Origin of the sequence: Ningiella algicola, from assembly GCF_028401415.2 — a bacterium.
GTDB lineage: Bacteria > Pseudomonadota > Gammaproteobacteria > Enterobacterales > Alteromonadaceae > Glaciecola.
Window position 1 is genome coordinate 1,383,835 of the sequence record NZ_CP171821.2, and the last position, 57,671, is coordinate 1,441,505.

42 protein-coding genes and 1 tRNA gene (2 of these 43 only partly in view) are annotated in these 57,671 nt (G+C 43.3%); 22 read left to right on the plus strand and 21 right to left on the minus strand.

The genetic code is table 11. The annotated features are described in order from the left end of the window. Positions 1-381 carry the 3' portion of a flagellar export chaperone FlgN gene (flgN, locus tag PN836_RS06200; protein WP_395344381.1) on the plus strand. 51 nt of this gene lie to the left of the window's left edge, so the window shows 381 of its 432 coding nt (coding positions 52-432); its start codon lies off the left edge, out of view; the stop codon is at positions 379-381. Between the two features lie 95 nt (positions 382-476). Here flgN and PN836_RS06205 read toward each other — a convergent pair whose 3' ends face one another. Beyond that, complete coding sequence (locus PN836_RS06205; protein ID WP_395345498.1) at positions 477-983, minus strand: LPP20 family lipoprotein; 507 nt, start codon at positions 981-983, stop codon at positions 477-479. 245 nt (positions 984-1,228) lie between these two features. Here PN836_RS06205 and PN836_RS06210 point away from each other — a divergent pair, with 245 nt between their 5' ends. Beyond that, positions 1,229-2,377, plus strand: a complete 1,149-nt coding sequence (locus PN836_RS06210; protein ID WP_395344382.1) for a flagellar assembly protein T N-terminal domain-containing protein — start codon at positions 1,229-1,231, stop codon at positions 2,375-2,377. A 63-nt stretch (positions 2,378-2,440) separates the two neighbouring features. On the opposite strand, the gene PN836_RS06215 is transcribed toward PN836_RS06210, so the two are convergent. The 5 genes from PN836_RS06215 to PN836_RS06235 form a co-directional block, all read right to left on the minus strand. Continuing rightward, a complete protein-coding gene (locus tag PN836_RS06215) occupies positions 2,441-3,097 on the minus strand; it encodes a hypothetical protein (RefSeq protein WP_395344383.1) in 657 nt (218 codons plus the stop codon). Positions 3,098-3,161: 64 nt separating this feature from the next. After that, positions 3,162-4,688: a tryptophan halogenase family protein gene (locus tag PN836_RS06220; RefSeq protein WP_395344384.1), complete on the minus strand. Its 1,527-nt coding sequence runs from the start codon at positions 4,686-4,688 to the stop codon at positions 3,162-3,164. Positions 4,689-4,795: 107 nt separating this feature from the next. Then, a complete protein-coding gene (locus PN836_RS06225; protein WP_395344385.1) occupies positions 4,796-8,044 on the minus strand; it encodes a TonB-dependent receptor in 3,249 nt (1,082 codons plus the stop codon). 774 nt (positions 8,045-8,818) lie between these two features. Beyond that, complete coding sequence (locus tag PN836_RS06230) at positions 8,819-10,360, minus strand: tryptophan 7-halogenase (protein WP_395344386.1); 1,542 nt, start codon at positions 10,358-10,360, stop codon at positions 8,819-8,821. A gap of 1 nt (position 10,361) precedes the next feature. Continuing rightward, positions 10,362-11,858 (minus strand): tryptophan halogenase family protein, encoded by a 1,497-nt coding sequence (locus PN836_RS06235; protein ID WP_395345501.1) that lies wholly within the window; start codon positions 11,856-11,858, stop codon positions 10,362-10,364. A 239-nt stretch (positions 11,859-12,097) separates the two neighbouring features. On the opposite strand from PN836_RS06235, the gene PN836_RS06240 reads away from it, so the two are divergent. After that, positions 12,098-12,173: transfer RNA gene (locus PN836_RS06240), tRNA-Arg, on the plus strand. 200 nt (positions 12,174-12,373) lie between these two features. Here PN836_RS06240 and PN836_RS06245 read toward each other — a convergent pair. The 7 genes from PN836_RS06245 to PN836_RS06275 form a co-directional block, all read right to left on the minus strand. Next, positions 12,374-12,568, minus strand: coding sequence for a hypothetical protein (locus tag PN836_RS06245; RefSeq protein ID WP_395344387.1), 195 nt, complete (start codon positions 12,566-12,568; stop codon positions 12,374-12,376). 182 nt (positions 12,569-12,750) lie between these two features. Further along, complete coding sequence (locus PN836_RS06250) at positions 12,751-13,149, minus strand: hypothetical protein (protein ID WP_395344388.1); 399 nt, start codon at positions 13,147-13,149, stop codon at positions 12,751-12,753. Between the two features lie 225 nt (positions 13,150-13,374). Then, complete coding sequence (gene katG / locus PN836_RS06255) at positions 13,375-15,582, minus strand: catalase/peroxidase HPI (RefSeq protein ID WP_395344389.1); 2,208 nt, start codon at positions 15,580-15,582, stop codon at positions 13,375-13,377. Positions 15,583-15,766: 184 nt separating this feature from the next. Further along, positions 15,767-16,459, minus strand: a complete 693-nt coding sequence (locus tag PN836_RS06260; protein WP_395344390.1) for a hydrolase — start codon at positions 16,457-16,459, stop codon at positions 15,767-15,769. 778 nt (positions 16,460-17,237) lie between these two features. Next, complete coding sequence (locus tag PN836_RS06265; protein ID WP_395344391.1) at positions 17,238-18,614, minus strand: serine hydrolase domain-containing protein; 1,377 nt, start codon at positions 18,612-18,614, stop codon at positions 17,238-17,240. Between the two features lie 36 nt (positions 18,615-18,650). After that, positions 18,651-19,160 (minus strand): AAA family ATPase, encoded by a 510-nt coding sequence (locus tag PN836_RS06270; RefSeq protein ID WP_395344392.1) that lies wholly within the window; start codon positions 19,158-19,160, stop codon positions 18,651-18,653. 47 nt (positions 19,161-19,207) lie between these two features. Then, a complete protein-coding gene (locus tag PN836_RS06275; protein ID WP_395344393.1) occupies positions 19,208-21,481 on the minus strand; it encodes a PKD domain-containing protein in 2,274 nt (757 codons plus the stop codon). Positions 21,482-21,855: 374 nt separating this feature from the next. On the opposite strand from PN836_RS06275, the gene PN836_RS06280 reads away from it, so the two are divergent. From PN836_RS06280 to PN836_RS06305, 6 genes are all read left to right on the plus strand, one after another. Next, complete coding sequence (locus PN836_RS06280; RefSeq protein WP_395344394.1) at positions 21,856-22,776, plus strand: polysaccharide deacetylase family protein; 921 nt, start codon at positions 21,856-21,858, stop codon at positions 22,774-22,776. Positions 22,777-22,965: 189 nt separating this feature from the next. Next, entirely contained in the window at positions 22,966-23,346 is a 381-nt protein-coding gene (locus tag PN836_RS06285; protein WP_395344395.1) for an alpha/beta fold hydrolase, read from the plus strand. Between the two features lie 80 nt (positions 23,347-23,426). After that, on the plus strand, positions 23,427-23,699 hold the full coding sequence (gene tnpA / locus PN836_RS06290; RefSeq protein ID WP_395338416.1) for an IS66 family insertion sequence element accessory protein TnpA: 273 nt from the start codon (positions 23,427-23,429) through the stop codon (positions 23,697-23,699). Further along, positions 23,699-24,034 (plus strand): IS66 family insertion sequence element accessory protein TnpB, encoded by a 336-nt coding sequence (gene tnpB / locus PN836_RS06295; RefSeq protein WP_395338414.1) that lies wholly within the window; start codon positions 23,699-23,701, stop codon positions 24,032-24,034. The genes tnpA and tnpB overlap by 1 nt, the downstream gene beginning before the upstream one ends. 23 nt (positions 24,035-24,057) lie before the next feature. Next, the gene (gene tnpC / locus PN836_RS06300; RefSeq protein ID WP_395344396.1) at positions 24,058-25,641 is read left to right on the plus strand and encodes an IS66 family transposase; all 1,584 of its coding nucleotides are present in this window, start codon (positions 24,058-24,060) and stop codon (positions 25,639-25,641) included. A gap of 7 nt (positions 25,642-25,648) precedes the next feature. Next, positions 25,649-25,984, plus strand: coding sequence for a hypothetical protein (locus PN836_RS06305; RefSeq protein ID WP_395344397.1), 336 nt, complete (start codon positions 25,649-25,651; stop codon positions 25,982-25,984). Positions 25,985-26,122: 138 nt separating this feature from the next. Here PN836_RS06305 and PN836_RS06310 read toward each other — a convergent pair whose 3' ends face one another. The 5 genes from PN836_RS06310 to PN836_RS06330 form a co-directional block, all read right to left on the minus strand. Next, positions 26,123-28,447, minus strand: coding sequence for a penicillin acylase family protein (locus PN836_RS06310; RefSeq protein WP_395344398.1), 2,325 nt, complete (start codon positions 28,445-28,447; stop codon positions 26,123-26,125). Between the two features lie 186 nt (positions 28,448-28,633). Beyond that, entirely contained in the window at positions 28,634-29,998 is a 1,365-nt protein-coding gene (locus PN836_RS06315; RefSeq protein WP_395344399.1) for a hypothetical protein, read from the minus strand. A gap of 129 nt (positions 29,999-30,127) precedes the next feature. Next, complete coding sequence (locus PN836_RS06320) at positions 30,128-31,498, minus strand: hypothetical protein (protein ID WP_395344400.1); 1,371 nt, start codon at positions 31,496-31,498, stop codon at positions 30,128-30,130. Between the two features lie 74 nt (positions 31,499-31,572). After that, on the minus strand, positions 31,573-35,418 hold the full coding sequence (locus PN836_RS06325) for a S8 family serine peptidase (RefSeq protein WP_395344401.1): 3,846 nt from the start codon (positions 35,416-35,418) through the stop codon (positions 31,573-31,575). 152 nt (positions 35,419-35,570) lie between these two features. Continuing rightward, on the minus strand, positions 35,571-37,631 hold the full coding sequence (locus PN836_RS06330; protein WP_395344402.1) for a TonB-dependent receptor plug domain-containing protein: 2,061 nt from the start codon (positions 37,629-37,631) through the stop codon (positions 35,571-35,573). Between the two features lie 180 nt (positions 37,632-37,811). On the opposite strand from PN836_RS06330, the gene PN836_RS06335 reads away from it, so the two are divergent. The 9 genes from PN836_RS06335 (at position 37,812) to PN836_RS06375 (ending at position 47,120) form a co-directional block, all read left to right on the plus strand. Beyond that, the gene (locus PN836_RS06335) at positions 37,812-38,657 is read left to right on the plus strand and encodes a MipA/OmpV family protein (protein ID WP_395344403.1); all 846 of its coding nucleotides are present in this window, start codon (positions 37,812-37,814) and stop codon (positions 38,655-38,657) included. Then, entirely contained in the window at positions 38,632-39,054 is a 423-nt protein-coding gene (locus PN836_RS06340; protein WP_395344404.1) for a DUF3019 domain-containing protein, read from the plus strand. Before PN836_RS06335 ends, PN836_RS06340 begins: the two co-directional genes overlap by 26 nt. Positions 39,055-39,077: 23 nt before the next feature. Next, entirely contained in the window at positions 39,078-39,782 is a 705-nt protein-coding gene (locus tag PN836_RS06345; protein ID WP_395344405.1) for a response regulator, read from the plus strand. Positions 39,783-39,799: 17 nt separating this feature from the next. Further along, the gene (locus tag PN836_RS06350; RefSeq protein ID WP_395344406.1) at positions 39,800-41,113 is read left to right on the plus strand and encodes an ATP-binding protein; all 1,314 of its coding nucleotides are present in this window, start codon (positions 39,800-39,802) and stop codon (positions 41,111-41,113) included. A gap of 131 nt (positions 41,114-41,244) precedes the next feature. After that, positions 41,245-41,877 (plus strand): glutathione S-transferase family protein, encoded by a 633-nt coding sequence (locus tag PN836_RS06355; RefSeq protein ID WP_395344407.1) that lies wholly within the window; start codon positions 41,245-41,247, stop codon positions 41,875-41,877. A gap of 114 nt (positions 41,878-41,991) precedes the next feature. Then, a complete protein-coding gene (locus PN836_RS06360) occupies positions 41,992-42,999 on the plus strand; it encodes a C45 family autoproteolytic acyltransferase/hydolase (RefSeq protein WP_395344408.1) in 1,008 nt (335 codons plus the stop codon). A 196-nt stretch (positions 43,000-43,195) separates the two neighbouring features. Beyond that, positions 43,196-44,218, plus strand: a complete 1,023-nt coding sequence (locus PN836_RS06365; RefSeq protein ID WP_395344409.1) for a M23 family metallopeptidase — start codon at positions 43,196-43,198, stop codon at positions 44,216-44,218. An 8-nt stretch (positions 44,219-44,226) separates the two neighbouring features. Next, positions 44,227-46,053 (plus strand): flavin monoamine oxidase family protein, encoded by a 1,827-nt coding sequence (locus tag PN836_RS06370; protein WP_395344410.1) that lies wholly within the window; start codon positions 44,227-44,229, stop codon positions 46,051-46,053. A 218-nt stretch (positions 46,054-46,271) separates the two neighbouring features. Next, positions 46,272-47,120: an EamA family transporter gene (locus tag PN836_RS06375; RefSeq protein ID WP_395344411.1), complete on the plus strand. Its 849-nt coding sequence runs from the start codon at positions 46,272-46,274 to the stop codon at positions 47,118-47,120. Positions 47,121-47,215: 95 nt separating this feature from the next. Here the strand turns inward: PN836_RS06375 and lldD are convergent, their stop codons facing one another. Genes lldD through PN836_RS06390 form a run of 3 tightly spaced genes read right to left on the minus strand, consistent with a single transcriptional unit; the run spans position 47,216 to position 51,299 of the window. Then, a complete protein-coding gene (gene lldD, locus PN836_RS06380) occupies positions 47,216-48,349 on the minus strand; it encodes an FMN-dependent L-lactate dehydrogenase LldD (RefSeq protein WP_395344412.1) in 1,134 nt (377 codons plus the stop codon). A gap of 18 nt (positions 48,350-48,367) precedes the next feature. Beyond that, positions 48,368-49,810 carry a BNR repeat-containing protein gene (locus PN836_RS06385; RefSeq protein WP_395344413.1) on the minus strand — a complete coding sequence of 481 codons (1,443 nt, stop codon included), beginning with the start codon at positions 49,808-49,810 and terminating at the stop codon, positions 48,368-48,370. Positions 49,811-49,826: 16 nt separating this feature from the next. Next, a complete protein-coding gene (locus PN836_RS06390) occupies positions 49,827-51,299 on the minus strand; it encodes a sulfatase (protein WP_395344414.1) in 1,473 nt (490 codons plus the stop codon). A 388-nt stretch (positions 51,300-51,687) separates the two neighbouring features. Between PN836_RS06390 and PN836_RS06395 the strand changes: the two genes are divergently transcribed. From PN836_RS06395 to PN836_RS06410, 4 genes are all read left to right on the plus strand, one after another. Continuing rightward, entirely contained in the window at positions 51,688-52,644 is a 957-nt protein-coding gene (locus PN836_RS06395) for a DUF4861 family protein (RefSeq protein ID WP_395344415.1), read from the plus strand. A gap of 54 nt (positions 52,645-52,698) precedes the next feature. Next, positions 52,699-53,013 (plus strand): L-rhamnose mutarotase, encoded by a 315-nt coding sequence (rhaM, locus tag PN836_RS06400; protein ID WP_395344416.1) that lies wholly within the window; start codon positions 52,699-52,701, stop codon positions 53,011-53,013. 12 nt (positions 53,014-53,025) lie between these two features. Further along, positions 53,026-55,206 (plus strand): hypothetical protein, encoded by a 2,181-nt coding sequence (locus tag PN836_RS06405; RefSeq protein ID WP_395344417.1) that lies wholly within the window; start codon positions 53,026-53,028, stop codon positions 55,204-55,206. Between the two features lie 535 nt (positions 55,207-55,741). Beyond that, a protein-coding gene (locus PN836_RS06410) for a BNR-4 repeat-containing protein (RefSeq protein ID WP_395345504.1) crosses the window boundary here: on the plus strand, positions 55,742-57,671 show its 5' portion. 1,007 nt of this gene lie beyond the right edge of the window; the window shows 1,930 of its 2,937 coding nt (coding positions 1-1,930); its start codon is at positions 55,742-55,744; its stop codon lies off the right edge, out of view.

Below are 57,671 nucleotides of genomic sequence, written 5' to 3' on the forward strand. Positions count from 1 at the left end.
GAATTAAAAGCAGTTCTGGAGCAAGAGTTACACTTAATCAGCTCACGCGAGCCTGAGAAACTAATGCAGCTGTTGCAAGATAAATCTGAGTTGCTAGCGAGTATAGAGTCGCAAGATCAAGCCGTGGAAATAATGTATGCAAGAGTGGCTGAAAAGTCAGACGTTCCTCACGCTTGTTCCGCGTTGCTAGAAGATTGCAAGAAAGTGCTAAACGAGTGTAAATACCTGACTGAAATCAACGCAAAGTCGGTTGAACATGGGCAGCTTCGTTTAGTTCACCTACGAAATATGATGATGGAACTTAGAGCAAAAGAGTCTATTACCTACGACCGTGCTGGCAAGGCAAATGCGGATTTACTAGGCAAGCGTATTTCGGCATAAGGTCATTTAAGAATTATCTCACTTTGGATTTGCACCCACTAAAAACGCACTAGAAAGTGCGTTTTTTTGTGCCTGATAAGCATTAATTTACTGCGCTAATAGTATGTCACGTCTTTTATGCGCTTAGGCTTTGCTGTACTTAAATAAAGGTCGTACACAAGCGCCATATCAAGCTCTAATTCGGTAGCATAAGTGTCCTCTCCTACAGGATAGCTTTTCAACACTCGAGCACCTCGTATTACGCCTTCTACTGAGGCTTGTAACTGAGTATCAGTGAGGATAAGATTTGCAACGGACTGATCGCCATCAATACGCTGCCCATAAACCTGCTCTGCCAACTCCCGGTACGCATCTAATTTTGACGCTTTCATTGCCTGTAATCGTTTGCTTGTATCATTTAAGCCTAGCTGGGCAGCAATAGGCGCATAACCTACCGCATTTAAGACTGGATATTGCTGCGGAGCAACGGTTTCCCACTCAACATGCTTCGATACTAATGAAGAGCAGGCACTAATAGAGAAGGTGCACGCTAGTAATAGCGCTCTGGCTAGCTTAGCTTTGCCACTTGCGTTTTCAGCACGCTTGTTAGTTTCATTAAGCATGGAATTTCGCATAGGTGATGAATTAGGCAGTGATTTAATCAACGCTGTTTCCTCATTTTGACCGACGCAACAAAGCGCCGCACACATTTATGTACCTGATTTGATCAGGATGAAGCAAAGCATATGCCAGTACACAAGGTGTGTGCATTAATTAATGCAAAATTAGCTTGGAAGTGCAGACCCTATTGGCATAGAGCTTGAATAGCGTATGTATATCGCTGTATTTATTTTGCCAGGAGCGTGCAATGTTCAAGCCCTTTTTTATCACTTTTGTTCTGCTGTTAAGCGCAAGCATGCCAAGTTTTGCCGCTTGGTTTAGCGCAAGTGGACAAGCCATTATTGTTAATGGAGACAAAGAACAAGCGAGAGCTGAAGCGACACAAGAAGCGATTCGCCAAGCACTTTTGTTTGCAGGCGCTTCGGTGACTAGCGTGCAACAAATCGCAAATGGCTTATTGCTCGATGAAAAGCTTGAAATACGCGCAAGTGGCGAGGTCTCATCTGTAGAACTAGTAGATGAGGTCTACCACGACGGTTTTGTGACAGTCTCAATTAGAGCGGACATCTTTGCGCAAGACGCGCAATGCAGTGCTGCTGACTATGTCAAAAAGATCTCTACCACTTATTTTCCATTACGATATGAAGCTCAGGCTGCTTATGGTCAAATCCATCATCTTGGCAAAGAAGTCGCGTTAAAGCTTCAATCAATCATGAACCGATTTAGCACCTCGCTCGAAGTTTCCCACATTGAGCCATATGTGTTTGACTGGCACAAGTCAGACGCTCCCCAAGAAGCAGTATTTTTGGCAAATAAGAGCAGCACTCAATATGTACTGACAGCAAGTATCGACGATGTATCTGTCAAAAAAGCTGCAGGCTCTGCTTTCGAATTCTATAAAGGCCCTCAGTATACAAGAGCATTTGATATCACGCTGACTATGATAAATGGTGCGACGGGTAAAACAGTGGCTAAAAAAACTTATCGCAGTATCAGCACTTGGGATTTTTATAGCACCCAGTCAATTGACGTGGGTTCAAGTGAATTCTGGCAAAGTCAGTACGGACAGAATGCCCTTACAACATTGCGCCAAGCCGTTGCTGAGTTAGAAGAATCGGCTCTATGTGAACCCACAATGGGAAGAATACTGGCAGTGTCAAATACACAGGCTCAAATCAACCTCGGACAAAGCCATAAGGTACAAGCAGGTGATGAGCTAAGCTTGTTTAATGTTAAGCAGATAGCGGATACCTTTGGTCAACAGTATCATCAGTTCGTTATCAATCCGCGTACACTGATTGTTCGCCAGGTGTTTAATAATACTGCAACAGTAGAAGCTGCGGATAACGGCCTTTTAGGAGATGTTCAAACAAATGACTATGTGGCTAGACGATAAGCACTGCAGCTCTTTGAGAAAGTCGCAGTTTGTTCGCACGTCTCAGCCCATAGTTATTACACGTTAATTCATAAAGGGTAAGCTCTTTATGTCAATATCTTTCCCTAAGTTAAAGATAAACACGGGCCCAAAATCGATAATGTGCGCACCAGTGGAGACGGGAAAGCTAATTTGCGTGCCATAAGCGCCATAGTCTTGGTCAGCCACACCGGCCATAGCAAAGGTTTGCCAGCCTCTGGTGAGTATAATATTATCAGACATAAGCTTGTTGTAAGGTGGTGCGCCTTTTTGCAAGCCCGCGTCTGGTAAAGAAACTTGGTCGTTTTTTGGATCATCAGGCGCAATTCGCCCCCAAAACATCATGTAAACCGTATCGCCTTTTTTGATTTCGCCGCCAACGCCTGCTGTGACCGCATCATCCCATGGATTTTTACTGGCTTTCAGCACGTTTAAGCGTAAAAGCTTGCCGCCAGTGACATCTTCATCCTCGAACCTCTCACTCACAATATTGGAACCGTAATACTCAAGCTTATCTGCGTAAGGGACATGGATGAGTTGAGCGTTTTCTGGCAGATACGTAAGAAGTTTACCGTAAGCGACATCTACTTCCTTATTGCGATCTTGCGCATAGGCAGTAAATGAGAGCACCATAGAAATCAGTAACAGTAAGGAACTGCATTTTCGTTTTGCGAATAAGGAGCGTTGATAATTTATGTTCATTTTAGAGCTCTCTATTAAATCAATTACGACAAGTTTGCTCGTGCTTTACCTGTTGCTATCAACACTATCCTGTTTGTTTGAGCTGAGGGTTAACACAGTACTTATCTATGTAGTCAAAGTGTTTGGGGATACGCATCACGGAGTTGCTTAGCACTTGTTGGATGTGCCCCATTTCGTCCTTTAGTTTTTCGTCCGATAAAATGTCGACCAGCGGGTGCGGTGCTTTCGGGAAAACATTTTGTCCTGCAAATACTGCAATCCACGAGGCCTCACCAAATAGCTCACTGTCTTGACGCCAAAAGCGTCCATTCTCCTGATACAACTCAAATTTCTCTTTGAGAGTGTCAGGCACATCCATATCTTTGCAGTAGCGCCAAAACTCGCTGTCATCGCGCTGAGTTGCCTTGTAGTGCAGAATAATGAAATCTCGCAAGCGAGCAAACTCTAATTCAGACACTCTGTTATATGCATCAATATCAGACTGAACAAAGTCTTTCGTTGGGAACATGATCATCAGTTTGGAAATTGCATTTTGAATGGTATGTAAACCCGTAGACTCTAGCGGCTCAACGAAACCAGCCGATAAGCCAACGGCAATGACGTTTTTAACCCACGGCGTTTTTCGATAGCCGGTGATCCACTTGAGGTCTCGCGGCTCGGCGAGCGGTTCACTCTCAATTGTAGAAAGTAAGTTATTAACAGCTGAATCGCGGCTCATAAATTGACTGGAGTATACGCAGCCATTGCCTACTCTATTTTGCAATGGAATGCGCCACTGCCAGCCCGCGGTATGAGCTGTGGAAGTTGTATTGGGATTGACGCCATTTTTGATTGCACATGGCGCAACCACCGCGCTATCGCAAGGCAACCAATGACGCCAATCAACATATTCTGCGCCAAGTGTTTTATCTATCAACAGTCCTTTAAAGCCTGAGCAGTCAATAAACAAGTCACCCTCTACTTCTTGACCATTTGCCAGTTTAAGTTTCTCGATAAAGCCATCGCTTTCGCGTTGTTTGATTGTATCGACTTTACCTTCAATGCGAACCACACCTTTTTCACAAGAAAATTCTCGTAAATACTGCGCATACAAAGTTGCGTCAAAGTGATAAGCATATGCAATGGAACTTAGCGGAGAATTTTCAATGCGAGCCGGACGCATAAAGCGTCCATCACGCGCCGCAAGCGCCTCAATGGAATAGTCTTCGTAATCTTGGTCAAAACCAAGCTGACGCATTTTCAGCCAATATTGATAAAACGGAAGCGGTCCAACCGCTGTGCCCGGTTGGCCAAAGGGGTGAATATAATCATCACCAATTTTGCCCCAGTTTTTAAACTGGATCCCAAGCTTAAAGGTGGCGTTGGTTTTTTTAATAAATTCGTTTTCATCGATGCCTAGCACCGCATTAAATTGAATAATTTGGGGAATGGTTGCTTCACCAACGGAAACCGTTCCAATTTCTTCTGACTCAATTAGGGTGATGTCACAAAATTGGGTGGTGAGCTGTTTTGATAGTAAAGCTGCTGTCATCCAACCGGCGCTGCCGCCGCCCAGAATGACTACTTTTCTAATTCGTTTGTCATCTTGCATGTGATATTACTTCTTAAAACTACCCTGTCAGACAGTGTCTAACGACCTGCTGCAATTTGCAACAGGTCGTTATCAACATACAACCTTGTTTGTGTACCTATGTTTACTTAGAAGGTTCCTCGTACAATTAACGAGAAACGTCTGTCATTCTCAAACCATGAGCGATTCAAACGCTCATCACCTTGCAACATTGTAGTTCGGATGGTTTCGTTGGTTAAGTTCACCCCTTGAACACCTACCGAAATATTGTCGGTCACGTCATAGAAGATAGAGCCATCTAATTGACCTGTTGCTTCGTTAAAGATTGGCTTTCTGGTGATAACATCGCGTGCTGTTAACAAAAAGTCAGAACGCCAGTTATATGCTAAACGAGCATGAAGTGCATTCTTCTCGTAAAGCAATACCAAGTTAACCGTATCTTCTGATAGTTGCTCGAGCGGCAAACCATCACGAGCATCATCAAGGATACTTCCATCGCCATCTAGATTTGGATTAGGAATACCATCAGAACTTAAGTAGGTATAGTTAGCTTGCACACCAAGACCGTCAAATGGTGCCGGCAGCATTCCAAAGAATTGCTGATAAGCAAGCTCATAACCTTTCATTGAGCCTTCTTGACCGTTAGTTGGGCCACTGATTACCACTGGCTCTTCAGCACCCGTTGTTGGGTTTTGAATAACATCACCACGGTCACCAGATAAGAAGAAGTTCTTCAAGTCTTTGTAGAACAAAGACACAATGAAGTTCGCGCCTTCATCGAAATACCACTCAAATGATGCATCGTAGTTGATGGATTCCATGGGCTGAATGGCTGGATTACCACCATTAGCTCGGTAGAACTGAATTTGAGCGTCTGTGACATTCTGAACAGGCGAGCCATCCTCATCCAGTATGGGACTGCCATTTTCATCAAGCGCGACTTCGCGAGTAATGAATATCTCGTCTGCTCCAATTCTTAAGAAGCCACGTTTTTGACCCAAGTTTGGATATGCAATAGCTTCAGCAGCAGCAAGTCGCACGAACATATCATCCGCTAACTCAATTCGCATATTGAAACTAGGTAAGAGATTGGTGTAATTATCAGTGAAGGTAAGCGGCACTGCGCTACCTGTACCAAATGCTCTGTCTGCCTCTGGTAAGAACAAGAATGCGTAGTCATTCGGATCGTAGTCTGGGCCACCTTCCAAAATAGCACGCTCTTCTGTGTAGTCAGGATAGATGACGAAACCGTCGGTTTCAGTATCCACGTCAACATAGCGCACACCAAAGTTACCATCAACTAATACATCACCTACTTCAAACGCATAGTTTGCTTGTAAATAAAACGCGGTGTTTGTTTCAGAGATGGTGTTAATTTCTTCTCTCAAATAGTTACTGCCGTCAACCGTAGGGTTACCATCGTTGTCGACACGCTCATTTAGCAGCGTATAGCCGTCAGATCCTACTGCAGCAGCCATTTCCTTAAGAAGATTCGAGAATGCTGGATCACCATAGTTCTTCGCAATGTCTATGGTAGGCACCATAAACTGAGAACCTTGAACAATCGCACCGCCCTGCATATCACTAAAATCAGCAACTGTGACAAAATCTGCCAATGCTTGTGCTGTTGGAAGGTCGCGATTCAAAAACGCTGGACCACCGTCATGCCATGCAGCATGTAAATGTTTCCAGTGATAGGCAGACTCACGAGTTGTCTGATCGCGCTTAGAGTAACGAACGCCGGTTTTGATTGACTCAATAAAGCCACTCTCAAATACGCGTTTGGCATCAAACATAAATGCCGTTTCTTCGCCGTCATTATCTTGAGAGTGAGGCATACCTGCGCGCCACCAAGCGTTATTAGGGCTATCAACACCTAACTGACTTTCAAAACCTGGGTCAGTTGAGTACTGTGGATCATAGAAGCCGATATCGGCCACATCGTCGCCGTTCGCCTTGTAATACATAACCGCGTTTTGACCATAAAACAAAGTGTGGTCAATAACGCTTGCTTCCGCTTCAATGCGCTGAGCATCAAACTCTAAGAACCAAGTGTCATCGATTTCGTGTTTAACGTTAAGAGAAAAGTCTTCAACTAAGTTGGTGTCTCTTCTAAAACGTGTGGTTGACTCCACTAATGAACCATACCTAGGCCAGAAGTCTGGATTGTTTGAGTCACCCCAATTTTGGGTGTTTTGCAAACGGAAAAATGGGTCATCGCCAGGAACATTTGAACGATATGCTGGACCTGCTGCAGTAAGCAAGCCTTCGGTCATATATCCATTTTCATCATAAACGATGTCTGTGCCTTCAACTGGGATAAGCACGCCATTTTCGTTTCGTTGAATTTCAATTGAATTTTCAGTCCACTCTAGCGAAGAGTCAGAACGGATGTATTCAGCTGTCACCAAGGTATTTTCATCAGGTGAACGCCATTGGATTGAAGCCGAGCCCCCTTCACGGTCGCGATCGTCTTGCTTGCGTCTTGCACCAACACCGCGCAGCACACGTTGCGGTATTGGATTACCATCGGCACCAATAACATCGTTACCGTTAGCATCTTGAATATTACCTAACACCCACAGCGGGTTGCCGGCATTTTGTCCTTCGGCGGCATCAGGGTCGGAACGGTCATCCCAGTTAACGCCGGTTTGTATACCATCAGACTGGAATTTAACTTCCGCCTTGGTGTAGTTAACTAGGAAGCCCCACTCGCCGTTGTCTGTCTGCATTCTGTCGCTGAACAAGAATGAAAACTGCGGTGCGCCCTCTTCACGAAGGTCGCCATATACATATTCAGCGTTGAATGCGAAAACGCGATCAGGACTGTCAAACGCTTTACGAGTACGCAAGTCGATAGTACCTGAAATACCACCTTCGATAAGCTCAGCCATTTGGTTTTTATATACCAGCACGCTACCCACTAGCTCTGGTGGTACGTCTGCAAAGCTGAGTCCACGACCACTGTTAGCACTAAAGCTACTTCGGCCGTTAAACTCACTTCGGGTTTGACTCAAGCCACGAATAACAATACCAGTACCTTCTGTACTGAAGTGGTCAGGGTCGTTTCGAGCAGCAAAGCGCTCGATGGCAACGCCTGGAACACGTTGAAGCGCTTCTAATATACTGGTATCTGGAAGTGCAGATATGTCTGATGCGTCAATAGCGTCTAAAAAGGTGCCTGCTTCGCGCTTCATGTCGGATGCGCGCATGAGGTTGCCGCGTTGGCCGCGTACCTCAATGACTTCAGCCATTTCCTCTTCGGTTTGAGGTTCTTGTACTGGCTCTTCTTGAGCATATGCGCCCGTTGAAATGCCGGTTACCGCGAGTGCTATTAGACTTTTTTGAAATCGTCTTTTTTGCGAGTGTGTTTGCATAGTTGTGTGCCTAACCGTTGTGTGCCTAAACATTAATGGCTCCCGTTTTTCGAATTATGTCGTATCTCGCTGCGTCAACCGCTCTTACTAATAGAAGCCTACATATTTAAAAGCAGTCAACGACGTAAAGCTCTTGATACCATTTCGTTATTTTCAGTGTTCGAATCTATCGTTCACTTAAAGCCGAAAAATACAGCGTCATCGTCAAACTAAACGAAACGTTAATATTTGTAAACAAGATGTAAGTAGCATAATTTCGAACGTAACAAGCTGATGTAACAAATTAGGCTAGCTATGCAACTTTTTAGGCTTTTAATCGGCACATACAGTGAAAATTCATAATTCAAAGACTTTAAATAACAAAATTTCATATATCGAATAGTAATTTTTATAAAAACTAATTTTGAATTTTCTGTTTTCCTTTGTTTAAGTGCTGACAATTTGCAAAATAAGCCCTCCAAGCCATATAAAAACTGAATTTATAAAAATTCTGAATGTTTTTTCATCAAATCTGCATCACCAATGAAATCGAAAAATATATCGGTTTAATATCTATGTTTTCAGATGATCAGGCTCAATTACTGGCAATAGTGAAAAAATCCCTTTTGAAAAAAACATAAGCATGACTTTTTTCAAGCGATGCAAGCTTATGGGCGTGAGAGATGTTTATGAATTTGATGGTATTTTCGACTTATTGCTGGTGATAACCCGCTCGACAGTAACAAACCATTTACAACTAGACGACTTTATGGCGATGAGACTACTGGCACTACTTTAAACCTCAGGCGTTTTTGTAATTGAATTAATATAGCGCGCAATCGGCGGTAGCGATTGAATCGTGTCACCAACCATTGCTTTCAAATGCATAATGCTCGCATAGGTAGCGCTCACGTCATGCATATCAATCAGAGGCTGGTACGACTGTGGTAAGAAGCCAGAGCATAGCATGAGATTCGTCCACAAATGCTCAGGGATAGGATCGTTTTCGTAATGCAGCACATGCCCTCTTTGAGCAAACAAGCGCATTTGATGCGCAAGAGAACTCGACCTGCTTTCAACGGATTCGACGGGTTCCTTATTTTGATTGAATACTGACTGCAGGCAGCTTTGATAGTCTGCCACTGCACTTTTTTGGGCCAATGTCACTCGATTATATTCAACTCGATTGACGTCAAAGGCATCCGTGGCGGGCGCTAAATCTATAAAACGATTTACATCGCGCAAGCTTTGCTCCATGTCTGAAAATACAACTGAGGCACTGTTGCCAATCCCCTGCCCCAAAGCAATGCAGTTAGCTAACCAGTAATCAGATTGGCAAACTTTATCGAGCTTGGTTTCTTGAATTTGAAGCTGTGACTCAGTCATACCTAAGCGTTTCAGCAGTCCGGCTCTTGCCGCCTCGCTTGAGGTGTGAGCGCTGTCAAAATGAACTTGGTAACAAATGCCACGGGGCAGAACCTGTGAGGAGAAAATTCCATAATCGCTTACTGACAGTGTTTTGTAGGCATTAGGTGGAAAGGCTTGGCTCGACATAGCTAGCAAGCGCATATCCAAGTCTGCTTTGCTGGGCTTGCTTGCTACACCCAAGGACTGAACGGCCTCGCACAATTGTGAATGAGCGCTGAGTTCGTCACTGGCATCAATATATATATCGGCTTTGAGTAAAGTTGTGACCGTTTTCGCCTCGCCACTGGCGATATTCCGCGAGGCCTCGGCTAGCAAACCTACACCTTCGACCTCATTGTTTTTAATGTGAACATCAAGGCTGGGCACATTCAGAATTTGCACGCCAAGATGCTGTGCATATTTCACCATAAGGCTGGTGTAGCTTACGACATTAAATGAAATCGCATAGTCGAAACTAGATAATATGGACTGCGGATCGTCTACCGGATGCACAAACTTGTCAGAACGGGCCATACTCGCCGCCAAAGAATACGATTCAAAGTCATCTATACCCGCTTTCATCGCATAATGATGAAAGGCATGACCATCAAAATTTGCACCGATAGGCGAGTAAGGCATCATGGTGTCAACATCTCGCCCTAGGTAGTTTTTACCCAAAAGTCTTACCGCTGTCTGAAAACTTCCTCCACTTGGCAGCAACCAATGCTTTTCATCAAGCCCACTAAGTTGATGCAGCCTCAATGCATCAGGCGTATAGGACTCTGCCACCGACATCTCCATACGCTGATTATCAATAGGCGGTGCGACTAATATCACTTCAATTTGAAGTCGTTTTCGCAAAAACACGGCACTTAGCCAGGCCGCTGGTGTATTGCCCAGCACTACAATTCGTTTAATTGGATTGGCCATGTTAATTTCCGTACAAACTGGAAGAGGCGTATGAGCGATTTAATCTTGCGCCGTCATCACTTAAATATTGTTGCAGCGTTAGGTCATTAGCGTTCATAGATGCAACGCCCTCTTGTACGCGAGACAGATGCTCATGCATTAAGCTAGACACATGCTCTTGCGGCATATTGGCAATGGTCGGGTGAAAATGCTCTGGCGTTAAACCTTGCCCGGTTAACACTGCCAGCCAACTGGGGTCTAAAAATTCACCGCTGGCATATTTGATGATATGACCGCGAGACTGATACATGTCGAGCTTATGCTGCAGTGTGTCTGGGATGTCCATGTTGCGAAGGTATTCCCAAAAAGGCGAGTCACTGCGCTGAGTCACATGGTAGTGCGCAATCAAAAAATCGCGAATATGATAAAACTCGGCATCCATTACACGGTTAAACTCATCGGCTAAGTTCGTGTCACAGTTTTTGTCAGGAAAAAGCTGCATCAAATGGGTAATGGCATCTTGGATTAAATAGATACTGGTGGATTCCAAAGGCTCCAAAAATCCGCCGGATAAACCTATTGCAATGCAGTTCTTATTCCAAAACTTGTTACGTTTACCCGTAGTAAAACGAAGCTGAATTGGGTCACGCAGCGCTTTGCCGTCTATATTTGCAAGCAAAATATCGCGCGCTACATCGTCTGGCATAAACTTGCTGCTATAGACATGCCCATTGCCTGTGCGATGCTGCAAAGGGATCCGCCATTGCCAGCCTGCGCTGTGCGCAGTCGAGCGCGTGTATGGCAAAAGCGGCTCAACGCGCTCGCACGGCACTGCCTGAGCGCTGTCGCAAGGTAAGTAATGGGACCAGTCTTGATAGCCAGTTTTCAAGCTTTGCTCAATTAATAAGCCCCTAAATCCAGAGCAGTCAATGAACAAATCACCGCTAATACGCTCACCACTATGTAATACCAGCTCATTGATGAAGCCTGTCTCTGAGCATTGCACTACCTCTTGTACCTTCCCTTCCTTGCGCTTAATACCGCGCTTTTCAGAAAGACTGCGAAGAAACTTAGCGTATAGAGCGGCATCGACATGATAGGCATAAGAATACTTCGACAGAACAGAGTCTGGATTGGGGTCGGGAAATTGAAACTTTTGCTGTTTAGCAGCATTAACCGCCAGAGAATAATCACTGAGAGGTTTTGCGTCTCCCTTTTGAAAAGCCTTAAGCCACAAATGATGAAACTCAACGCCGTGCGACTTTTCACCATACTCGCCAAAGGCATGCATATACTTGCTGCCTAGTTGCCCCCAGTTCACAAACTCGATGCCAAGCTTAAAAGTAGACTCGGTAGCGCGCATAAATTCGCGCTCATCAATACCTAACTTTTGATTGAAAAACCGTAAATGAGGAAGCGTTGCCTCTCCTACCCCAACTGTTCCGATATCGTCCGACTCAATGAGGGTAACTGAGCACTTTTGTACATCAACAATTTTAGTAAGGGCCGCGGCAGTCATCCAACCGGCTGTTCCACCGCCAAGAATGACAATATTTTGAATTTGCTGAGCTTGCACTTGAAGACCTATCTTTGCTTTGCCTGCTAAGAGGAGCTGATTACAACTAATTAACAAGCGCACGGTATCGTAGATGGAAGGATATGTGAACCTTATGAGTAAATATTTAGAGAGAATGCGTTAAATTGGAACGTGGGTGGTTGTTTGTGTTTTGATTATGTCGCAAAATATAAGGCGTATATCGGCCCTTAGTTCAACCGGATAGAACGGCTGCCTCCTAAGCTGCAAATGTGAGTTCGAGTCTCGCAGGGCCGGCCAATTTTTGAGCGATTGTAACTACTCCTACCTTTAGCTAGTTTATCTAGCTAGGAAACGTCTAGTAAATCAGTTGCGATTCAAATATCAGACGAATAAGAATATAGTCAAAGCTCTTTAGAGTGTTTCGAAAGAGTTATAGACACATCATTTATTTATACTGACGTCAAGCTTGCAACTTGCGGGGTATGCGCATGCTGAAGTCACTCACCCTTATTATCTATGCATTCTTTGTGGAAGAAAAAATTTGACGGTACATTTGCCCTGGCATCTACTAACGCCCATGCCTCATCGTATGCCGCATAGTCAGTTCTTTTGGATATAATTGCCCCGTCAAATTCCGAAATCATTAACATGTTAATCTGCGAAATTAGCGCTTTATCTGGCATATTAAACATATCACCACAATTGCTTACTGTGGAGCGGATTTCGACCGAAACATGCAAATTGGTATTTCTAACTTCTTGTAGTGAAACTTCGGCTGTTAGCAAAGATTTGAGGTCATCGTTGAGGATCGTGCGATTGACGAACGATTACTTATTCTATGAAGCGAACAGACCTTGCGCCTATTATCTAATACTCAAATCATTTGACCAATTTCAAGTGATAGCCCTATGAGCGCCAATACCAAACCAACGCCACCTACTGAATTTCCTTTACCTATCATTACACCAAGTCGAATTAACGACTTGCTAATCGCTATCAACAAAAGCACTAATGTTATGAAAACTGAAAAGATGATGTTGGCAGTGAAACCCATTGATTGCTCCCACATTGAGAGCACTAAAACCGCTAAAACCCACAAGATAATATATCCGCCAATCCACCTTATTGGTTTAGCAATGACTTTGGGCTTCGTGTTATCGAATATGGCGCGGAGTTCTTGAGAGAGCGGTTTAAAGTAAAGTTCAAGCGTGATTAATAGTAAGCCAATAAACTCAATAACAATCGTTGTCCACTGCAAAATCGTGCTAGTCATAAATCATATTTTGTATCAAAGCGTGTTCGGTCTTAGCTTACCATTACATAGGGCACTTTGTTTGTTGTATCTCAGTTGAAGTTACATCAACAGACTTCTCAATCTCAATGGCCTTGTAATTTATTTATGTCGCCATCGACCAAATCATAAGACTAAAAAATCATATAATACAAAATCATCTTTATTTGTAATGATTGCCATCGGCTAAGCATCTTTAAAGTTTAACTAAACATCAAACCTATCCGCATTCATTACCTTATTCCATGCAACTACAAAATCTTCTAAAAACTTGTTTTTAGAATCGTTTTGCGCATAAACCTCTGCAATGGCTCTTAATTGTGAATTCGCACCAAATACTAAATCAGCTCTTGATGCCTGATAGCGTTTTTCATGTCCATGCTTTGTACCTATAAAATAATGCGCATCATTATTATTTGCGGGAGTCCATTCAATATTCATGTCGAGCAAGTGAATAAAATAGTCATTGTTCAAAGCGCTCTCGGATGCGTTAAATGCACCAAGTGAGGATGAATTGTAGTTTATGCCCATCGCTCTCATACCCCCCACAAGCACTGTCATCTCTGGCGCAGTAAGGCCTAGTAATTGCGCTTTATCGATTAGTAGCTCTTCGGTACTGACCGCATATTGTCTCTTTTGGTAATTTCTAAAACCATCCGCAATGGGTTCTAGCACAGAAAACGAATCCGCATCGGTTAAGTCGTCGCTCGTATCTACTCGTCCTGGCACAAATGGCACCTGAATAATGGCTCCCGATTTCTTCGCAGCTTGTTCAATGCCAACCGCGCCTGCCAATACAATAAGATCAGCCATTGAAACTTGTTTTTCGTCACCGCTAGCGTCATTGAATGAGGATTGAATGTCTTCTAGCACGGCCAGCACCATCGCTAATTGTTCGGGCTGGTTAACTTCCCAATCCTTTTGAGGCGATAATCGAATACGAGCGCCATTCGCCCCTCCCCTATTATCTGAGCCTCTAAAAGTGCTTGCTGACGCCCAAGCGGTGTAGACCATTTCATAGATAGAGAGGCCTGAATCAGCTAAATGTTCTTTTAATTGAGCAATGTCAGTATCGTTAATTAGCTCGTAGCTTCTCTCAGGTAATGGATCTTGCCAAATTAAATCTTCGATTGGCACATCGTCTCCAAGATAACGCGATTTCGGCCCCATATCACGGTGGGTTAGCTTAAACCATGCTCGTGCAAAAGCATCGGCAAATTCGTCTGGGTTTTTATGGAAATGCTCTGATATTTTTCGATATTTGGGGTCAACTTTCATGGCAATATCCGCTGTCGTCATCATAATATCGACTTTGATGTCAGCGGTTTCTGCATCAGGCGCGTGATGTTCAAGCGCCAAGCCAACCGCTTTCCATTGATGTGCACCTGCAGGACTTTTGCTTAGCTCCCAATCGTAACCTAGCAACATATTAAAGTAGCTCATATCCCATGATGTTGGTGTGGGTGTCCATGCGCCTTCGATACCACTGGTAATGGTATCGCGGCCAACACCGCTGTTGAAGCGGCTCTTCCAACCCAATCCCATTTGTTCAATCGGCGCAGCCTCAGGCTCTGGACCATGATTAGAATCAGGTGCTGCACCATGCGCCTTGCCAAAGGTATGACCGCCTGCTGTTAGTGCAACTGTTTCGTAGTCATTCATTGCCATTCGAGCAAAAGTTTCACGAATATCATGAGCTGAAGCAGCGGGGTCTGGATTGCCATCTGGACCCTCAGGATTCACGTATATTAGGCCCATTTGAACGGCAGCAAGTGGTTGCTCTAGGTCTCGCTCACCTGAATATCTGTGATTAGCTAGCCATGATTTTTCAGTCCCCCAATAGATATCTTCTTCAGGCTCCCAAATATCTTCTCGACCGCCGCCAAAACCAAATGTCTTTAAACCCATCGAATCCAACGCTACGTTGCCGGCTAACACGAACAGGTCAGCCCAAGATAATTTACTCCCATATTTTTGTTTTACAGGCCAAAGCAAACGTCGTGCTTTATCCAGATTACCGTTGTCGGGCCAACTATTGAGAGGCGCAAAGCGCTGATTGCCGGTGCCTGATCCCCCTCTTCCATCGCCCTCACGATAGGTACCCGCGGCATGCCATGCCATTCTGATCATGAACGGGCCGTAGTGCCCATAGTCTGCTGGCCACCAGGTCTTTGAATCTGTTAGTAAAGCTGCTATATCACACTTTACCTGCGGCAAGTCTATGTTCGAAAAAGCGCGTTTATAGTCAAATTCGCTGCCTAGAGGATTTGCCTTAGTATCATTTTGATGCAGTATCTTCAGATTTAATTGATTCGGCCACCAGTCGATGTTTTTAGTGCTATTTCCACCAACTTGTGTGTTCCCACCATGCATAAATGGGCATTGTCCATCATTTTTAAGATTGCTATCTAACATGAGTCCTGCTCCTTTATATATTGAATGAACCTATCATGCTCTGATGAATATGGGTGGAGGATAGGTTGAGAACGCGAATTGCGTCGTGCTTGAAATATCATTTGTTTAGCAATCAGCTCTTTCATGCATTGCACTTGCACAAAAGAGCTGAATGAGCCGATTTTGCTCCAACTAAGCTAGATACTTAAATACCTACCGCTGGAATCGGAGGCTTGCCCGTTAGTCCCAATCCTTGGCTAACATCCTTTGCATTTGCCGCTGATCCCAAGAAATTATTCATCGCGGCATAATATTGTCCAACGTGGTCGCTGAGAAGTATGCCAATATGAGTTCCGTTTTCTTGCGTGTTGGAAGCAAGTTCCGCAAGCACCGCGACCCAAGTCGTAACAATAGCTCCCGCTGCCGCGAGACGCTGAGTAGTAACTTGTGTGACGAGTGGATTAAAGTCTGCACAGGCATCGATTACAACATATACCTCATAGCCCTCTCGCAACGCTGATATTGCCGGAAAGGCTGCGCAGACCTCCGTTGCAAGTCCAGAGATGACCAACTTCTTTTTGCCTGTTTTCTCGACTGCTTTTCGTGATACTTCATCATTCCAGAAATTAACAAAGGGTCTATCGATAACGTCTACATCTGGAAATAAGGCAGTTAATTCAGGCATTGTTGGCCCATTTGGTCCTTGCGGCCAGCTCGTGCCCATGATAACTGGGATATTAAATGCCTTCGCTGTCTTGGCATGACCTAAAATGTTATTCTTTAACTGCATTGGGTCAATCGACGATAAAAATTGCAATAGTCCGACTTGATGATCGATCATCAAAAAGGCACAGTTGTCGGGAGTAAGTTCTGATTTTGGTAAGGCTGTGTTTGTCATATCAATTATCCTTTCATTTAAACTTTGAAAATGTTGCTTTCATTAAAAGAATAGATTTAACAGAACGAGTAAGATTCTAAATTCTTGCGGATAATGGCGTATTTGCAGGGGTGAGAAGCATCGTTTAGCTCCCCATATACTGAAAGTGGATGTTCGTTTACACACATTATCTTCGAGCGATTGAGAATACGTGGATGAGCTGCAATGCGAAACGAAAAGAAACGTCGCTGACACAATAGACAATAAAACTACATGCACATTAAACGGCGAGTAGGCTATACATCCGTTAGCCTACGCACTTACAGAAACCTCAACAAGACTAAAACAAATAGTTAAAGGGCACTTTGTTTGTTGTATCTCAGTTGAAGTTACATCAACAGACTTCTCAATCTCAATGGTTTAGTAATAAATTTGTGTCACCTCAGGCAGATAAAGAACTGACGGCACAAGCTGTAAACTGGGCCTGAGAGATGCTTGGAAAACCTAGGCTTGTTGTATTTCACAGTAAGCCGGCATCCAAATACAGCGCACGCAAAAATAGGCAAGCCCTCTGACAGTATCAAACTCGCCATGAGGCGCAGCAACAAATGTTGGATTGCATCACTGTTTTTTACAACCCGATAAGGCTACATTCTTACTAGGACTGTAAAAGCTCAAGTCAATATGAATTAGTCTCAAGAATGAGAGAAAAGTAGCTTCACTGGATTGGTCGATTTTGCTTGACAACGACAGTTTACGGTGTGAGAACGATAAGCAAGCCTTGGCAGATTAGCATACTTTAAGGTGCTTCAAATCTGATATCTAAAGGAACGCCATTTTCATCAAACGTATAATGAAAAACAAATCCATAGGTTTTGGAGTAAGCTTTCGAGGACGACAAAAAGGTAAGTTCATATGGTACAAGAGAATCAGAAAAAAAGGCCTCCAGTGAGTTCTGACGTTGTACGATATTGATAATTTTTCCGTCTATATCTATCCTCCCAGTGTAAGCTGCCAATTTGTCCTTTGAAATCGTTATAGATTGGGTAAACTCAGGTAGCGATACTTTTTGTCCCATTAACTTCTGTAGCAAAAGATTCTCTAATTGCCATAACCATCGCCCTCCAGAAGAGGTCAAAATAATAAGACCAAAATCTTGCTCTGGATAATAGGAATATGCGCTTGCGAATCCATCTAAGTCACCTCCATGCATTATTCGACCAGAATCTGATTTGAAAGCTCCAAATCCATACTCCCATTTTTTCGAAAATGAACGCGTAAACTCAGTCGACCATAAATGATTTGAATCTGCTTGTTTAATTTCTTGTCTTGCTGCATTCATTTGCAGAATCATCAGTTTGCTAAGGTCGTTGACATTCGAAAATACTCCGCCAGAGGGCTTCAAAAAACCCATTTCGAAAGGGCGTGTTTTGTATTTTCGATTTTCCTTTCGATACGGGATAGCAGCTTGCTTTTGTTGTATATCGGTGAGTTCAGTAGTGCTATTTTTCATCTCAAAAGGCTTAAAGATATATTGATTCAACAACGATTCAAATTCTTTGCCAGAAAGCCTTTGCATAATGTAGCCCAGCACCGAGTACCCTAAGTTGGAGTACTCAGCTTTTAAACCGGGCTTATACATCAGCTCTAGTATCTCTAAGTCATTCAATAAGTCTTGCTCATCGTAACAACATAACATTGGCTCATTGCCGAAACGATGGGCAATAATCGAATCTCTGGGTAATCCCGATTGGTGAAAAACGATGTCTCCTACAGTAATAGGCCTAAGCTTCGCTCGAGCTGACGGCGATAGGGAATGAGGAAGGTATGTTGAGATACTGTCGGTGAGCTTTAAACGGCCTTCAGCAATAAAGACCTTTGCCAAAATCCCAGTAAATGTTTTTGTCAAAGACCCAATTTGGAAATTGGTGTTTCCATTGACTTCAGAGGATGAGTCTCTCGACAGGTAACCTCTACTAACAAGCAGTTGTAACTCGCTATTTTTGACGATCCCGACTGATATTGCGGGAATGTCGTTATCCTCTATTATTATAGAAATTGCTTTTTCAATCCATTGCTCCTCAGATAAATCACCTTCCGTATGGCTATTGCATGTAAAGGCAACGATAGTTTGAATGAACACCGCAAACCATTTCGTTAGTAAAGAGACTTTCATTGGTTGACGCTCCCAACACTTTCGGTAATTCAACAGCTATATTTTCTGACCATATTCATTGAAACGAACCGCCGCCTGCAGAGTATTCAGCTCTTGTGCACTTGGCACCTCAAAATGCAAATCAGCCTGTTCAAAAGCGTGAGTATCAACGAAAAATTCATTCTTCGTTAATGAAAGATTCCGTTGAATAACTCGTTGCTTTCTATCCTCGGCGGAGCAATAAATATAATAAAACTGATACGGTATATTCAATTCAATTAGTGACTGGTGCACAACTGCCCGTTGTCTTGTAAGCGCTAATCCTAAATCTAATATGACAGAAGTACCTGAGTTAAACGCACTAATTGCTAGCTCAAGCGCGCAAGTGTTTATTCTGTCGATACGTTCAACAATCCACGACATATCTACCTCCTGATAAAAGTCATGAATATAAAGATGTTTAAACATCATGTCGCCTGATACGTTAATGGCTTTATACTTTGCGCAAAGAGAGCTGGCCAGTGTTGTTTTACCTGCACCAACCGGCCCAAAAATTATATGTATCATCTTGCGTCCCTTCTGATAAAGATCCTGTGTCGTTTGTTCTAGTTCTTTTATTCGAAACTGTGCGCTTGACCATACACTTCTAGTTCGCGCAACCTACAGTTTTCAATTCTTGGATCTTTGCAAACAAATCTGAGCTTCGAACCATAGACATTTGGGCTGAACACAAGATTTACTTCCGTCTGAAATGAACCTCCATTCGAAAAACTTGCCCCATCGATTTTGCGCCAGTTTCCATCAACAAACGATTCGATATGAAAATTCTTTATGGCGTTGCGTCCATTGAAGCCAGAAAAAACCTTAGCACTGACAAGACTGTGTCGGTCCAACAAGTCGATTTCAATGTAGCGATCTCCACTTACTCTTCCCGGCGCCCACAACGGATCTCGTGGACCAATCCGACCATCAATCGCGTGCTCTGCTCTAAAGACCCCAATATTGCGCAAATTCTGCTCGGAAGTGGCGGATATTGGCTTACCAATAACAATATTTGTAATTTGACCATTGGATGCAGGTAGTACAATGATTGAGAGAGTTGCCTGACTCACTAAATTCTCACTGTCGGTTGCTGAAACTTGAAGAGCGTAGGTACCCACGACTAAATTTGATATTGAAATAAGTTGCGAGTCGAGGGTATCAACGAGCGCGACTGACGGCCCAGATAATTGAACCCAGTTAATTGAAGTTTCATAGTCTTCATCTTGGACAAGCAGATTAAAACTAACTTCCGTATCAGGACTAGATATCACTAGTTCGCTGGGCATTGTGATCACAGGCGGAGTATTAATTGCTGGCGCAAAAACGGTTACCGATACCACATCAGAATCAGTGCGTTCGTATTGATCGGTGAGACTAACGCGAAAACTATATTCACCTTCGATTGCTCCTATAATGTCCGGGTTTAATGAATCACTATTTTGTATCGTGATAGTATTAGGGCTAGTGAGCAATTCCCATTGAATCGAATACGTCAACGAACTGTTGCCAATGACACTCGCGTTTAATTCAAAATGGCCATCGTCTAAGTTAACTTTGAAATCGTCTCCTGCATCCACTTTAAGGCTATCATTATCTGAATTCCGAGGATGCTGGGTCTCTAGAAACCATTGTTGAAGATCATGATTGGCGTAGGCTGTATTCCAAGTTGACCCATTATGACGACCACCCGGTATCACTTCGAATACAAATCGTTCTAGCGATTGTGAGCTGCATTTTTGAGATATTTGGTTAATGAGTTGATACCAAGAAGCAGGCCCATGAGATGGGTCGAGCTCTCCAGCGTATGCTCTTACATTTGTATTAGTATATTGGCAAATACTACCTGGAAGGTGAGTTTCATTCACCGCTGTTATCGCGATTGGAGCCATTCCAGCATATACATCAGGTTGGCTAACACTTGCTTTAATAGCGGTCTGAGCGCCTGCGCTGAGACCGGTTAGAAACACCCTTTCGGGATCCACCTTAAGCTCACTCATTAGTTGACCAACCAATTGATTAATTGTGTTGACTTGGAACCAGCAGCTTCCCCTTCGATTTTGGTAAATCGATTTACAATTTGGTGATACCACAATTGCCTCATATTGGCCGTCCATGTTAAGCAATTGCCGATGAAATCCCTCAAGCTGAAACGGTCCATTAAGTGGAAGAACCTGAGTGTGGTTTTGGTTTAAGGTATTTCCCCCTCTCCCATGCATTGACACAATCAAAGGGTATGATCTGCTAGGATCTTCGCTATAGTCCATTGGAAGGTATCGTGCATAGTCGTAATAAGGTGTTCTAACAACGACATTTGCACCTTCAAAACAATCATTCGAAGTTGTTACAGGGGCATCGCTCTCATATCCAATGATTTGAACTTCTCTGGTGACAGGTTTTGCAGCGTCAAGCACTCTATACCTTAGTCGGTTCGCAACAATCTGTGTGGAAATATCAATACTTAGCGTTTGCGGACTTTTGTCATCTAAAATGAGATGTGCATTCTCAATATCTACCCAGCATGCACCATTGTGGTACTGCAGAAAAATTTCATCAGGAACGTACTTATTTTCGCTATCTGTCAAAAGACCAACGGAAAATTGAACGCTGGTTAAGGTATAACTACCTTGTAAGTCTATTTCTGCATCGGCAGGCCGATTAAAGCTTCTTGGAACCCACCTACCACGGTTAGATAAGTCACCATCAGTAATGTTTAGCAAAACTCCTTGAGAATCTCTCGCAGGCTTATTCAAGGCGATATTTTCACTCGCCACTGAAGCGATAGCAGGTGTAGTTAAGACTAAAAAAAGTACAACATGAACCAGATTTATAAACGGTTTATTCATCATTGATATGGCTCTCTTGATTTAGTTATAGCGCTAGACCGAAATCTCACTTAGGCGCACTATAATTTGAAACGGCCAATCAGTTTACGTGCGAAAGCACATAATTTATGTAAAAGAGTGTGTAAAATTTGTAATCGCTCTAATTTTGGGGCCCTGTTTGCAATTAAAGCACTACTTGCTAGGGCTACGATACTTCCGATCATTAGAGGATTGCCTTACAAACGCTTACAATTAACGAACAATTAGTCCGTACTTTTAACAAGTAGAGCGCATTATCATTTTATTGGAGGTCTTGTGTTCATATGCATCAGATACCCACAAAAAATTTTTAGCTAACTTGATAAATAAAATGCATTGCAACATGAAGGAATGTAAAAATGAGACTGTGGATAACCGCTATACTATGCGTGCTACTTATAAGCGAAATAGGCGAACTGAGAGCTAAGCAAATAGCGTTAACATTTGACGATTCGCCTCGACAAGCAAACGGAGTATTGTCTGGCTCAGAGCGCGCGAGTATGCTGGTCGCTGCCCTTGAACGAAACAACGTCGAGCAAGTTGCTTTCTTTTCTGTTAGCCAGCGCTTGGATGCAGAAGGGCAAAACCGGCTAAAGACATACAGCGATGCTGGGCATATTATTGCAAATCATACTCACTCACATCCAGATATAAATAAAACATCTGAAGACGCTTTTATTGCGGAGATTAAGCTGGCTTCAAAGCTACTGGGACAATACCCTACCTATAAAAATTGGTTTCGATTTCCTTATCTTCGCGAAGGCGGCGAATTGGAAAAGCGTAACGGTGTAAGGCAGTTTTTAAAAACAAACAAAATGCTTAACGCTTATATAACCATAAACAACTATGATTGGTATATTGAAAACCAGTTCCAGAATGCTGCTGAACAGGGCATAGTCTTGAACGATAATGCAATGAAAAATTATTACGTTGATATCATTATGGAGGCTGTGGAATATTACGATCAATTAGCAATAAAGCATCTCGGTAGGTCTCCAAAACATGTTTTACTCCTGCATGAGACTGACATCTCCGCGCTCTATATCGACGACCTAATTCAACGACTGCGTCAAAATAATTGGAAGATTATAACAATTGAAGATGCCTATGAAGATGACATATCAGAGTTTGAGATCTCGTCCCCACTTAAGTTTAACCCCGGTAGAATTGGAGAGATTGCATTATCGGAGGGACAAACAAAAAATCTTTGGCACTCCTCTCTGGAAGAGAGTTATCTAAACAATGAATTTAAACGGCGAGTTCTATCTGTGAGCGAGTAACGCGTGACGAGCATTTTGCCCGTTCCGCCAAATTCGGCCGGATTGAAACCAAATGAGTAATTGTTTTTACCGAATTACGCAATATTTCAATCGCTCTTTCAACTCCATCCCGCCCCCAAACATTTCCAAACGTTTTGGATAAGGACTCAAAGTGCGAGATAGAGCCCAAGCAAACAGAGGCCGTAAGTCATGAACAACCGTATCAGTACGCTTGTTGAAGATGGCTTAAATCTCGTTTGTTACGCTTTCGGAAATCCGAACGACAACACCATTTTTATGTGTCCTGGCCTTGGTGCAACCCAGCAGGGTTTTGCTGAAGATGCGACTTGCTTTGCAAGCAAAGGGTTCTATGTCGTTACCATGGACTTGCGTGGACAAGGAGAATCCGATAGGCCCGTAAAAATAGCTAATCAAGCATTTACACTCCAAGTGTTAGCTTCCGATATTGAACTAGTCCTACACAATCTTAACCAAACTGAAGTGCACTTTGTGAGCAACTCGCTTGGCGGGGTGATCGGACTTCAGTTGCTAAGAAGGAAACATGCCAAGTTTATTGTCTTTCTAATGTAAGCGATCAAAATAGACCGTTCTTCACCCACTCGTAAGCATAATTTAAGATCGCGTCATTGATAAATACAGGAGACCTATCAATGACCAGACGAACAAGTGAAGAATGGCAACGCCTCATCGACGAGCAAGCCGTTAGCGAGATGACAATCCAGCAGTTTTGTCAGTCGCGCAACATCAATCAATCTACGTTTTACCTGCAACGCAAAAAGCGCAGTGACAGTCACTTAGCGCAAGCGCCATCTCAGTGGTTGCCGATTGATACGAAGTCAATGGCCTTGCCAGACACGCGCCAATGGCAAATTGAGCTAACGCTACCAAACGGTGTCGTGCTGAATATGAGTACTGATGGCTGATGTTGTCCTCTACCAATGCACGCATTTGGTTGTATTTGGGCATTGCCGATATGCGCAAACAGTTTGACGGCTTGGCGGCCTTGGTGAAACACCAGATGCAACTGCCTGCGCATGCAGGCGATTGGTTTGTGTTTGTGAATCGTAAACGCACGATGATGAAGGTGCTGTATTATCATCAAGGTGGGTACTGTTTGTGGTCAAAACGACTGGAGCGCGGCACCTTTGCCAAGGTGGCGGGTAACGATGGCAAACTATCGCTCAATGCCGCGCAACTGCAGTGTTTAATAGATGGTATTTATTGGCAAAAAGGCAAACAAAACAAGCGACTTAAGTAGCTGAATTTGCTATACTTCGCGGCATGAAAAGCGCCTCAACCAGTATACAAAACAGCACGCATATTCCTATCGAAGAATATGAAAAAGTGCGTGCGCAAATGGCAGCATTACAGCAACAAGTTGACTGGTTTAAACGCCAATTGTTTGGGCGCAAATCAGAAAAACACATCATCGATAATCCTGACCAAGCCAACTTGTTTGGTCAAGCTCAGGATGAAGGTTTACCGTCTGCGCCTAAAAAAGCCGTCAAAGGCTATGCGCGTTCAGTCAAGCAAAAAGATGAAAATAACGTCAATGACACTGGTCTTCGCTTTACTGATGATGTACCGACAAAAGTGATTGATGTACCATGTCCGGAGCTTGAAGGTGAAGATGCAGATAACTATGAGGTCATTGGCGTAAAAGAAAGCCATCGCTTGGCACAATTGCCAGGTAGCTATCAAATTCTCATTTACCGCAAAAATGTACTCAAGCACAAAGACAGTGGGGATATCCAATCGCCTAAAACACCGATTAACATACTAGAAGGCACGTATGCGGATGTATCATTGCTTGCTGGCCTAATGGTCGATAAAGCCGTGTATCATTTACCCCTTCATCGTCAGCATCTGCGGATGTTGCAATCGGGGGTCACGCTATCACGCGCTACCCTAATTAATTATGTTAGCCAAGGGATTGATTTACTGACCCCCATTGCCAAAGCGGTGCTGAGTAATATCCTCACCGGGGGGAACATCAGTATGGATGAAACGCCGATGAAGGCGGGTCGACAATCCTCGACTCGCCGCAGCCGCACATCAAGCCAACCATCAAAAACAATGAAGCAAACGTACTTCTGGCCGATGTATGGTGAGCAAGATGAAGTGGCCTTTACCTGGTCGTCTTCTCGCGGTAAACAACATGCAATGGAGCAACTAGCAGGCTTTAACGGCACCTTGTTAAGCGATGGTTATGCGGTATATAGCCAAGTCATTGATACGCTTAATCATCAAGGTCAAACAATTACCCATGCAGCGTGCTGGGCGCACACGCGCCGCTACTTCGAAAAAGCATTGGATTATCACCCTAAAGAGGCGCAATACGCCTTGGCTGAAATACAAAAGCTATACAAGATTGAAGCGCACATACGAAAACAGGCACTTAATGCCGAGGATACCGTGCAATATCGCCTTAAACACAGTGAGCCTATCATTACTGCATTATTCAAATGGATATACGAGCAGCGCCAGAGACCTGAATTACTGCCTAAAGACCCGTTAACCAAAGCACTTGCTTATGCCTATGAGCGCCATCATGAGTTAAAAACTTACCTCACTCATGCGCAAGTCAGCATCGATACGAACTACTTGGAGAGAGCCCTGCGCGTTATCCCTATGGGAAGAAAGAATCACTTGTTCTGTTGGAGTGAACTAGGCGCAAAACAGCTTGGCGTCTTGCATACACTCACCGTGACGTGCAAATTACACAACATCAATCCGTATCACTACTTGGTGGATGTACTGCAGCGCGTCTCACAACATCCGGCAAAAGACGTTATCGATTTAACCCCTCGACGCTGGAAAGTCCTGTTCGCAGACAAACGCCTGCGCTCAGATATAGAAAAGTAAGCACACCATGACAAATAAAGACATCAAAACCACGATAGACATCAGCCATTTATCCATTGACCAACTATATATACTCAATCAATTTGTATGTAAGCGCATCGATGAGCTACAAAAGCAGCTAGACGAAGCCGCGATTGCCATCTTACGACCTGGTATGAAAGTGCAATTTACTCATGACGGCACGACGGTCACCGGCACGTTACTTAAGAAAAACCGAAAAACGGTGTTGATTGCCAACGACAACGCAAAAACACATCACAAAGTACCGGCAGGCATAGTCAGGCATATTAGCGCTGCACCACTAGACCTAAATCAAACGGTTGTAAAGAACGGTCTAAAATGATCGCTTACTTTCTAATACTCCCTGAATCATTGCATATTCTAGCAGACGGTGCTTCGCGTTGGATTGCAGCAACTCTCCAGCCATATAAACCGGAGGGTCGTCAGATAAATGAATGGGAGTCGCCTGCAAGTATTAGGTTTAAGGTATTTTTATTACCTCTAATTGGACTTTGTCGTTGCTTTTTATTTCAGATTCAGTAAATAGCACCGTTTTAAATTCTGAATCATTAACTAGTTTGGCTTGATCAAAAAAGTGCTCTGAGCTTGTCGCATTTGATTGACTGTAAAGCATTCGACTCTTTGCACGGACACCTATTTCTGTAAACTCGAGTAACAGAATAAATCCGTCTCCACCTTTCACCTCATAGCCTCGAGGACTAAGGCCTGTAAATGAAAATTCCGAGGGGCCGGATCCCGAGACGGTACTAAAGCTCCCGGTGATGTTTCCGTACCCGCCCGCAATAGGTATAGATTCGCGTCCTTTTGATAGAGTTTGAATTGAACCTAAAGTCGCTTCTAGTTCAAGATTCGCTGATTCTATGGCCATCACTGCCTGTGCTAATGCCAAAAGATGCAAATCGGTTTGCGAATCAGTGACTTCGGGTAAGCCTGATGGAGTCGTGACAGGATCGCTTGGATCAAACGGTACTTTCCAACAATTTCCGTCGCAGCCAAATCTAAGGCGTCCCACCAAGGCATTCATTGCGTACTCACGAAATATGTGAGTCCCCTTACTATCTATGGAAGCTTTACCATCCCAATTGTCGAGAACGTCACATGCTTGTGAAATGTCTATAGCATTATTTAACAAATTCACTGAAGGATAAGCTCGGCATCGTCGCACAAGATTTTCTTTTACGTCATTCGCAAGGAATAAAGAATAGTCGTTCATTGCGGACGCTAAATCATCTAAATTTACGCCATTTCTCTTTGCCTTTAGCGTCTCTAATAAAGCTAGACTGTGTCTAGTTCGTGCACTTTGCTCATGACCAACCTCGCCATACTGAAGAGAATAGCTTTCAATAGGTTCATCTAGATTCGCCAACCAAGCAGAATCATTTGCATTTTGCACGTAACTTGTCGAATAACGTTTAGGAGTACCTTCAAATGGAATCATACTCGCCCATTCAAATATGTCATCTGAACCATCTAAAACAAAGCCGAACGCGTCATCATTAAAGCGAGCAGGATCGGTATAAATGCTCGACCATGCTTCGTCACTAAATTGTGGAACAGTAGACATATCAGCATAAAAAGTGTGGCCATCGTCGTCCACCATCAAGATATTTTGACTGCCAGTTCGAAAACCTTTTTCATTCAGACTTACAGCCTGTTCAACGCTTTCGGCTTGAGCGAGTGAAAACCAGTATTCTGCTATGTTTGCAGCAATACTTGGTGCGTCCTTTGCGGCAATCGCAGTTTTATTATCTCTGAATTCGACAATGGGCCCATAATGACTTTTAAATAGTGTGCGGCTCAATGAAGCCAAGCTACCGTCTGCTTGTTTGACTTGTATTTGGTAGTTCGAGCGCTGCAAAGAGCGGAGTTGGCCTTCATACTCATAACTAAGGACGGCTTCGTCTTCGCTAGGAATCGTCAAAACATAAAAACTGCCTGCAATAGCATCTGACCAAGTGTGTGTCCATGCAAACCGCTCATTGAAGCCGATAACAGGAGTAACAAAGCCCGGTAAAAACCCTCCATAAACATTTAGCTCTGATGGAATAGTTAAGTGTGCTTCGTACCACTGAAATTGTAACGTGTGAGGCAAATGTGTGTTGGATAACAATAAACTCTTACCACGTTCCGCCATATCCCGCCCAAGCGCCCAACCGTTACTACCAAGGCTTTTACGTGTTTGCGTAGAACTGTTGCGTCGTGTTGCCGCCTCAGTCGTAGTTACAACTCCATCAGCAGTACCTATCTTATTGATAAAGTCACCGATAAATCCCCAATAGCTTATGGATATATTTAGTGCATACACGTCAATTGGCGTTATCGGTTTCGAAAAATGCTCGCAACCTTGTGATTTAATATCGTGTTTAGACAATCCAAAATTAAAGCCTTTTGCGTAACCTTCCATCATGTCTTGTATACGCTGTGGAAGGCTGTCGAAACTTTCTGTGGCTCTGGAATACGTATTTAGATGTAAATGTGCGAAATCACTATTAATGTTCGCATCTTCTGAACCAGCACCAAAGACTCTAGCCCGTTGTGACGCGGATGTGATAACGCCCTCTAGAATGTTACATGCTCTATCCTTTGCCATTACATATCCCAAACCTTCGCCTAAATCTATGTAATTATTAGCACGAATGTGAGGGATACCATAAGCTGTCCAGCGTATCTCCGTGCTATTTTTTAAGACTAAAAAGTCATCAGCAGAATCATTGCAAGCGGTCAGCGTAACAATCATTAATGCAGCAACTAAGAAGGTGATGTAGGTTTTACCCTGATAAGTCATGTGTTTCTCCCTTTATAATATTCTGCATAATAGTGAAGCGAAATCAGGGACCATGTTGTTAATAAGGGTTTAGGCTTTGTGAGTGTTTGTAAAAAGGAATTAAAAAGTGTTGGAACTTGTCGCAGGCTGTCGCAAAAGTTCCAACACGGTTGTTGTTAATTTCAGGTTGTCCTTACAAATGTGCGATCAGTTCTTTTCTTGAACTTTAAGGTTTGTGATGTAGAAGCTAGTTTCGTGTGGTGAAATGGAATCTGCGCCAACAGTCAGCCAAAAACCTCCATTTTCGTCTGTCGTCACTTCAATGCTTTTTCCTACATCAAACTCCATCTCCTGCCATGCGGAGGAATCGTCGCATGTGCCACTGGTTCCAAGCGTACCAGCCACAAACGCTTCATCCCCTGCATCACCGTGTTTGCCCTTGTCAATGGATAATTCGTAAATAAAAAAATCACTGTCTTCAATAACACTGTTGGTTGGTTCAAACGCCGTTGCACCATGCTTAATGAAGACGTCTTTACCATCAGCCACATCCGAGTTGTTGCAATTAGACGGAGTATTTGACAATACTGTGCTAACAATCGAAATTTGCATTGTTTTGTTAGCAGTCAGTCCCTTCACATAGCCAGTTACACCCATAAATAAATCTTTTGACTTATTAACGCCAGATAAATACCAGCCTTGATCATCTTGAAAAGGAACCGGCAGCGTTTTATGGCTTGACACAAGTTCAAATTCTTTCTCATTGTCAACTGCATCAGAGCTTGGCGGATAGTCAGAGAAAAAGGGTGAGAAATTAAGTGCACCTTCATTGAAGTCAAACTCTTGAACAGTATCATCAACCTGTAGCTTTATTGACTTAATGAAATACTCGGTGAAGCCTTCAAAGCCCGAGTCAGTACCCGCAATTAACCAAAAACCTCCGTTTTCATCTGTTTTTACGTCCAGCGGCTCTGATAAAGACATGGTTTTTTCTTTATAGCTAACAGGTAAACCGCAATCTATTCCATTGGCGATATCGCCCACAGTTTTTGCGTTTACTCCTGACTGAATCTGATTACCTTTATCAATATTGGGGCGATACATGGCGGAATTATTTTCACCCAAAATGATATTCTGTGGTTCTTCAGTACTCGCTCCAATCTTCATGAACAAGGCTTCACCTGGCGCACCACCAATTCCAACACAATCTGAGCTCACGTTACTGACAATTGTGACCGACAGCATTACCTCGTAATGCGTTTCTGGTTCCCACCCCGTCGAGTAGCCCTTTATTGACATAAATATATCATCAGAACGATTCATTGACGCAAGATACCAACCAGACTGGGTATCGTAAGGACTAGGAAGTCTCTCGTGCCTCGCGGCTAGTTGATAAAACTCCTCGTTATTCTGGGCTTCTCGGCTTGGATAGTAGTCTGAAAAGACTGCTTTGAAGTTATTGTTAGATTCAGAGAAATCGATTGCGACCTGGGGCGATTCTGCGTCGTTACTCGAACCGCACCCACCAATTAACACGCTAATAAAACCAGCGACCAAACATTTTTTATACATAATTAACCTCCATGAATGAGATAGAAATACTAGAATTTTTCAATGGCTAAAAATGTAATTGTTTGTTGTGAAATCGTTATCAATTGAATAGGTCTAAGTAATTGTAATCTGTCGCGAATTTAATAATCGTTATTGGATTTCCCTTACTACTAGATCTTTGACATACACCTCGGATACACCGAGCGACATCGAGTCTACTCCTACTGTCAACCAGATGCCTCCATTGTTATCGGTTTTTAGCTCAAGCGCTTGTAGAGAGTTACGCCTGAGCTCGGTCCATTCGGGCGAACGACTGCATGCTGCAGTAGTGGCTAGATTTCCCGCCGTAACGGAATCCACACCATTTTGTTCTAATTTGCCTATATCAATCGATAACTCATAAATCTGGTAATCCAAATAAGCAACTACGCCATTTTGCGGCTCGTGCGCGCTTGCTGCATGCTTAACATATACTTGCTCCCCGGGAGTAAAGTCATGGTCGTTACAGTTCTCTGGCGTCCTCGATAAAAAAGTTGAATCAATAAGCACGTTTACACTGGTATTTGGTTTAAAACCCTGAACGTAACCGGTAACTCCCATGAAGAGATCTCTTGAATGGTTTGAGCCCGAAAGCAACCAACCTCGATTCGCCTCAATTGGCGAGGGCAATTGTGTATGGCTAGCTTTAAGCTGGAATTCTTTTTCGCCATTATACGCCTCGGTACTAGGGGGATAATCTGAAAATAGCGGTGAGAATGATGCATCGTTTTCAGCAAAGTTATATTCAATCAAAGTACCATTTACTGTCATATCAACAGACATGATGTAATATTCAGTGAAGCCGGGATATATGGAATCACTTCCTACTGTTAACCAAAATCCACCATTTTCATCGCTTTTCACGTTGATAGAATTTTTCATACTCAGTGTTTTTAGTTGATAAGTGGCTGGCAACTGACAATCCCTTCCATTGGCGATATTACCGACAACGTCGGCATTCACTCCTGATTCGGTGTAGTCTCCTTTGTCAATATTAGTGCGATAGATTGCGTCTTCGTATGTATCGGAGACGACATTGATTGGCTCTTCGCTACTCACACCGAGCTTTACGTATATCTCTTCTCCTGGAGCGATATCAGTGTCATTTCCACTGCAATTTGAGCCAACGTTTGACAAGATTGTCACCGACAGCGATACATCATAATGAGTCTCTGGTTCCCAACCGCTTGAATAACGTTTTATTGACATGAATAAGTCTTCAGAAAAGTTCATACCTTTCAAGTACCAGCCAGATTCCTCTTGAAATGGACTGGGTAAAGGTTGATGACGGGCACTTAGTTGATAAATCGCTTCGTTGCTTACAGCTGGGCGACTAGGATAATATTCAGAAAATATTGATTTAAAACCGTGAGTGGCATCTGAAAAATCAATTGATATAGATGTGGGCTCTAGGTCTTCGTTTGACCCACATCCAATAAGGAGTAATATGAAGCACACTAAAAGACAATATTGTTTATGCATGCAGGTCCCCTAAGCAAGCAATGTTATTTCAGTAATCAAGTAATAAGGAAGTTTGATTCTTTGCTTAAAAGAAACTAATGGATTCGGCGTCTCCAAACTAGCATTAGCAGGGCGCCAAGGGTATAAATAGTGATGCTACCACCAGAGGAAGTCTGCTGTTGCTCACTCGGCATCACTCTCACCCTTGCGAGCACCGGCAAACTTACTTCGATACCATCAGACGTAGTAATCGAGAAAACTAATTCTGTGCTTTGACTAACATAGGGGGTCACTACCTCCAACTGAAAAGTATCCCACCCTATGTTTTCCTGAAAAGAGCGGATACGCGGCCCGTCAACCTGAGACCAGTCCCATGTCAAGGCATCATCGTCAACATCGATACCTTTAAGGCCTATGATCACGCTTTCGCCTGATTGCACGGTTTGAGATGCGATGTTTTGCAAAGTTGGTGCATCGTTTATAGGCACAACGCTTATATTCACTTTCTGTTCAACGCGAGTATCCCCATTACCTGCGACCGAATAGCTCAGTGAATCTAATCCGAAAAAATCTTGATTTGGTACATATCGAATCCAACCATCGAAGACTGAAGCAGTGCCATTTGACGGTTGTTTAGATACGCTGAGAGATGAAGCGTCTATGCCAGTACTTGGCAGTTTCACCAAGCGTTGAGCCGATAGAATAGATTCTTGTGCGGCTAGGTCAGCCTCGATAATAAGGTCAAAATTACCCATATCATTTGAAAGCACATCAAACTCAACTGGCACGTCCTCCAAAGTACTGACGCTATCTGGTTTCGTCACAACTAAACTCGATGGAAACTCAATTTCATAGTTAAGGTCTAATACTCCTGCTGGACTTACGTCAAGGGCAAGGGAAAAGGGAATGTCTGAAATTGGCACAGGTAAAGGAGTACCTTCGATGCCGTTAAAATATGTGGTACCAAGAGTTGCATCGCTATTTTCAGCACCTATGAGAGCATTTAAAGAGCTTGGGATGTCAACGTATCTAAACCATAGCTCATGACTGTTCTTTTTAATAATTACCTGAAAAGTATAGGTATTCATCTCTTCTTCAAAGAAGCCGGTAGGCGCAAGCTCATTCCACTCAACTACTAAGTATTGAATGCCGTCTAAGGATATTTCCTGAACGTATATTGAACCTGAGCCTGAGTCAGAGGGGTCGTTGGGATCTAAGAGATCAAAATCTGACCATAATGGTGCAATGACATTATTAATATTGTCTGCGCTAGGCAGTTTAAGGCCTTGATTCGCATCGAATGGCCCAAGGTCTCGTTTGCCGGCAATAATGAATCCATTACTAGAAACAGTGAGCCCTGAATAGCTTTCACCATGATAGACAAATGGGAAATCAATGGTGGTCGAAAAATTAAAACACCCATTATCACAAGCGATCGGCAGTGCACCTCGTTCTGCTAGTGAACCGATGTCCAGACTCGGTGATTCAAACAATGTCATTTCACCCTCGAGTAAGTTACCTGACCACCTTAGATTCCCTTCTTCACTAATTCCTACTCGCGTCGTTTTGCCGTTGGTCACAACAGCTTCAACGCTGCCCTCAATAAAGCTTGCATTGCCTGACAAGCCTATTCTTAACGAGGGACTTCGCGTAAAGTCGATATTGGAAACGCGCGTGGTTGCCTTAAGCTTTTCTGTATCAATATGCGTTACACTGGAACTCAAAGCTCGCGTATCGCTGTTGTCGTTAGCATATATTGCGATAGGAATGGTGTTTGTATGATCTCCATCCGTACTAATCCTAATGTCTCCGTACACCCAAGTACCAGGAGGAACGTTTGAGGTGTTGACTGTCATCGAAAAGCTTTGTGAATCACCAATTGTTCCACGTTCAGTCAACTGAGCTGAAGCAATATCAATTGAATATTCAGCATTTACGTCAGAGAAAACTGCGTCAACGTAGACATTAACGGGCGCTGCACTAACGTTTGTAATCCGATTATCAAATCGACATTGCCCAACACATGAACCATGAGCATGAGAATTCGATTCAAAAACCACTTTGGTGCCCAGAGCAGCAGGAATGTCGAGCATTCCTGCGCCAACCTCAAAAGGTGATGTATTTCCTTGTAGCTTTTGAACCGAATCGTTTGCTGTTGACGTTAGCGCAGATTTTATCCACTTTGCAGACCAACCATAATTTTGTTGCCGTATAAGAGCTGCGGCCCCAGAAATCATAGGCGTTGACATACTGGTGCCAGTTTTGAGCGCAAACACAGGAGCGGTCTCAGCTATAGCACTAGCGAAAGGAAATACTACATCGGGTTGTGGGGCTGAGGCCGATAGAATGTCTGTTCCGGGCGCTATAATATCGGGTTTTAATACATTGGGATTACTGTTGGGGCCAGTAGAGCTTCCTGGATACAAAATGTTATTGAGTTCTTTATTGACAAGGGGGACTCGAACACCGCTAATTGTGATCTGTCGCTCTCCATCTGACACCATTTCTTTTAACTTTTGCGCATCGTTGAAGAAAAGTCCAAACAAAGGTATATCGAATTCATTTTCAAATTGATTGAAAGGGCGAACCAAATCAAAATCGGATAGCGTGTCCTGATATAATAATAAGGCTTCTGCCCCTGCATTCATCGTATTCGCTACTATTGTTTCCAATAAACACTGATTTGAGTAACGAATTAACGGCGCTTTACCAACCAGACTCATATTGGGTAAAGAGGCGCAAACATCTATTGCCTCGTCACTCAGGGAATCTAGCGAAATAAGGTCCAAAGATTTATCTTCGAATGAAAGGATATTTTGGCCGGTTGTTGCCGCAAACCTCTCTTCACCAATGGTAATCTGATGTGCAAACACCCGCCCATGCATACTGTTGGCAACCGTAATCCCCGATTCAATGCACCCTGGGCAGTTTATTGCGGCTGTAACGGCTCCGGTATTGCCAGCGGAACTCACCATGACCACGCCTAATTCCTCTGCACGTCGAAATACATCACTAAATACACTATCTTCTGGTGAGCCATCCTGAATCGCGCCCCACGAGTTGTTAATTATGTCGGCACCATCGTTTACCGCATTCTCAAGTGCCTCCAATAACATTGAATCTGAACCAATGAGCAACCCTCCACTGTTAAAAAGCGCTTTATAAACCATCAGCTGAGCGCCAGGTGCTACTCCTGCAATATCGACCTCAACGCTGTCAAATTCGACTCGAACTGGGTTTCCTGCTGCAATTCCAGCAACATGGCTACCATGTCCGTTAGTATCTAGCGGCGTTAAATCCTCTTCTGAATAAAAAATATCGTCGGTTGGCATAGAATAACGGGCAATAATAATTTTGTTATTACAAAAGTTCGCGTCTCCATCAGGCGAACGACAGTAGTCAGGATTTTGCGAAAGCCATTCGTTCGAACTTAGATCTGGCGCTTCAAATCCATCATCAGAAAACATAGGGTTTTCTGGACGGATGCCAGAGTCAATAATTGCAATCTTTACTCCTCTCCCAGCTTCGCTCACGCCACCTAGTAATTGCCATGCTTCTGCCGTTTTTGTGACAGTATGGCTTTGGTCAAGATGTGAATAGCGCAGCCGAACGGGATAGACCCGCTCCACTTGAGACAAAGACTTTATTAGATCTAGCCCACTTTCATCAGCTGTCACATCAATTGCGTTAATTAAGGTCTTGAATTGCCGATGCACCTCAATTGAGCTATTGCGACCTTTCAAGGTTTCAATCATTCTATTTTGTTCCTCGGCCAAACTGATGCTCGAGTGCTTGAGCACAGAGCTCTCGCTTGCAGAGGGGCTCGACTTCAGAACGACAATGTATCGATTATCAATTACTTTAGCGCTTGCACAGTAAGACAATGTAAGCGCCAATGCACAAGCCCACAATAATTTGACACGTTTTAGTTTGACAAGCACAGTCATTCCTCATTTATGCAATAGTGTTTATGGTAAATTCAGCGAAAGTATCAATGTTCAGCTTAGAGATAAGTCAGCAACTAATCTGTTACCTTTTCTATAAGAAACGTAAGAAAATGTAATCTCACCTGAACAATCAAGCAGGAATTTCTTTAAAAATTAAGAGTGATCCCAATTGATGGAAATATACCAATACCATCCTCAGATTCGATTGGTGTGTTGCTTAAGCTCTCAGTGCCATCGGGCGCATAAAAATAGCCAATAACGTTCTCGTTATTGGTCGCGTTTATAAGTGCCATTGTGAAGATAGCTTCGTTTGAGAAAGCGGTGAATGTATACGCAGCCTCTACGTCTAAACGAAAATAATTGGGAAGGTTTCTGCTGTTTAATGGTCCATAGATGGGTAAAAAGCTATTTTCATGATTTGGATTCTCTCGTAGGCCCAAAATTGGTGTATATCTAGCGCCATCTCTAGCGCTTAAGCGAAGACCAAAATCCCAGCTGTCTGTGTATTGATACTGTAAAACCATATTAACAATCCAAGGCGTGTCCAATACATAATCGCTTGTTTCCTGAGTAAGTTCGTCAGTTCGATCACTTTTAGAGTAGCCGAGTGAAAACCAGCCATACCAGTTGTTAGTTAAATGTTTGTTAACAAGTAATTCTGCACCGTAAGCCGCACCTGAAATATCATTTGTAAAATTTGCGTTTACTGTGGAAAGACTTTCGTCGTTATTGGCACGTCCAAGCTCGCTTAAATCTTTTGAGTAGAGCTCTAATGTAACATCCCAATCCTCTTTCCAGTCATAGGAGAATCCACCCACTATATGGCTCGCCAAATAAGGATTTAGGTGTCTATTTCCAATTTCAGGAATGACTTGCTCAATATTTGGAAACTGTGAATATTGACCAAATCTAGAAAACGCGCTTAGACGTTCAGATATATCCCATGTTAACGCCAAACGAGGATGAAAATAGGTTTCTTCGGTAAAGTTGTCGTGCTCAATACGCGCGCCAAACTCTACATCAAGAAAATCAGTCAAGACAAAGCGATCTATTGCGTAAAAACCAATCGTTGTAAAAGTAAGACTGTCGCTCGCTTGGACGCGCTCACCCCGATTACCTAAGCAATCGGCTGTTGTATCAGTACAATTGTAATTAAAAAAATCGAATGCATAGTCAATGTCATTGTGAAGCACATCGAGACCAAACGAAATTCGATTTTTAGAAGAGCGTTGCCAGTCCAATAGTATCCGAAGGTTAGTTTCTTCATCGTGTAATGACACGAACTGGTTATCTCCAAAGGTGTCCTCATTGTCTGTTGACGTGTGACTTAATATACTTCTCAAATAGATATCGTCACCAAAGTATTCATGCTCGATACCTTGGGTTGCAAACGAGCTTGAAACCGCAGCATCTCCTATATTATCAGGGTTTATACGCCCCTCTTCTGATGCTGAGGAAATATTCGCTGCTCCACGATCGCTCGCTCCATGAGCTGCAAATGTTAACTGATGGCGTGTATTAATATTCCACTGATATTTACTTTGATAGTCATCGCTTTGCGGTGCCCGCAAGATGGTAATGCCATCATCCTCATCACCCTCAGGTAGAAAAAATTGAACGAGAGAATGCCGATAACTGGCATAAAACTGTTGGTCTTCATTGACGCTTCCCTCAACAAGAAGCCCGGTTTTCAAAAAACTTAAATCAAATCGCGTTCGAATTGACTGAGACTTTGGGTCTCGAAGATACACATCAAATACACCGCCGGTGCCCCCTCCATACGAGGCATCGAACCCAGCCGCATTAAATCGAAAATCTTGCAGCAAATGCTCATTAAAAATGCTATCGCCAAACAAATGAAATATGTAGTCTACAGGTATACCGTCTATAAAAAATACGTTATCGTCTGGCGAAGAGCCTCTCACCGCTGGTTCGCCTCCAAAATCACCGCCAGCAAAAATCACACCTGGCAGTGAAAATACAGCGGCAAGCGGATCTCCGTCAATTCCTGCTATCTTAAGAAGCTTTTTAGTATGCTCTGTCGGCTCAGATCTAACGTTTGACCGTTTCATTTCTATCGAAATAACTTCTATCTCACCAGCTCCATTGGGCATGCCTTCGCTTTTGCCATGCGCATTGATAGAGACCGCCATAACACCAAAAATAAGCCCGCCTAAACATAAATAATTGCTTTGGTCGATTATCATAAGTCTGTCCTTACTAATATTGTGAGGCGCAGAATATGGGCATTTTGGCGTAAAGACTGTCCGTAAAGTGTCTAAAAAATGATAGAGGTCTTACAGTTTTTATACACTTATATCATCAGGGCTGTGTAAAATAGAGAACACTTTAATACCGATTCATTAACGACCGGATCCCCATAGTACATGGCAATTACTAGCCGCATTGGCCACTCTTTATGTGTATTAGCAGTCTTACTACTGAGCACTTGCGGTTCGTATGCAAACGAATCGGAATTAGAAATTGATTGGACTCTTTACTTCAACCTAAACTTTACCCTGCTTGATGGACAATATGTTGGACCACAACAAAGCCAACCAGAGGATTTTGTTGGACTTGGCATTGGTTTAGATTTTTACGTCGGGAACTTCTTTATAGAAAGTGACAATCAATTTCGTAGGAGCGCTACCGCTGGCACGCTTGGTTACAGAGCCTACAGTAGCGAGTCTTTTCAGTTTGATGTGTTGTTGGGACAAACCTATATCTATGGCCTGTCCGAAAATATCGGAAACGTATATAGAGAACCGCCAAGCAATGAACTTGACGGTATAGAAACCCGGAAGGATGATTTTAGTCAAGGATTCCGTTTTGCTTTCTTCAATGATAATAGCGCTTGGTGGGTCGATATTGCCAGTGGAGTAGCGTTGAATACCCATGAAGGTTCACTAATCGATGCTTATTATTCCAAGAGGTACCAAGTACGCAATTGGGACTTACAGCTTGGAGCAGGGTTAACTCTTTTTTCAAGTAACGTCATCAATTACTACGCTGGGGTTTCTGAAGAGGAGCAAACCGCCTCGCGTGTTCAATACGAGGCTGACAGTGGCTACCGCGTTATGCTTGAAGCGGCTGCACAGTATCCTATAAGTGAGGATTTCCTGTTTAGAGTCAACTTAACGCGCAGCCAGTTTTCATCGGCGTTTCACCGAAGCCCTCTTTATGAAAGTGCCTCAAGGACATCGCTCGATGTTAGTGTGGTTTATGTTTGGTAAAAGGAATATTTTCGCGCTGCTGATACCGTTAATTTGTGCGGTAGTTTTTGACGCAAACGCAGCCAACAGAGCCGATAAGCCATTCACGTACCTGGCGGTTACCCCGCTTAAATGTGTAACCCTGTCTAAAGGCAGAGACTGCTATGCAGATGTGAATATCTCGTGGAGTACACCTACACCCAAAAACGTGTGTTTGTTTGTTGACTACATAGACGATCCCATTCGGTGCTGGAAATCCCAGAGCAAGGCAGAGCTAAAATTTGAGTTTATTCACCCACAATCGGCTTATTTTTATTTGAGAGATAGCGATTCAAATATAAGGCTTACTGAAAAACAATTAAGTGTGAATTGGGTTCACGAGAGAGAACGTCATAAGCGTCGCTGGCGCGTTTTTTAACACTGTGTAACGGAGACTTAAGTATGGCTTATTATTCTAATTTACTTTTAGTGGAAGACGATATTGCCCTTGCTTCATGGATTATGGAATTTCTCAGAAATGAAGGTTTCGGCGTAGTCCATGTTGAACGCGGTGACTTAGTTGTTAATGCAATGCGCAAAGAACACTATAACCTCATATTGCTTGATTTGATGCTGCCCGGACTTAATGGCATTGAAGTATGCAAAAGAGTGAGAGAATTTAGCAACATTCCTATCATCATGTTGACAGCAAAAGTAGACGAGCTAGATGAGGTAGTCGGTTTAGAAGTTGGCGCAAATGATTATGTTACAAAGCCAGTGCGACCACGAGCTTTACTAGCAAGAATTAAAGCCGTTTTACGCGACCGTGAAATGGAAAAAACGATTAGTAAAGATGTTCTTAACTTCGGAAAACTTACAATCGATAAATCATCAAAACGCGTTACCCTTGACGACACTGAGGTACCGGTATCGACGAGCTTATTCGACTTTTTATGGTTGTTAGCATCTAATTCTGGGCAGGTTGTAAGTCGTGAGGAAGTGTTTCAGGTTCTTAAGTCTAGAGAGTATGATGGCCAAGACCGACGCTTCGACGTAATGGTGTCGTCACTTCGCAAACTATTGAATGATGACAATAAGCATTATGAGCGCATTAAGACAATTTGGGGAAAAGGCTACCTATTCGTATCTGACGCCTGGGACAACTAGGTTCTATTATGTATCGAATGTTGACTTTAAACATCGTCGTAACCGCTATTTTCACGCTTTTTATATTTAGCTCATTGCTCGATGCGTTTTCAGATGATGTATTAACAGCGCACAGTGCGGAGTCTTCATTTATCAGCTCTCGGCTAGTCTCAGGAATAGCAAATCGCCTATCGAGGACGCCTGTGGCAGATTTATACAGTGTTGCCCAGTCGATAAATGAAGACTATGGACTATCAGTTAAATTAGAACAAGCCAGTGAATACGCTCTTTCTAAAGACTTGCTTCTGAAGCTTTCTAGCGCGGAAGGGTTGGCGCTTGAAACGGAAAACGAAACTTTTATATTGAAGTCCATTGCCAACCATCCAAATCTAGTCTTACGAATACCCACCGCACGACCTGCAGAAAGTCCTCGCAGAAGAGACTTATTGTTAACCATATCCTTTTATGTTGGCTTGGGGTTAGTGATGATGCTGTGGACTCTACCACTTATCAAGAGACTATCTGCACTTACCGACGTTGCTCAAAAGTTTGGCGCGGGCGACCTGTCGTCGCGTATTAAAGTCTCGAAATATTCATACATTAAAGAGCTTGAAAATAGGTTTAATAAAATGGCTTCGCAGGTTGAACACTTGCTAGAGGAAAACAAGCTCCTTGCGAGTGCTTTATCTCATGATATACGAACACCACTTGCATGCTTTAGATTTGGTTTACATGCCAGCCTTGAGGAAGACGATGTCCAGAAGAAGAACAATTATTTACATCGTATGAACAACGACTTGACGAATATGGAAAATATGCTTGCGGCATTTTTAGAGTTCGCAAAAATGGAAAGATATAGTTTAGAGCTACAGTTCGAGAATACGAATTTCGCGGATTTCTTATCCACAATTGTCAATGATATGACAACCTTAGCCAAAAGGCGCAACAAGCATTTATATCTAGTTCTCGATTCTAAAACTATTAGCGTTAAAATCGATAAAGTGTGGATGTATCGTGCTATCGCGAATCTAATATCGAATGCCTTAGACTATTCTGAAACAAAAGTCGAAGTGACACTTAGGATACGTTCCCAAGGCAGTATCAGCTGCATTATCTCGGACGATGGCGCTGGAATTGCCGACGCTGACCGCCATAGAGTATTTGACGCATTCGTGCGACTGGACACAAGTCGCAAACGAAATGGTTCAAACTATGGCCTTGGACTTGCTATTGTCAAACGCGTTTGTGAGTGGCATGACTTTGACATACAACTTCTCAAGTCAGATGAAAAAGAAGAGTTACCAAGTGGAGCATCATTCGAGCTCTCTACCGAAATTTTTAGTGAGATGTAACTTAAAAAAGCACTCCAAAGCAAGACTTTAACCCAATATTACAAGATCTATCCATTATCTTACAAAGACTTACAATACCACTATGTGAACACAGTTATACTATTTTCAGATAGACCGTCTGGAGAATACTTGTGTATAACGGATTAACGATTTATGGGTCTAGCCTTTCGGCTAATTTCAGAAAAGTTGAGGCTGTTTGCCAATACCTAGAACTTAAATATGAACACATAGAAGTTGATGTGTACAAAGGTGAGGGCGCTAGTGCATCGTATGGGAGCATAAACGCATTAGGGCAAATTCCATCGATGCAATATGATGTGTATACGCTGACGGAATCTAACGCTATTGTTAAGTTCCTTTGTCAAAAATTTGCAAATTTCAAGCTATACAGCAGTGATGTTTGGAAACAAGCGATAATCGATAAATGGCTCTTTTGGGAGTCAGGCCAGTGGCAACCTATTCTATCTGATATCATGGCTAAACAAGTAGGCTCTTACGTTTTTGAACTTGAAAGTGCGAACCAAACTACAAACTGGGATGATGAACGAGTTCTAAGACAACTATGCTATTTAGAAAACTCATTCGAGAATAAGTGGCTATGTGGTGATACTTTGACGATTGCGGATTTTTCTGTTGCTGCTATGACAACCTATTTTAATGCCACTGGATTTCCCGAACACTTATATCCAAATATCTCAAAATGGCTGGCTCGCCTAAACAATACTATTGCATGGCAACGCACTATACACAAGCTGTGGTCATGAGTTTTCTCAGATCGCTTCCGTAGCAATCATTCGCATTAATACATTTGAACACTGCAATGACTAATTGTAATTGTATGCAATTGCAGTGCATTAGCGCACAAGGAGACAGAGAATATGTATCATCCAAGATTTTATGGTCGCTACGAAGATATTGGCGCAAAATATGGACAACTTATTTCGCAAAAGGTTAAGGATTTTGAACTACCGGTGCTAAATGATGACCTCGAGCAATTTGGAAAGGCGAGCATCTCATATCTTTCTGACTTTTACCCCGAAGTCATCGATGAGATATCAAGCTTTTCAGAAGCGTTGAAGATTCATCCCAATCGCGTGTTATCCTTCCTATTGAGCTTGATCGCACAAGATTTTCAAGGTCGCTGTAGTGTCTTTGCAAAAGTAACAGATAACGGCGTCTTCTTTGGAAGAAATTATGATATGCCAAAAGCGTTCAAAAAGTACTCAGAGAGCAGCTTAACGGCTGCGAAAAACACCTTCATTCATATCTCTCAGTCAGACGTATTTATTGGTAGATGTGATGGTATCAATGAAAAAGGCCTTGCAATCGGGATGTCATATGTCGACACACAAACCAAACGGCCAGGTGTAAGTTTTCATTTTATTGTAAGGCGCGTTTTGGAATATGCTGAAAACGTCATCCAGGCAATCGAAATAATTAATGATGCGCATGTATCAAGCGCAAACAATTTCTTAATTGCTGATAAACACGGCGACATATGCATTGTGGAGTCTTCCCCTCAAACTAGCAATGTCATAAAGCTAAAGTCTCAAGAAAACAGCCTTCATATAACCAACCACTTTAAATCAAGACCAATGCGGGCGATGCAACGTAGTCAGTTAGATTGGTCACTGTCGGCTCAAAGATCATGCCGTTTAAAAGAACTTTTAAAGAATCAACAGTCATTTGACATTGAAACGACAAAAAAGGTGTTAGCCGACACACAAGTATGTTTGAAGTTAAAGGAATATGCTTTCGAGACCATTTGGTCTACCGCAGCAAACCTCAGCACCTTAGACATATCGCGCTCAGAGGGCTATCCCAAGTCAAGCAAATTTAAACAAGATACACGTATGAACAGATTTCTAATGAAAACCATCGCATAAAATACGAAGCTTAGGTCACTCTATTCATTCGTTAAAACAATGCCATGCCTTGCGCATAATTTTTAAGAAGTAGGAGATCTATCACCATAATACCCGTCTGAGGCTTTACATTTTTTAACAGTTTTCCCTATATTTAAGCACAGTAATTGTGCGCTTTAGTAGGCAAACTACTCATACTAAATTATGGAGAATTAGTATGAGATATCTTTGGTTATTTGTATGTACTTTCATCCTTTGGGGCTGCAATGACAGCGAGGAATTGCGTGAGGTCGATACCATTATCGACAGTACAAAGGTGACATCGCAGTTCTTTAATGGGAACACTGATTACGTTTGGGATCGGATGTCTGAGCAACTGCGGCGCTATCATGGTTCTAAAGACAATTTTCGAGCGTTCCAACAAGGAGTGATAAGCGAACACGGTGGCCGCTTCAATGTTGATCAATCTGAATTTTTTAAACTTGATCAAGTCAACTATTACGACATATCAGGGAAAGCCCAAAAGCAGACAGGTCAAAACAGACTTGCGCTCCATATGTCATTTACCAATAAGAATGGAGACAAACTACTTTCTTTGGACTTTCGAGAGACATCCATAGCATCAATTCTAGGTGATCAAACATACGCTCCACAAAACACATGGGACTTTCCATTCGAAGGCGAATACTTGACATGGTGGGGCTCAAATAGTCATCTTTCTAATGCTAACGTTCAGGATAAGTCAACAGCCTTTGGGCTAAATTTTGTGAAGATAGTTGATGGTAGGCACTTTATTGACTCGGGCCGAAGAAATAGTGATTACTATTGCTGGGGCAGAAGCATTTTCGCGCCGCAAGATGGCACGATAGTTGGGTTAAGAACGGACTTGAAAGACAATGAACCAGGCCAGAAAAATCCAGATTCAAATTTAGCTCATGGTAACTTTGTAGTCATCGATCATGGCAATTCGGAATTTTCCGTAATTTCACACCTTCAGCAAAATAGTGTCACGCTGAAGCTAGGGTATAAAGTGAAGAAAGGCAGTTTAATTGGCGCTTGTGGTAATAGCGGCTCAACACCATTTCCACAGATTCGAATGCATCTGCAAGACAGTTCGACACTTTCAGGCGAGTCGCGCGGGAAAGGTCTACCAATCAAGTTTGAGAGCTATTATCTTGATGGTAAAGAAGTAAAAGACATTTCACCAAAGCGCGGTAGCGTAATAGAACCCATTATTTAAATATCATCATGAGCAACGCCAAGCTAAACAAGCCATATATCGATGCTAGTATTTCGATTTTGTACCCCCTGTGTGCCATTGTTCTTGTCTTTGAACTCAATATAGAGCCAAGCATGTTTTATGTGCTTGCATCGCTTCCATTTGCTTACATTGCCATAGAATATCTTTTCATTAATAGAATCATTAATTGGCTAGTGGCTTTCTTCAGTCTCCCTCTGTTACTACAAGCAAAACAATCAATGGGAATGCTGCCAACATTTGAGTCATACCTTCCTATGTCTGTTGCGTTTGATTTTGTTCTGATCATTATTTTTGGAACCATTTGCTGTCGTATAAATATATGTGAGCTATTTTTGAAACAATGGCTTCTGTTAGAAAATGAATACCAAGACATACAGCCAGCGCTAAAGCACTATGATATTGAGCAGGGTGTGGCACTCGGGCTTTCCATTCTCACTATTACCGTACTCGTGTGTGCAGGATTTTACAGAGTCATTACACCAGCTTCTAATGGTGATTTCTCAGCGGGTCATAGCCTATCTCACGCTGCACTAATGACTCTTTTCTTATTCTACAGCCTTAGCGCCTCGAGTTTACTCATATTTATAAAATCACTTAAGGGATTAAGCACCAAATTATGCAGATGCAGCTTAACCAGCGAGGCAGTAAAACACGCATTATCACCCTTTGCGACGAGTCAATGGAAATCCGAAACGACGGATTTAAGAACATCATTAAATGATGCTGGTCAAAAAACTGTTGCTATTGTTGGTGCAGGTGCAGCGGGTATGATTTGCGCATATCAATTGCAAAAAAAGGGTTACGAGGTACTGTTGCTCGAAGGAACATCAAAGGCAGGTGGCAGAATGGAGAAGAATGACCAACTAGCAGACTTCCCAATCTCTTTAGGTGCACAATGGTTTAGCGGCGAACAAGCTGACTTGCAGAAGTTCTTTATTGAGTTGGGCCTAGACCTAGGTGCATTGCCATGCGCATATCCTTATAAATCTAATACTAAATATTTAACTTACTCAAGAGAACGAACGCAGGAATACATTTTAGGAAGCTACAAAGACAAAACATTCCGAAATGCATGCTGGATGTCGGTATTTGAGGAGCATGTCCTACCGGCTATAAACAAGTGTATCTATTACGAAACTAGTGTAACGTCAGTCGACTATACTAACGAGGACGTAAAGCTTGAGACTACCAAGGGAGTGTTTAATGCTGATACAGTGATTATCACAGCGCCAATCTCAATTCTGCAACAACGCATACTCACTTTTAAACCTGAGCTTCCTTATTACAAGCGAGCAGCCTTGGCTCGATTGAAATACTGGAAAGGAATAAAGGTCTTCATGAAGTTTTCCAATTGTTTTTATCCAAAGTTTATTGAGAACAAAGACATCAGGACAATTGATGGATATGCAGTATTTTACGACGCGGCTCACGAACAAACTGCGCAAGATCATGTACTAGGATTCATCTGCGCAGGTAGCGAAGAAGTGGTCGACCAATATTCAACAGCAGAACCCGATAGCTTAATCGCAAAGCTGCTTCTGCAGCTTGATGTGCTCTTCGACCAAAAGGCAACGAAGTATTTTCTTTCATACGAACTAAAGGATTGGTCACAAGAAGTACACGCCCAAGGAGTATACGTTTCAGACTTTGCGAATCCACTTCTTGTTAAACTTATGTCTTATCCCGTGAAAAGGACGGTTTTTTTCGCTGGTGATGCATATACAAATGGGTTTGATTGGGGATATGTTCATTGCGCTATCTCATCAGCAATAAATGCTGCTGACGAAGTTTCTGAGTTGCTGAACTCGAAATAGACTATCGAACACATATCTGAATAGCATGCAGGGCAAAATTCAGTGGGACCCCGCTATTTTTTGAAAAATATACTACTACGCCCAATTGAGAAACTATGCGTCGCGCTAAGTCATCTAGTTTTTTAGATAGTCAAAGCTCCGCTTTAACTGCGCTATCTCAGCACCTTGAATCAGAACCTGATAAACTTTTAGTAACTCTAGGTCTATAAGGACGTGAATTGGAATACCTGTTGGTGCTGTTTGCAGCACTTCTGCACGCAAGCTGGAATGGACTGTTAAAACACAGCACTAGCCGTGTCGTGTCTTTATCATTTAATCGGCTTGTTGGGGTAGTTCTAGGAGTCTGCTTAATTGCGTATTTACCTCCTTTAGAAATACAAGCTTGGCCGTATCTATTGATAGCGTGTGCCGTACATATTATATATTTTTTTAGCTTAATCTCAGCCTATCAGCATGGGGATTTTTCGCAGGTGTATCCTCTATCCAGAGGGGTGGCACCTGTCATCATATTAATTGCGGGTTGGTTATGGGGAACTGATCATCTAGGTCGGTATGAGATTCTAGGCATTATTATCATCTGCTTAGGTATTATTTTACTCGCGGGGCGATTAACGAGTAGTGATAAACACGCCCTATTTTTTGCTGGCATCACGGCATGTTGTATTGCAGGCTACACGCTTGCAAGTGGCATGGGAGTTAGACAAGCTTCGCACTTTCTTACATATGCGGCGTGGCTAGAAACCCTATCGGGGCTTGGCTTTATTATCATTGCCACAATTCGATATGGACACCAACAAATGTGGCAAGACATTACCTTCAGTAAAGTGAAATGGGATATGTTAAGCGGACTACTAGCCACCGGCGGTTTTGCGGTTGCATTGTGGGCAATGTCGACCATTCCTATTGCAACGGTTGCAGCCTTAAGAGAAAGTAGCGTTGTCTTTGCAGCAATTATTGCTTGGCTGTTTCTTAATGAGCGCTACGGAATAAAGCGTATTATTGCTTCAACCATGGTGTTTTTGGGGATTGTTGTTCTGCTCTTAGGAAAGCAGATCACGCTTTTTTAAGTGCACCAAATCTTGTTGAGCTTGAAAACAACACCAATAGGCATAACCATACAAAATAGTTATGCCATTAAAACAAAACACCGCAACTTTAAAGGCTAAGATGCAAGTGAATGACGACCTAATTCACTGATTGATTTTGCCCCTGTTAATGTCATTGCGACCCGAATCTCCTGCTCATACAAATTTAGCAAGTTGGCGACCCCGCCCTCGCCTTGCGCCGCTAACGCATAGATATACGAGCGACCGAGCATGGTGCAGTCTGCGCCTAGTGCTAGCATACGCACTACATCCAAACCGTTTCTTATGCCTGAATCGACGAAAAGTTTTAGCTCGCCTTTTACCGCATCTGCAATAATGGGAAGTGCTTTTGCTGAGGACATTGCGCCATCGAGCTGCCTGCCGCCGTGGTTGGATACAACAATACCGTCGGCACCGAAGCTGACCGCGTCTTTGGCATCATCTACATCTAAAATTCCTTTGATCACTAACGCGCCATCCCAATAGTCCCTTATCCACTCTAGATCTTGCCATGAGATGGATGGGTCAAAATTGTCCCCTAGCCAACCAATGTAGTCCCCCAGCGCAGTCTTCATACCGCGATAAGTTGAGATATTTCCAAGATCGTGTGGTTTGCCCATTAAGCCAACATCTATCGCCCAAGATGGATGCAGCATGGCCTGAAGTACTCTTCGAATTTCGGCGTGTTTGCCACTCATGCCTGAGTGCATATCGCGGTAGCGCGCACCGGGCGTGGGCATATCTACAGTAAAAACCAATGTCGTAACGCCCGCTGCCTTCGCGCGTTGCAACACATTTTTCATAAAGCCTCTGTCTTTTAACACGTAAAGCTGAAACCACATGGGACGCTCAATAGCCGGGGCGACTTCTTCAATCGGGCATATAGACACCGTTGACATGGTAAAGGGAATGCCTTTATCAGCCGCTGCTTTAGCCGCCTGCACCTCTCCCCTTTTTGCATACATACCGGTCAATCCAACAGGTGATAAGGCGATAGGCAACGATAAATGCTCGCCAAAAATATCAAGGCTCAAGTCAAGATCTGACATATTCCGCAGCACTTTTTGCTTGAGGGCAATGTCCTGCAAATCTGACACATTATTGCGAAGCGTATTTTCGTTGTACGAGCCCCCATCAATATAATGAAAAAGAAACGGCGGTAGTTTAGCTTTTGCAGCTGCTCTATAGTCGGTTGATGATGAGATGATCATTTACTACTTGCCCTTATTTTATTGGCTAATTTCATGCAAAACCTCATGCAGAAGTAACACGCTTGGGTCTGAAATATATACATGCGCCCTATCTCGATTGCCTGGCTGACCATACCATGAAAGGTAATAATCTTCGCCCTTTGGCCCTTTATCGCCACGGCCTTTAAATACGCTCAGCTCAAGCTCTAATTCAGTTGAGGCAAATATGTTGCGGTTTGATTCGCCAGCGATGGATTCAATCTCAGGCGGGTACAGATACGCACTCTCTGTGTCTAATGTCTCTAGGCTGTTTGCATCCAACAAAAAGCGAATTATGTTGTCGTCACGCCTGACTAATACACCGATGGTGCCTTCGTCTATAACTTCAGGTGCGAAGGGTTGAATGGGGAAGCGCCCTAAGGAACCACCACCGCCAAAGTCCCACCTAAAGTCTTTCCAATCGCTTATTTGCACGCTACGCCACTCGCTTCCTTCTTTACGCGCAACGAACATTTGCGTATTGCCATTTTCATCATACTTATGATAGGAAATAACTTGCCGCTTTTTTTGGTCGAAGCCTATTTTCACGTTGTTATTAATCATCCCGCCTTTGGGCGGAACAGGATCAACCACTTCTGTTTTATCCAAGGTAAGCGGTAATTCAATGGCTTGACCGTTAGAATCTTCCCAGCTTACTAAATCAGGGCTTCGGGCGTAAGATAGACTATGGTTGGTAGAGGCATCGGGAGTATTGCGCCATACCCAAATTAGATGGAAGTTGCCGTCTGGCCCATAAATTGGACCTTCAAAGTAAGCGCTCATTTTGCCCTCACCGTCTAAGAATTGATTACTGTGCAGGCGCGACCACGTTTTACTGTCAACATCGTATATATTGTAAATTTCGCTACCGTTTCCACTTCCGCCATCGCGATATTTTAGCAACAGTTCTCCCGCTTGATTCAACATGAAAATAGGATAAGTCACACGGCGCTCCAGCTCTCTATCCACCATCACTTCTATACGTTTTAAAGACCGCACGTTGTAGGGTTCAGACATCCTAAAATATTCAATAGGATTTGCGTGCATGTTGCCAGTTACATGCAGGTATCCATTGCTGTCTAACTCCATCGTCACATAATTATGACTGTCCCATCCCAACCAGCTATCAACTTTAAAATAGTCCCATACTTTTCCCAGCTTTCTATGTGCAACGGTCATCTGACGATTGCTGTCAAAGTATGCAACAAATTGGTGTTCGCCTCTGGTCAATAGAAACGGCTTAATTCGATGTCCTGACCAGGCATGATCCATCGCAAGAGAGCGAATTTCTGCTTTTGCGTCGTTTCTCGTATTTGCGCTAACGCTTGTTGTCGCGCTTGAAACACTTAACACACATGCGAAAGTGAAGACTAAAATCCATTTATGAGAAGCAGCGCGTCGCTTCAATGGGCTATTAAGCATGGTTTGAATCGCTATAATCATGTTTGATCGTGCTCCTTTACAATGCATGTTGAGCTTGTTCGCTTAGTTGCTTGAAATAAGGGTTACCTTCATAGTTTGAAACACTTGACCACTGCGCGTTTTGTTGAGGCAAGTGCTTGCGTAAAGATGCTTTAATTGCATCATGCGCAGGATTAGACGCTAAATTGTGCCACTCATCTGCATCTTGCAAATGATCGTATAGCTCCTCGCTCCCATCCGCATATTGGATATATCGATATCGCTGGGTTTTGACGGCATGGTTGTTCGGCCCATAAGTCGTGACTGGAGCATGATCCCAAGATAGGTTTGGCTGAATTAATAAGGGGCTAATGTCCCTTCCCTCATTTTGCGGGTTTTCAGGTAAGTCCGCCATTTTGACTAAGGTCGGATAAAGGTCTAGTAAACTCACCGCTTGATTTGTTACTTGCATTGTCTTTGCTGTTCTGCTGTTTTTTGGCGATTTAATGATCAGGGGCGTGCGTGTGGCTCGTTCCCAAAGCGTCATTTTTGCGAACTTACTTTTTTCACCGAGTGAATACCCATGATCGCCCCACAGCACCACTGCTGTGTTGTCTGCATACTGCCCATTCTCAAGTGCATCAAGCACTATTCCAATGCATGAATCAACAAAAGACACGCTGGCTAAATAAGCTTGAACCATATTTTTCCACTCATCGTTTTCGATGGCCCATTCTGTTGTTGGCATCATCGGATGTTCACTTATGGCCTTTGCAATATCAGGTACGTCGTCTAAATCATTTTGTAAAAATGGCGGAAGCGTTACGCCTTCCAATGGATGCATATCAAACCATTTTTTAGGCACATACCAGGGTACATGGGGCCTTAAAAACCCACCGGCCATAAAAAACGGTTTTTCGTGATCAGTGCTAAGCTGCTGGGCAAGCCACTGCGCTGACTCATAGTCGGGCATTTGCTCGTCGGCTTCGGGGAATGCGCCCCAATCAGTATTGGTTCGTTTGTCGTGCCACTTCATTCGTTTTTCAGGGTATGGACCAAATCCGGCCTCTCTGCCGCCAAAATCATCAAAACTACCATCGGCTACCCCTTGATGGAACACTTTGCCCACCGCTGCAGTGTAATAGCCATGCCGTTTAAAATACTCACTTATGAAGGTAGACTGAGACGCTTTAAGGTTGGCCGTTTTAATATCGTTATCGCGAACATGGCCATAAATCCCTGTGCTTGCAGGTGAAAGCCCAGTCATCACGCTCGCGCGAGATGGCCCGCAAAGTGGCGCAGGAGCATGGGCGTTTGCGAACACCGTTCCTTGTTCTGCGAGTCGGTCAATATTGGGAGTTTTGGTATTTGGATGGCCCCCTAATGGACCTACCCAATCGTTAAGATCATCGACTATGAGCATTAGTATATTCGGATGCGTCTTTTGCAGTCTGGTCAGCCAATCCGCATTGCAGGCAGTAAGCGATGCGGCAAGCCCCGCGGTGCCAAGCATAAAATGACGTCTGTTCATCTCGAACGCTCCAATTAAAAATAACTAAACTTCACAATAAGCGTTTAACAAATCACTAACATGAAATTTGCATTAACGCTCATCATAGTGCAATATCAATCAATTGTGTACAGCGGAAATGCTATTTATAAAGATATTTAATTTAAGTCGATGATATTCATCACCAAACAACTCTCTCCAAAGCGACAAAATTCTGAATACAGGCTTGCTTGGAGAATCAACAATGGTCTATTGTCTGAACAAGACAAGTTAACCAATGTCTGAGAAAGTTGGGTCATGCATACTTGTTAGACCGTAATGAATTACATTGTCCTGCAATCGCTAAGGCCGATTTATGGCCAATTAATCAGTCACTCATATAGATAATTTGAAATTTTGGGAAGAAGATATGACACATCGTTTCGCTGCAATATCACAGAAGACTTCATTAAAAACCGCATTATTGTTTGCTGCATCTAGTCTCTTTTTCACGGGCTGTAGTGACAGCAACACGTCGAACGCACAAGCAACATCAATGGAACCGTCAGATACAGCACAAACTGCACAAAGCAACGCACCAAAAGTGATGGCCTATGGACGTTTTGTACCCGAACGAAATGACGATTTTGCGTGGGAAAACGATAAAGTCGCTTTTCGAGTTTACGGGCCTGCCGCGCCACTCAAAGGCCATTCAAGTGGCGTAGATGCTTGGTTTAAAAAGGTGGATTACTCCATTATTGACAAGTGGTACGAGGGGCATTTAAACGGCATTTCATATCATGAAGACCATGGCGAGGGATACGACCCCTACCACACGGGTATTAGTCGTGGCGTGGGGGCCACCGCTATTTGGATAGACGACAAAGCCTATGCAGCGCATAGCTTTAAAAGCTATCAAGTGAATGAAAGCGGCGGCGACAAGGTGTCTTTTACTCTCCAATATGAATGGTATACACCGCTTGGCATTGTGAAAGAGATGAAAACGGTATCGCTTCCGTTGGGCACGCAATTGTTCCAGGTCGACTCGATATTTACATTAGACGGCGAACCCGCTTCATTACCTATTGCAATTGGTGTAGCAACCCATGATGAAAAAGCAGAGGTGTTTTTTAACGAAGAAACGGGACGTATTTCAACGTGGGAAGTCATTCATGACTACGGTGTAGGCACCGGTGCATTACTTGACCCTCAGCGTGTGGAAGGTATTGAGCACATAGCCAGTGAAGTCAAAGATGAAAGCCATATTTGGATGTTTACCTCTAGCGATGACCAAGGAAAGCTGTCATATAAAGCTGGGTTTGCATGGGAAGGTGCGGGTGAAATCACAAGCAACGAACAGTGGCAAGACTACTTAGATCGCCTCTAGCGTGATCTAGGCGATACCATCGCCACGAAGGTTCAAATACCAATGGAAGATACCATGGAAAAAGTCGCATTTGTGATGACCCTGCTACCGGGTCATCAAGCTGAGTATAAGAAACGTCATGACGAAATATGGCCAGAGCTGAAAGACGAACTTAAAGCAGCGGGCATTTCAGATTATTCCATTTATTTTGAAAGCGAATCAAACAAACTCTTTGCTGTATTGCGTCGCACATCCGATCATTCAATGGAGCTGCTACCCATGCAGCCTATCGTGCAAAAATGGTGGGCGTTTATGGCTGACATCATGGAAACCCATCCCGACAATCAGCCCGTTACCACTCAGATTGAAACTGTTTTTCATATGGAGTAGGCACAAATCATCATGAAAAGGCTCAACATCCCTCTTTGCTTAATCGCCCTTATGGCTATGATCACAACGTCTTGCGCTCACTCCTTAGCGCCTGAAAACGACCAAATTACTTCAGGGTTGCCAATTGTGCTTTATGCCACTGAAGATTTTGCAGACATAAATGTAGGTGATGTCCCGTATTACATTGATAAACGTAACGATGCTCTTGGAATTGATGCCAGACGACTCGAATATCGAGGCTTATTTGCGCGCGCAATAACAGCATTTGAAGGGCCAAGCGCAAAGTATGATGTCACCATTGCTGTGATGACCGAAGAAGACGGCGAACCCTTGTATCGTCTTTGGGTGAATAATGAAATTGTCGGGACTTATCGCAGTTCATATATTGGTGAAGGAGACGAACGTGACTTGACTGCACAGAACCATACCTGGTTGGGAATAAGTGTCTCAGACGGTGACCTGATTGCGATTGAGTCAAACGCGCACACCAATGGCGAAATTCCGGAAAATGATGGAACAGCCTGGGCGCGAGGTAGATGGCAATCTTTATCTTTTTCGCCGTCTGTTGAGGCGACAAACCGTAAGGCTAACTTTAGTAAACATAAAGACTTTGTAGTCTCGCAGTTTGATTTTCAACCCGACGCAGACGATGTTCATGCAGTCGCAGCGCTTGGCTCAATGCTCGTGCATCCAGATATGGAAGGTGTAAATTATTTGGCAGTAGCGGGTACAACGGGTCGTCAGGGCGGTAAGTACATTGACGCCAGAGAGCTGATGGAAATGACCTTTGGCCGCGAAGACTTTAATTGGGCTGACGCCAAAAAGAACTGGCAAAAAGCTCTGACGCTAGTGCACGACAGAGTAAGAGCCGTGTTGGCACAAGGAGGTACAGTCTGGGTTCAAGAGGCAGGCCAATCCGATTTCACCCGGGATTGGGTACAAGCTTTACTTGATTCAGGAATACATAAATCGGTAATTAAAAACAATGTGGTTGTGGTTCAACACAGCACATGGAATGAAAAACAAACCACGCCAGATGCCCTTGCGTTTGTGAAGCAATACACGACCTATCAAGCCATTACCGATGGCAACAAAGCTAAAAAAGTCTATATTCGGAAAGACCGGCGCGGCCCATTAACGCCTATGTACAAAGATAAAGACAAGCGTTGGCTGCGCGCGGCAACGTCGACAGAAAATACAAAAGAACACGCTCGCACGCTATGGCAAAAAGCAGTAGATATTGTTGAATACAATAATTTTGACGCCAAATATTCTGTGATGCCTGGAGGCGGTGTTGATTTTTCTGATACCGTTGAATTGTGGTGGATCCTTGGCCTTGGACAAAATGCCGCGTCTGTGCATGCATTCTGGGAACGCTATGTCAGTGACGTTCAGTTAGATGCCATAAAGCCCCCAAGCGGTCGTTTAGCGATTGTCATAGACGGTAACTCGCCCGACCCGGATGACATTGGCGCAACGCCAGTAATGATGGGCTTGCTAAAGCAGTCTGGGCTGGCCGACCGACTAGTGCACTTATCTCACTCCTGTGATTTAGATCCCTTTCGAAATAAGGGTCGCCAAATAGATGCTGAAAATGAGGCTCGCAGACAAAAGGTCTTACACGAATTAAGCGGGAGAAGTGTCGAGCTATTTGGCCCGTTTAATAATCTTCGCAATTATTACAACTGTCGCGTAAACCAAGATGCTGCAATAAGCGATTTGGTGGATGCGATTAATGCGTCCAGTGAGTCAGATCCACTTTGGATTATTGAAGCCGGAGAGCCTGATTTAATTGGATATGCGCTTGAAACAGCAAATTCTGAACGGATCCAGTATGTGCATGTAGTCTCACATCATCCTGCAAATGATGATAGTGGAGACTACTTTACATGGCAGCAAATTTTGGATTTTGGTGTGACTGAGCATCAAATTGGTGACCAGAATGTTTCACTGCAAACACCCATAAGTAAATGGGACTGGGCAAAAAATCACAAAAATAAGGGCTATCGCTTTATGTGGGAAATGCTTGCTTACGCTGAGCAAGACGGCGTAGTGCCTTTTCAAACGAATAAGTTTGATTGTTCAGACGCCGGCATGATCTATTGGTGGATAACTGGCGCTAATGAAGGGGGCAACAATTTTGCCACGCCCTCAGATATTCAAGATATGCTTTTGCAGTCATTAGCTAACTAACCTCAACTCGGGATAAGCGACAGCGCCAAGCAGCGATAAAACAAACATTTGCACTATCGCTTATCCCGAGTTGAGGTTAACTAAGTCTGCGCTGACTTGATGCACCGATAATACAGGCATCCTCATAATGAAATACCAGTGCCCGTGCTTTAGTTTGTTAATTAGGCACAGCAAATTTGTATATATACTGCGGAGTTGGAGCCTGTCAAATCATCAATAACCCTCATAATCAATCAGGACGATACTGGTCACTTCACACATCATTTTGCCAAATACTGTGATAGAAATTTTCGCCATTGTTTGTTCCGAAATTAGAAATAGAATAAATAACTTATATTTCAGTGGGTTATAACCCCATCTCAACCACCCCTCTTTAGATCATTATATTTCATTTTAATTCATAATGTGTCACAATCAATCAAATTACAATTTAATAACAATCCTGCAACAACTGAAGGCGTAAACAATGACCACAATTAAACCAACTCTGTTGAGCTGTATTCAAAAGCTTAGTAAAGGGTTTTGTATAGGCGCGATGTTAGCCTCTGCCAGCTTCGCCGACGCGCAAGTTACCCTGGAAACGCAAGTAAAAGTTACCGATGATGGCTTACATTTTAACGGTAAAGACCTAAATTTTGGCAATTTAGACACTGCGAGCACTGACGCGGAGGTTTACGACTTTTTCTTTGGCCGTAATATCTCTGCTCATGGTGATGCCGTCAAAACCTACAAGCATTACGTGTTTATGACATGGTATCGTGGTGGAAAACAGGACCGCCATATGATGCTATCTCGCTACAACACACAGACAGGCACGATAGCAAGTGTTGAATTTCCACACCAACACACCGGCTTTAGAGGCGACCCCAATATTGGAGAGTCGCACAATACCATTGGCCTGGCGGTAAGCCCCATTAATGGCACTATTCATATGGTGTTCGATATGCATGCTTATGACAATAATAATCACGGCGGTAAGTTTAAGGATGACTTTTTTCGGTATTCATACAGCGTAGTTGGGGCCGCCGATGTCTCGGATAACGAGTTTACCCTCGATAAATTTGTAAAGGACACCAGCTCAATCAATCAAGGTGAGGACGATTATAAACACCTTACTATGACGGGCGATTTGGCAGATAGAGCTAATTTTGCGCGCCTCACCTATCCGAAGTTTTTCGAGACCGACGACGGCACGCTTTTACTTTACATGCGCTTGGGCGGAAATAACAACGGAGCATATGTGTTTAATCGTTACGATGCAGCCAACGCAAAGTGGTCTACTTTCACCAAATTTAATCACAATAACCAACAATCCAGAGGTAATGACTACAACTGGGGACTATATGGAAATATGAAGTATGTGAACGGCAAACTTCGAGTGGGTTTTCAGCAGCGCTCCAGCGATAATAACGACAAGTATCTCTATCAAAATGGCGTGTATTACGCCTATTCGGATCACCCAGAAGGGTTTGGCCAGTGGAAAAATCACAGAGGCGAAGACATGACCTGGCCTTTGGTCGATTCAGACGAAATTAAAGTCTTCGAGCCAGGTGATTATATTTCTCACGACGAGCCAAATTCTGTGCATATAGTCGGTGGCTTTGATTGGACGGTGACGGCTAAAGGTGATATTCACATCGTGAGTCAACTGCGCTCCACTGACAGAAGCCGCCCAGATTTCGAAGAAGTCAATATCCATTCATATAAACCTGCTGGCGCAAATGACTTTATTATTTCAACGGATTTTGCTGGTGCACAAGCGGTATATACAGCAGGTGATAACGTTTATATCATTGGATTGGAATCAGGTGTCCCGTATGTAGAGAAAGCGCTGGGCGGAACCAATGATTTCGTTCGAGTTTACACTGCAAGTAACGACATTACATTTGACCATGGCACTGTCTACATAAGCGATGGAAAGGTCTACTACTACTTGATGGAGCGCAAGGCAAGCGGAATAGACACCAAGCTGCCCTTATATCTTCAGATTATTGATTTAGACATAGAAGGAGAGGCAAATGCGCCCATTGTGAGCTTTCCAGAGGCAGTCATTAGAAAACAAGAAGGTTACGATGCGCTTTCATTCACGGTACTTGCAAGTAGTCCCGTTGCAGGGCGCAGCATTGCGCAAGTGGCGCTTTATGTGAATGACCGATTTATTCGCACAGACTCTGCAACGCCATTTGTATGGGGCCATCGCAATAAGCCCAATGAACTGCTTGGTTTGCCGCCAGGAACACATACCTTCAGAGCCATTGCAACCGACAGCGAAGGAGATGAAGGCGTGGCCACAATGACGCTTATTGTTGAATCAGAGGCTCCGATTGTCAGTTTTCCTAATGAAGCGCTGACGGTTGATTTAGGTTACGAGCGGCTCGGTTTTACAATATCTGCAGAATCGCCAGACCCTGAGCGCACTATCGAGTCAGTGACTTTAACGATTAACGGCGAAGCCGTACGAACCG

Excerpts from the sequence above, each read along its gene's own strand:
- PN836_RS06205 (WP_395345498.1), bottom strand. The coding sequence starts at position 983 with ATGCTTAATGAAACTAACAAGCGTGCTGAAAACGCAAGTGGCAAAGCT.
- PN836_RS06210 (WP_395344382.1), top strand. The coding sequence starts at position 1,229 with ATGTTCAAGCCCTTTTTTATCACTTTTGTTCTGCTGTTAAGCGCAAGC.
- PN836_RS06215 (WP_395344383.1), bottom strand. The coding sequence starts at position 3,097 with ATGAACATAAATTATCAACGCTCCTTATTCGCAAAACGAAAATGCAGT.
- PN836_RS06220 (WP_395344384.1), bottom strand. The coding sequence starts at position 4,688 with ATGCAAGATGACAAACGAATTAGAAAAGTAGTCATTCTGGGCGGCGGC.
- PN836_RS06225 (WP_395344385.1), bottom strand. The coding sequence starts at position 8,044 with ATGCAAACACACTCGCAAAAAAGACGATTTCAAAAAAGTCTAATAGCA.
- PN836_RS06230 (WP_395344386.1), bottom strand. The coding sequence starts at position 10,360 with ATGGCCAATCCAATTAAACGAATTGTAGTGCTGGGCAATACACCAGCG.
- PN836_RS06235 (WP_395345501.1), bottom strand. The coding sequence starts at position 11,858 with ATGACTGCCGCGGCCCTTACTAAAATTGTTGATGTACAAAAGTGCTCA.
- PN836_RS06245 (WP_395344387.1), bottom strand. The coding sequence starts at position 12,568 with ATGTTTAATATGCCAGATAAAGCGCTAATTTCGCAGATTAACATGTTA.
- PN836_RS06250 (WP_395344388.1), bottom strand. The coding sequence starts at position 13,149 with ATGACTAGCACGATTTTGCAGTGGACAACGATTGTTATTGAGTTTATT.
- katG (WP_395344389.1), bottom strand. The coding sequence starts at position 15,582 with ATGTTAGATAGCAATCTTAAAAATGATGGACAATGCCCATTTATGCAT.
- PN836_RS06260 (WP_395344390.1), bottom strand. The coding sequence starts at position 16,459 with ATGACAAACACAGCCTTACCAAAATCAGAACTTACTCCCGACAACTGT.
- PN836_RS06265 (WP_395344391.1), bottom strand. The coding sequence starts at position 18,614 with ATGAAAGTCTCTTTACTAACGAAATGGTTTGCGGTGTTCATTCAAACT.
- PN836_RS06270 (WP_395344392.1), bottom strand. The coding sequence starts at position 19,160 with ATGATACATATAATTTTTGGGCCGGTTGGTGCAGGTAAAACAACACTG.
- PN836_RS06275 (WP_395344393.1), bottom strand. The coding sequence starts at position 21,481 with ATGATGAATAAACCGTTTATAAATCTGGTTCATGTTGTACTTTTTTTA.
- PN836_RS06280 (WP_395344394.1), top strand. The coding sequence starts at position 21,856 with ATGAGACTGTGGATAACCGCTATACTATGCGTGCTACTTATAAGCGAA.
- PN836_RS06285 (WP_395344395.1), top strand. The coding sequence starts at position 22,966 with ATGAACAACCGTATCAGTACGCTTGTTGAAGATGGCTTAAATCTCGTT.
- tnpA (WP_395338416.1), top strand. The coding sequence starts at position 23,427 with ATGACCAGACGAACAAGTGAAGAATGGCAACGCCTCATCGACGAGCAA.
- tnpB (WP_395338414.1), top strand. The coding sequence starts at position 23,699 with ATGTTGTCCTCTACCAATGCACGCATTTGGTTGTATTTGGGCATTGCC.
- tnpC (WP_395344396.1), top strand. The coding sequence starts at position 24,058 with ATGAAAAGCGCCTCAACCAGTATACAAAACAGCACGCATATTCCTATC.
- PN836_RS06305 (WP_395344397.1), top strand. The coding sequence starts at position 25,649 with ATGACAAATAAAGACATCAAAACCACGATAGACATCAGCCATTTATCC.
- PN836_RS06310 (WP_395344398.1), bottom strand. The coding sequence starts at position 28,447 with ATGACTTATCAGGGTAAAACCTACATCACCTTCTTAGTTGCTGCATTA.
- PN836_RS06315 (WP_395344399.1), bottom strand. The coding sequence starts at position 29,998 with ATGTATAAAAAATGTTTGGTCGCTGGTTTTATTAGCGTGTTAATTGGT.
- PN836_RS06320 (WP_395344400.1), bottom strand. The coding sequence starts at position 31,498 with ATGCATAAACAATATTGTCTTTTAGTGTGCTTCATATTACTCCTTATT.
- PN836_RS06330 (WP_395344402.1), bottom strand. The coding sequence starts at position 37,631 with ATGATAATCGACCAAAGCAATTATTTATGTTTAGGCGGGCTTATTTTT.
- PN836_RS06335 (WP_395344403.1), top strand. The coding sequence starts at position 37,812 with ATGGCAATTACTAGCCGCATTGGCCACTCTTTATGTGTATTAGCAGTC.
- PN836_RS06340 (WP_395344404.1), top strand. The coding sequence starts at position 38,632 with ATGTTAGTGTGGTTTATGTTTGGTAAAAGGAATATTTTCGCGCTGCTG.
- PN836_RS06345 (WP_395344405.1), top strand. The coding sequence starts at position 39,078 with ATGGCTTATTATTCTAATTTACTTTTAGTGGAAGACGATATTGCCCTT.
- PN836_RS06350 (WP_395344406.1), top strand. The coding sequence starts at position 39,800 with ATGTTGACTTTAAACATCGTCGTAACCGCTATTTTCACGCTTTTTATA.
- PN836_RS06360 (WP_395344408.1), top strand. The coding sequence starts at position 41,992 with ATGTATCATCCAAGATTTTATGGTCGCTACGAAGATATTGGCGCAAAA.
- PN836_RS06365 (WP_395344409.1), top strand. The coding sequence starts at position 43,196 with ATGAGATATCTTTGGTTATTTGTATGTACTTTCATCCTTTGGGGCTGC.
- PN836_RS06370 (WP_395344410.1), top strand. The coding sequence starts at position 44,227 with ATGAGCAACGCCAAGCTAAACAAGCCATATATCGATGCTAGTATTTCG.
- lldD (WP_395344412.1), bottom strand. The coding sequence starts at position 48,349 with ATGATCATCTCATCATCAACCGACTATAGAGCAGCTGCAAAAGCTAAA.
- PN836_RS06385 (WP_395344413.1), bottom strand. The coding sequence starts at position 49,810 with ATGATTATAGCGATTCAAACCATGCTTAATAGCCCATTGAAGCGACGC.
- PN836_RS06390 (WP_395344414.1), bottom strand. The coding sequence starts at position 51,299 with ATGAACAGACGTCATTTTATGCTTGGCACCGCGGGGCTTGCCGCATCG.
- PN836_RS06395 (WP_395344415.1), top strand. The coding sequence starts at position 51,688 with ATGACACATCGTTTCGCTGCAATATCACAGAAGACTTCATTAAAAACC.
- rhaM (WP_395344416.1), top strand. The coding sequence starts at position 52,699 with ATGGAAAAAGTCGCATTTGTGATGACCCTGCTACCGGGTCATCAAGCT.
- PN836_RS06405 (WP_395344417.1), top strand. The coding sequence starts at position 53,026 with ATGAAAAGGCTCAACATCCCTCTTTGCTTAATCGCCCTTATGGCTATG.